Origin of the sequence: Streptomyces sp. S.PNR 29 (assembly GCF_030386795.1) — a bacterium.
GTDB lineage: Bacteria > Actinomycetota > Actinomycetes > Streptomycetales > Streptomycetaceae > Streptomyces.
Genome location: NZ_JANUQM010000002.1, coordinates 687,487 through 745,157, shown reverse-complemented (window position 1 = coordinate 745,157; position 57,671 = coordinate 687,487). Strand labels below are relative to the sequence as shown.

Annotated in this window: 50 protein-coding genes and 1 pseudogene (2 of these 51 only partly in view); 22 read left to right on the top strand and 29 right to left on the bottom strand. The window is 70.5% G+C overall.

Going from position 1 to position 57,671, the window contains the following annotated elements:
* From NW895_RS08030 to NW895_RS08005, 6 genes are all read right to left on the bottom strand, one after another.
* Positions 1–546, bottom strand: the beginning of a protein-coding gene (locus tag NW895_RS08030; protein WP_289934630.1) for a cysteine desulfurase. Its footprint begins 711 nt before the window's first position; 546 of the gene's 1,257 nt are visible here — the first part of the coding sequence; it begins with the start codon at positions 544–546; its stop codon lies off the left edge, out of view.
* Positions 543–1,307, bottom strand: a complete 765-nt coding sequence (gene sufC, locus NW895_RS08025) for a Fe-S cluster assembly ATPase SufC (protein WP_289934629.1) — start codon at positions 1,305–1,307, stop codon at positions 543–545. Before sufC ends, NW895_RS08030 begins: the two co-directional genes overlap by 4 nt.
* A 7-nt stretch (positions 1,308–1,314) precedes the next feature.
* Positions 1,315–1,638 (bottom strand): non-heme iron oxygenase ferredoxin subunit, encoded by a 324-nt coding sequence (locus tag NW895_RS08020; RefSeq protein ID WP_289934628.1) that lies wholly within the window; start codon positions 1,636–1,638, stop codon positions 1,315–1,317.
* A complete protein-coding gene (sufD, locus tag NW895_RS08015; RefSeq protein WP_289934627.1) occupies positions 1,635–2,819 on the bottom strand; it encodes a Fe-S cluster assembly protein SufD in 1,185 nt (394 codons plus the stop codon). The genes NW895_RS08020 and sufD overlap by 4 nt, the downstream gene beginning before the upstream one ends.
* An 81-nt stretch (positions 2,820–2,900) precedes the next feature.
* Positions 2,901–4,322: a Fe-S cluster assembly protein SufB gene (gene sufB / locus NW895_RS08010; protein ID WP_289934626.1), complete on the bottom strand. Its 1,422-nt coding sequence runs from the start codon at positions 4,320–4,322 to the stop codon at positions 2,901–2,903.
* Positions 4,319–5,029: an ArsR family transcriptional regulator gene (locus NW895_RS08005; protein ID WP_289934625.1), complete on the bottom strand. Its 711-nt coding sequence runs from the start codon at positions 5,027–5,029 to the stop codon at positions 4,319–4,321. The genes sufB and NW895_RS08005 overlap by 4 nt, the downstream gene beginning before the upstream one ends.
* A 161-nt stretch (positions 5,030–5,190) precedes the next feature.
* On the opposite strand from NW895_RS08005, the gene NW895_RS08000 reads away from it, so the two are divergent.
* The 4 genes from NW895_RS08000 to NW895_RS07985 are packed head-to-tail and all read left to right on the top strand — an operon-like array spanning position 5,191 to position 8,775.
* Entirely contained in the window at positions 5,191–6,003 is an 813-nt protein-coding gene (locus NW895_RS08000) for an AAC(3) family N-acetyltransferase (protein ID WP_289934624.1), read from the top strand.
* Between the two features lie 31 nt (positions 6,004–6,034).
* A complete protein-coding gene (locus NW895_RS07995; protein WP_289934623.1) occupies positions 6,035–6,958 on the top strand; it encodes an ABC transporter ATP-binding protein in 924 nt (307 codons plus the stop codon).
* Positions 6,959–7,005: 47 nt separating this feature from the next.
* Positions 7,006–7,722, top strand: a complete 717-nt coding sequence (locus NW895_RS07990) for an ABC transporter permease (protein WP_289934828.1) — start codon at positions 7,006–7,008, stop codon at positions 7,720–7,722.
* Between the two features lie 45 nt (positions 7,723–7,767).
* Positions 7,768–8,775 carry a COX15/CtaA family protein gene (locus NW895_RS07985; RefSeq protein WP_289934622.1) on the top strand — a complete coding sequence of 336 codons (1,008 nt, stop codon included), beginning with the start codon at positions 7,768–7,770 and terminating at the stop codon, positions 8,773–8,775.
* A 6-nt stretch (positions 8,776–8,781) separates the two neighbouring features.
* Here NW895_RS07985 and NW895_RS07980 read toward each other — a convergent pair whose 3' ends face one another.
* The 3 genes from NW895_RS07980 to NW895_RS07970 all read right to left on the bottom strand — a co-directional run bounded on the left by NW895_RS07980 (position 8,782) and on the right by NW895_RS07970 (position 11,355).
* Positions 8,782–9,888, bottom strand: coding sequence for an amidohydrolase family protein (locus tag NW895_RS07980; RefSeq protein ID WP_289934621.1), 1,107 nt, complete (start codon positions 9,886–9,888; stop codon positions 8,782–8,784).
* Between the two features lie 81 nt (positions 9,889–9,969).
* Positions 9,970–10,302 (bottom strand): hypothetical protein, encoded by a 333-nt coding sequence (locus NW895_RS07975; RefSeq protein ID WP_289934620.1) that lies wholly within the window; start codon positions 10,300–10,302, stop codon positions 9,970–9,972.
* 99 nt (positions 10,303–10,401) lie between these two features.
* Positions 10,402–11,355 carry a heme o synthase gene (locus tag NW895_RS07970; protein ID WP_289934619.1) on the bottom strand — a complete coding sequence of 318 codons (954 nt, stop codon included), beginning with the start codon at positions 11,353–11,355 and terminating at the stop codon, positions 10,402–10,404.
* 404 nt (positions 11,356–11,759) lie between these two features.
* On the opposite strand from NW895_RS07970, the gene tkt reads away from it, so the two are divergent.
* The 5 genes from tkt to pgl are packed head-to-tail and all read left to right on the top strand — an operon-like array spanning position 11,760 to position 18,398.
* Entirely contained in the window at positions 11,760–13,847 is a 2,088-nt protein-coding gene (gene tkt / locus NW895_RS07965) for a transketolase (RefSeq protein WP_289934618.1), read from the top strand.
* A gap of 34 nt (positions 13,848–13,881) precedes the next feature.
* The gene (tal, locus tag NW895_RS07960; protein WP_289934617.1) at positions 13,882–15,000 is read left to right on the top strand and encodes a transaldolase; all 1,119 of its coding nucleotides are present in this window, start codon (positions 13,882–13,884) and stop codon (positions 14,998–15,000) included.
* 4 nt (positions 15,001–15,004) lie between these two features.
* Positions 15,005–16,528, top strand: a complete 1,524-nt coding sequence (zwf, locus tag NW895_RS07955) for a glucose-6-phosphate dehydrogenase (RefSeq protein WP_289934616.1) — start codon at positions 15,005–15,007, stop codon at positions 16,526–16,528.
* Positions 16,525–17,619, top strand: a complete 1,095-nt coding sequence (gene opcA / locus NW895_RS07950) for a glucose-6-phosphate dehydrogenase assembly protein OpcA (protein WP_289934615.1) — start codon at positions 16,525–16,527, stop codon at positions 17,617–17,619. The genes zwf and opcA overlap by 4 nt, the downstream gene beginning before the upstream one ends.
* Entirely contained in the window at positions 17,616–18,398 is a 783-nt protein-coding gene (pgl, locus tag NW895_RS07945; RefSeq protein ID WP_289934614.1) for a 6-phosphogluconolactonase, read from the top strand. The genes opcA and pgl overlap by 4 nt, the downstream gene beginning before the upstream one ends.
* Positions 18,399–18,450: 52 nt before the next feature.
* Here pgl and NW895_RS07940 read toward each other — a convergent pair whose 3' ends face one another.
* From NW895_RS07940 to NW895_RS07920, 5 genes are all read right to left on the bottom strand, one after another.
* Entirely contained in the window at positions 18,451–19,290 is an 840-nt protein-coding gene (locus NW895_RS07940; protein ID WP_289934613.1) for a carbohydrate ABC transporter permease, read from the bottom strand.
* Positions 19,287–20,654 carry an ABC transporter permease subunit gene (locus NW895_RS07935; RefSeq protein WP_289934612.1) on the bottom strand — a complete coding sequence of 456 codons (1,368 nt, stop codon included), beginning with the start codon at positions 20,652–20,654 and terminating at the stop codon, positions 19,287–19,289. Before NW895_RS07935 ends, NW895_RS07940 begins: the two co-directional genes overlap by 4 nt.
* Positions 20,655–20,656: 2 nt before the next feature.
* Positions 20,657–21,982, bottom strand: a complete 1,326-nt coding sequence (locus NW895_RS07930; RefSeq protein WP_289934827.1) for an ABC transporter substrate-binding protein — start codon at positions 21,980–21,982, stop codon at positions 20,657–20,659.
* A gap of 43 nt (positions 21,983–22,025) precedes the next feature.
* The gene (locus tag NW895_RS07925; RefSeq protein WP_289934611.1) at positions 22,026–23,651 is read right to left on the bottom strand and encodes a glycoside hydrolase family 13 protein; all 1,626 of its coding nucleotides are present in this window, start codon (positions 23,649–23,651) and stop codon (positions 22,026–22,028) included.
* A 139-nt stretch (positions 23,652–23,790) separates the two neighbouring features.
* Positions 23,791–25,062: an ABC transporter substrate-binding protein gene (locus tag NW895_RS07920; protein ID WP_289934610.1), complete on the bottom strand. Its 1,272-nt coding sequence runs from the start codon at positions 25,060–25,062 to the stop codon at positions 23,791–23,793.
* Positions 25,063–25,186: 124 nt separating this feature from the next.
* Here NW895_RS07920 and NW895_RS07915 point away from each other — a divergent pair, with 124 nt between their 5' ends.
* Genes NW895_RS07915 through NW895_RS07905 form a run of 3 tightly spaced genes read left to right on the top strand, consistent with a single transcriptional unit; the run spans position 25,187 to position 28,779 of the window.
* Positions 25,187–25,702 (top strand): PadR family transcriptional regulator, encoded by a 516-nt coding sequence (locus tag NW895_RS07915; RefSeq protein ID WP_289934609.1) that lies wholly within the window; start codon positions 25,187–25,189, stop codon positions 25,700–25,702.
* Complete coding sequence (locus NW895_RS07910; RefSeq protein ID WP_289934608.1) at positions 25,699–26,454, top strand: ABC transporter ATP-binding protein; 756 nt, start codon at positions 25,699–25,701, stop codon at positions 26,452–26,454. The genes NW895_RS07915 and NW895_RS07910 overlap by 4 nt, the downstream gene beginning before the upstream one ends.
* Before the next feature lie 42 nt (positions 26,455–26,496).
* On the top strand, positions 26,497–28,779 hold the full coding sequence (locus tag NW895_RS07905; protein WP_289934607.1) for an FtsX-like permease family protein: 2,283 nt from the start codon (positions 26,497–26,499) through the stop codon (positions 28,777–28,779).
* Between the two features lie 17 nt (positions 28,780–28,796).
* On the opposite strand, the gene NW895_RS07900 is transcribed toward NW895_RS07905, so the two are convergent.
* The 13 genes from NW895_RS07900 to uvrC all read right to left on the bottom strand — a co-directional run bounded on the left by NW895_RS07900 (position 28,797) and on the right by uvrC (position 45,505).
* A complete protein-coding gene (locus NW895_RS07900) occupies positions 28,797–29,759 on the bottom strand; it encodes a proline-rich domain-containing protein (RefSeq protein ID WP_289934606.1) in 963 nt (320 codons plus the stop codon).
* A gap of 90 nt (positions 29,760–29,849) precedes the next feature.
* Positions 29,850–31,505: a glucose-6-phosphate isomerase gene (gene pgi, locus NW895_RS07895; RefSeq protein WP_289934605.1), complete on the bottom strand. Its 1,656-nt coding sequence runs from the start codon at positions 31,503–31,505 to the stop codon at positions 29,850–29,852.
* A gap of 90 nt (positions 31,506–31,595) precedes the next feature.
* Positions 31,596–32,864: an MFS transporter gene (locus tag NW895_RS07890; protein WP_289934604.1), complete on the bottom strand. Its 1,269-nt coding sequence runs from the start codon at positions 32,862–32,864 to the stop codon at positions 31,596–31,598.
* A gap of 155 nt (positions 32,865–33,019) precedes the next feature.
* Positions 33,020–33,355 (bottom strand): RNA polymerase-binding protein RbpA, encoded by a 336-nt coding sequence (locus NW895_RS07885; RefSeq protein ID WP_078066843.1) that lies wholly within the window; start codon positions 33,353–33,355, stop codon positions 33,020–33,022.
* A 212-nt stretch (positions 33,356–33,567) separates the two neighbouring features.
* Positions 33,568–33,804: a preprotein translocase subunit SecG gene (gene secG / locus NW895_RS07880; protein WP_094052663.1), complete on the bottom strand. Its 237-nt coding sequence runs from the start codon at positions 33,802–33,804 to the stop codon at positions 33,568–33,570.
* A 95-nt stretch (positions 33,805–33,899) separates the two neighbouring features.
* Entirely contained in the window at positions 33,900–34,676 is a 777-nt protein-coding gene (gene tpiA, locus NW895_RS07875; RefSeq protein WP_289934603.1) for a triose-phosphate isomerase, read from the bottom strand.
* A gap of 5 nt (positions 34,677–34,681) precedes the next feature.
* Positions 34,682–35,893: a phosphoglycerate kinase gene (locus NW895_RS07870; protein ID WP_289934602.1), complete on the bottom strand. Its 1,212-nt coding sequence runs from the start codon at positions 35,891–35,893 to the stop codon at positions 34,682–34,684.
* A 146-nt stretch (positions 35,894–36,039) separates the two neighbouring features.
* Positions 36,040–37,047: a type I glyceraldehyde-3-phosphate dehydrogenase gene (gene gap, locus NW895_RS07865; RefSeq protein WP_289934601.1), complete on the bottom strand. Its 1,008-nt coding sequence runs from the start codon at positions 37,045–37,047 to the stop codon at positions 36,040–36,042.
* A gap of 227 nt (positions 37,048–37,274) precedes the next feature.
* Positions 37,275–40,229, bottom strand: coding sequence for a M14 family metallopeptidase (locus tag NW895_RS07860; protein ID WP_289934600.1), 2,955 nt, complete (start codon positions 40,227–40,229; stop codon positions 37,275–37,277).
* Between the two features lie 182 nt (positions 40,230–40,411).
* Positions 40,412–41,401, bottom strand: coding sequence for a DNA-binding protein WhiA (whiA, locus tag NW895_RS07855; protein WP_289934599.1), 990 nt, complete (start codon positions 41,399–41,401; stop codon positions 40,412–40,414).
* Entirely contained in the window at positions 41,392–42,459 is a 1,068-nt protein-coding gene (gene yvcK, locus NW895_RS07850; protein ID WP_289934598.1) for a uridine diphosphate-N-acetylglucosamine-binding protein YvcK, read from the bottom strand. The genes whiA and yvcK overlap by 10 nt, the downstream gene beginning before the upstream one ends.
* The gene (gene rapZ / locus NW895_RS07845) at positions 42,456–43,460 is read right to left on the bottom strand and encodes an RNase adapter RapZ (RefSeq protein WP_289934597.1); all 1,005 of its coding nucleotides are present in this window, start codon (positions 43,458–43,460) and stop codon (positions 42,456–42,458) included. Before rapZ ends, yvcK begins: the two co-directional genes overlap by 4 nt.
* The gene (gene uvrC, locus NW895_RS07840) at positions 43,457–45,505 is read right to left on the bottom strand and encodes an excinuclease ABC subunit UvrC (RefSeq protein ID WP_289934596.1); all 2,049 of its coding nucleotides are present in this window, start codon (positions 45,503–45,505) and stop codon (positions 43,457–43,459) included. The genes rapZ and uvrC overlap by 4 nt, the downstream gene beginning before the upstream one ends.
* Before the next feature lie 304 nt (positions 45,506–45,809).
* Here uvrC and NW895_RS07835 point away from each other — a divergent pair, with 304 nt between their 5' ends.
* The 3 genes from NW895_RS07835 to NW895_RS07825 all read left to right on the top strand — a co-directional run bounded on the left by NW895_RS07835 (position 45,810) and on the right by NW895_RS07825 (position 48,834).
* Positions 45,810–46,757, top strand: coding sequence for a hypothetical protein (locus NW895_RS07835; protein ID WP_289934595.1), 948 nt, complete (start codon positions 45,810–45,812; stop codon positions 46,755–46,757).
* Between the two features lie 134 nt (positions 46,758–46,891).
* Positions 46,892–47,926: a LacI family DNA-binding transcriptional regulator gene (locus NW895_RS07830; protein ID WP_289934594.1), complete on the top strand. Its 1,035-nt coding sequence runs from the start codon at positions 46,892–46,894 to the stop codon at positions 47,924–47,926.
* The gene (locus NW895_RS07825; protein WP_289934593.1) at positions 47,923–48,834 is read left to right on the top strand and encodes a carbohydrate kinase; all 912 of its coding nucleotides are present in this window, start codon (positions 47,923–47,925) and stop codon (positions 48,832–48,834) included. The genes NW895_RS07830 and NW895_RS07825 overlap by 4 nt, the downstream gene beginning before the upstream one ends.
* A gap of 119 nt (positions 48,835–48,953) precedes the next feature.
* Here NW895_RS07825 and uvrA read toward each other — a convergent pair whose 3' ends face one another.
* Positions 48,954–51,980, bottom strand: a complete 3,027-nt coding sequence (gene uvrA, locus NW895_RS07820; protein WP_289934592.1) for an excinuclease ABC subunit UvrA — start codon at positions 51,978–51,980, stop codon at positions 48,954–48,956.
* 224 nt (positions 51,981–52,204) lie between these two features.
* On the opposite strand from uvrA, the gene NW895_RS07815 reads away from it, so the two are divergent.
* The 5 genes from NW895_RS07815 (at position 52,205) to NW895_RS07795 (ending at position 56,510) form a co-directional block, all read left to right on the top strand.
* Positions 52,205–52,891 carry a maleylpyruvate isomerase family mycothiol-dependent enzyme gene (locus NW895_RS07815; protein WP_289934591.1) on the top strand — a complete coding sequence of 229 codons (687 nt, stop codon included), beginning with the start codon at positions 52,205–52,207 and terminating at the stop codon, positions 52,889–52,891.
* Positions 52,892–52,934: 43 nt separating this feature from the next.
* On the top strand, positions 52,935–53,591 hold the full coding sequence (locus NW895_RS07810; RefSeq protein ID WP_289934590.1) for an MBL fold metallo-hydrolase: 657 nt from the start codon (positions 52,935–52,937) through the stop codon (positions 53,589–53,591).
* Positions 53,592–53,968: 377 nt separating this feature from the next.
* Positions 53,969–54,850, top strand: a complete 882-nt coding sequence (locus NW895_RS07805) for an ABC transporter substrate-binding protein (protein WP_289934589.1) — start codon at positions 53,969–53,971, stop codon at positions 54,848–54,850.
* Positions 54,847–55,761 (top strand): amino acid ABC transporter permease, encoded by a 915-nt coding sequence (locus NW895_RS07800; protein ID WP_289934588.1) that lies wholly within the window; start codon positions 54,847–54,849, stop codon positions 55,759–55,761. Before NW895_RS07805 ends, NW895_RS07800 begins: the two co-directional genes overlap by 4 nt.
* Complete coding sequence (locus tag NW895_RS07795; protein WP_289934587.1) at positions 55,758–56,510, top strand: amino acid ABC transporter ATP-binding protein; 753 nt, start codon at positions 55,758–55,760, stop codon at positions 56,508–56,510. Before NW895_RS07800 ends, NW895_RS07795 begins: the two co-directional genes overlap by 4 nt.
* A gap of 48 nt (positions 56,511–56,558) precedes the next feature.
* On the opposite strand, the gene aroQ is transcribed toward NW895_RS07795, so the two are convergent.
* Positions 56,559–57,032 (bottom strand): type II 3-dehydroquinate dehydratase, encoded by a 474-nt coding sequence (gene aroQ / locus NW895_RS07790; RefSeq protein WP_289934586.1) that lies wholly within the window; start codon positions 57,030–57,032, stop codon positions 56,559–56,561.
* A 134-nt stretch (positions 57,033–57,166) separates the two neighbouring features.
* On the opposite strand from aroQ, the pseudogene NW895_RS07785 reads away from it, so the two are divergent.
* Positions 57,167–57,463, top strand: a pseudogene (locus NW895_RS07785) (LD-carboxypeptidase); the annotation flags it as partial.
* A gap of 93 nt (positions 57,464–57,556) precedes the next feature.
* Positions 57,557–57,671 carry the 5' end (the start) of an MFS transporter gene (locus NW895_RS07780; RefSeq protein WP_289934585.1) on the top strand. 1,157 nt of this gene lie beyond the right edge of the window, so the window shows 115 of its 1,272 coding nt (coding positions 1–115); it begins with the start codon at positions 57,557–57,559; the stop codon falls past the right edge of the window.

Genomic DNA, 57,671 nt, shown 5'->3' with positions numbered 1-57,671 from the left:
CAGCACGAAGGAGACGATCTTCGTCTTCTCCGTGATGATCTCCTCGATGTTCGACAGGTCGAGACGGCCGTCGTCGGTCAGGCCGAACCACTTCAGCTTCGCGCCCGTGCGCTGCGCCAGCAGCTGCCACGGCACGATGTTGGAGTGGTGCTCCATCTCCGTGATGACGATCTCGGTCTCGGAGTCCACGCGGTAGGGCTCGTCGGCCCAGCCCAGCATGTTCGCCACGAGGTTGAGCGACTCGGAGGCGTTCTTGGTGAAGATCACCTCGTCGCGGCTCGGCGCGTTGATGAACGCGGCGACCTTGTCACGCGCGCCCTCGTACAGCGCCGTGGCCTCCTCGGCGAGGACGTGCACGCCACGGTGGACGTTGGCGTTGTGCTGCTCGTAGTACTCGTCGAGCACGTCGATGACCTGGCGCGGGGTCTGCGAGGTCGCCGCGTTGTCGAGATAGACGAGCTTCTTTCCGTCGTGGACGACGCGGTCCAGGATCGGGAAGTCCTTGCGGAGCGCCTCGGTGTCGAGGAGGCCCGGCAGCTGTGTCACGCGGATACGCCACCCTTCGTGTATGCCTCGTAGCCCTCTTCCTCCAGCTTGTCGGCGAGCTCGGCGCCGCCGGACTCGACGATGCGGCCGGCCGAGAAGACGTGGACGTGGTCGGGCTTGATGTAGCGCAGGATGCGCGTGTAGTGCGTGATCAGCAGGGTGCCGACCTCGCCGGTCTCGCGGACGCGGTTGACGCCCTCGGACACGACCCGGAGCGCGTCGACGTCCAGACCCGAGTCGGTCTCGTCGAGGATCGCGACCTTCGGCTTGAGCAGCTCCAGCTGGAGGATCTCGTGGCGCTTCTTCTCACCGCCGGAGAAGCCCTCGTTGACGTTGCGCTCGGCGAAGGAGGGGTCCATGTTGAGGCGCTCCATGGCCTCCTTGACCTCCTTCACCCAGGTGCGCAGCTTCGGGGCCTCGCCGCGGATGGCGGTGGCGGAGGTGCGCAGGAAGTTGGAGACCGAGACGCCGGGGACCTCGACCGGGTACTGCATCGCCAGGAACAGACCGGCGCGGGCGCGCTCGTCGACGGACATCTCCAGGACGTCCTCGCCGTCGAGGGTGACGGTGCCACTGGTGATCGTGTACTTCGGGTGACCCGCGAGGGAGTAGGCGAGGGTCGACTTGCCCGAGCCGTTGGGGCCCATGATGGCGTGCGTCTCGCCCTGCTTCACGGTGAGGTCGACGCCCTTGAGGATCTCCTTCGTGGCGTTGTCGGCCTCGACGGTGACGTGCAGGTCTCGGATTTCAAGCGTTGCCATGGGTGCCTCAGGACTCCTGGGTGAGGGAGACGAGCACGTCGTCCCCTTCGATCTTTACGGGGTATACGGGGACGGGGCGCGTCGCGGGGAGGGCGTCGGGCTTGCCGGAGCGGAGGTCGAAGCGCGAGCCGTGCAGCCAGCACTCGATGTGGCAGTCGTCCACCTCGCCCTCCGACAGCGAGACGTTGGCGTGCGAGCAGATGTCGTGGATCGCGAACACCTCGCCTTCCGTCTGCACGATGGACAGCGGCGTGCCGTCGAGCTCCACCCGCTTCGGGGTGTCCTCCTCCAGCTCGCCCAGTCCGCAGACGCGTACGAATGCGCGGCTCATGCGACCGACGCCTCCAGCTCCTCCTCGATCTTGGCGATCAGGCGCTCCTCGATGTCCGGGACGCCGATCTGCTGGACCAGCTCGGCGAAGAAGCCGCGGACCACCAGACGGCGGGCCTCGTACTCCGGGATGCCGCGGGCCATCAGGTAGAAGAGCTGCTCGTCGTCGAAGCGGCCGGTCGCGGAGGCGTGGCCGGCGCCGACGATCTCACCGGTCTCGATCTCCAGGTTCGGGACCGAGTCGACACGGGCGCCGTCGGTCAGAACCAGGTTGCGGTTCATCTCGTAGGTGTCCGTGCCCTCGGCCTTGGCCTCGATGAGCACGTCGCCGATCCACACCGCGTGCGCGTCGTCGCCCTGGAGCGCGCCCTTGTAGACGACGTTCGACTTGCAGTGCGGGGTGTTGTGGTCGACGAAGAGCCGGTGCTCCTGGTGCTGGCCGGCGTCGGTGAAGTACAGGCCGAACAGCTCGGCCTCGCCGCCGGTACCCGCGTACGTCACGCGCGGGTGGAGCCGTACGACGTCGCCGCCGAAGGTGACGACGACCGACTTGAAGCTGGCGTCCCGGCCGACCAGCGCGTTGTGCTGGGCGGTGTGCACGGCCTTGTCGTCCCAGTCCTGGACGGAGACGACGGTCAGCTTGGCGCCGTCGCCCAGGAGGTAGTCGACGCCCGCGGCGAGCACCGCGTCACCGGTGTGGTCGATGACGACGACGGCCTCGGCGAAGGCGCCCAGCTCGATGACCTGGTGGCCGTAGGCGACCCCGCCCTCGCCGTGCACGGCGATGCGGATCGGCTCGGTGAGGACGGTCTCCTTCGGGACGGTCACGACCGAGGCCTTCTCGAAGGCGGAGTACGCCTGGGCCGCGACACGGTCCACCGGGGTGCCCGCCTTGCCGAGCCGCGCGTCGTCGCGGCCGACGGTCTCGACGGTGACGCCCTCGGGGGCCTGTACGTCGACCTTCACACCGTCGCCGGTGGCGACCGCGGTGCCGTCGTGCAGGCCGCGCAGCCGCTCCAGCGGCGTGAACCGCCACTCCTCCTCACGGCCGTGCGGGACCGGGAAGTCCGCCACGTCGAAAGAGGGCGGCGCGCTCATACGCGTGGCGACGGTCGACTCGGCGGCCACCGCGATCGAGCCGGCGGTGGTGCTGCCCACCGGGATGTTCTGAGCCTCAGCCATGGCTGTCGTAGTGCTCGCTTTCGTTGACGTAAGGGGGCTGACGGGGACGGCGGGCGGCGCGGCGGCCGCCCTCGGCCGGTGTTAGCCGACCGCGCCCTCCATCTGCAGCTCGATCAGCCGGTTGAGTTCCAGCGCGTACTCCATCGGCAGTTCCTTGGCGATCGGCTCGACGAAGCCGCGCACGATCATCGCCATCGCCTCGTCCTCGCTCAGACCGCGGCTCATCAGGTAGAAGAGCTGGTCCTCGGAGACCTTGGAGACGGTCGCCTCGTGGCCCATGGAGACGTCGTCCTCGCGGACGTCCACGTACGGGTACGTGTCGGAGCGGGAGATCGTGTCGACGAGCAGAGCGTCACAGAGCACGTTGGACTTCGCACCCGGAGCGCCCTCGCCGATCTCGATCAGACCGCGGTAGGAGGTACGGCCGCCGCCGCGCGCCACCGACTTGGACACGATGTTGGAGGACGTGTTCGGGGCCATGTGGACCATCTTGGCGCCGGCGTCCTGGTGCTGACCCTCGCCCGCGAAGGCGATCGACAGGGTCTCGCCCTTGGCGTGCTCGCCCATCAGGTAGACGGCCGGGTACTTCATCGTCACCTTGGAGCCGATGTTGCCGTCGATCCACTCCATGGTCGCGCCCTCGTAGGCGACGGCGCGCTTGGTGACCAGGTTGTAGACGTTGTTCGACCAGTTCTGGATGGTCGTGTAGCGGCAGCGGGCGTTCTTCTTGACGATGATCTCGACGACCGCGGAGTGCAGCGAGTCGCTCTTGTAGATCGGAGCGGTGCAGCCCTCGACGTAGTGCACGTAGGCACCCTCGTCGACGATGATCAGGGTCCGCTCGAACTGGCCCATGTTCTCCGTGTTGATGCGGAAGTAGGCCTGGAGCGGGATCTCGACGTGCACGCCCGGCGGGACGTAGATGAAGGAGCCGCCGGACCACACGGCGGTGTTCAGCGCGGCGAACTTGTTGTCACCGGCCGGGATGACGGTCCCGAAGTACTCCTTGAAGAGCTCCGGGTGCTCCTTCAGCGCGGTGTCGGTGTCGAGGAAGATGACGCCCTGCTCCTCCAGGTCCTCACGGATCTGGTGGTAGACGACCTCCGACTCGTACTGCGCGGCGACACCGGCGACGAGGCGCTGCTTCTCCGCCTCCGGGATGCCGAGCTTGTCGTACGTGTTCTTGATGTCCTCGGGCAGGTCCTCCCAGGACTCCGCCTGCTTCTCCGTGGAGCGCACGAAGTACTTGATGTTGTCGAAGTCGATGCCCGACAGGTCCGAGCCCCAGTTCGGCATGGGCTTCTTCTCGAAGAGCCGCAGGCCCTTGAGGCGCAGCTTCGTCATCCACTCCGGCTCGGACTTCTTGCCGGAGATGTCGCGGACGACGTCCTCGTTCAGACCGCGCTTCGCAGCGGCACCGGCCTCGTCGGAGTCGGCCCAGCCGTATTCGTACTTGCCCAGGCCCTCCAGCTCAGGGTGGGCAGTCTCCGTGGGGAGAGTCATGCGGGGTTCCTCCCGGCCGTGCTTGCAGATGCGTTGTGGGAAATCTTGGGGATGAACGTCGTGCAGACGCCGTCGCCGTGCGCGATGGTCGCCAGTCGCTGCACATGCGTACCGAGGAGCTCGGCGAAAAATTCCGTCTCGGCCTCGCACAGCTGCGGGAACTGCTCGGCGACGTGGGCGACCGGGCAGTGGTGCTGGCAGAGCTGTTCGCCGACCGGGGCGCTACGCGCCGTAGCAGCGTACCCGTCCACACTGAGGGCCTTGGCCAGCGCTTCGGTCCGCTGGTCCGGGTCCGCGGCCTCGACGGCCTTGCGGTACGAGCCCGCCTGCGCGGCGATCCGGGCGCGGGCGAAGGCGGCGACCGCCTGCTCTCCGCCCTCCTGCTGGGCGATCCAGCGCAGGGCGTCCACGGCGAGCTTGTCGTACGACTGGTCGAAGGCGTCGCGTCCGCAGTCGGTCAGGGCGAACACCTTGGCCGGCCGGCCGCGCGTGCGCGCACCGTAGACCCGCCGCTCCCGTGCCTCCACGACACCGTCGCCCGCCAGGGCGTCGAGGTGCCGGCGCACGGCCGCCTGGGTGAGGCCGAGGCGGTCGGCGAGTTCGGCGACGGTGGACGGCCCGTGATCCAGGATGGACCGCGCGACCCGGTTGCGCGTCGAGCGCTCCCCGGTCGCGAGCTCTTCCTGAGCGTGGCCGACGTTTTTCACAACGCCATTGTTGCGTAATTCCCGGAAAGCGGGCAAGCCGCGTCCGGCCCGACGGGTGGTGCCCTACGTCACTTAGGCACACCTAACCTGACCTGCGGGAACGATCTTTGATCGATCAAACCGGTGGCATGCGGCCACCGCTTACGGGACACTCCCCCACCATGCCCACACCGCTCCCGACCGGCCCGCTCGTCACGCGCCGCACACTCTGCGAGCAACTGCGCACCCTGGGCGTCAGGCCCGGCGAGGTCCTCCTGGCGCACAGCTCGCTCAGTTCCCTCGGCTGGGTCAACGGAGGCGCCGTCGCGGTCGTCCAGGCACTGCTCGACGCGCTCGGCCCGGACGGCACCCTGGTCGTCCCCACCCAGTCGGGCGACCTGTCCGACCCGGCGCTGTGGAGCAATCCGCCGGTGCCCGAGGAGTGGTGGGAGACGATCCGGGCCACCATGCCCGCCTACGACCCGCTGATCACACCCACCCGCGGGGTCGGCGTGATCCCCGAGACCGTGCGCACCTGGCCCGGCGCGCTGCGCAGCGCGCATCCGCAGACGTCGTTCGCGGCCGTCGGCCCGCGCGCGGCGGAGGTGATCGAAGGGCACGCGACCGACTGCCGGCTGGGCGAGCGGAGCCCGCTCGCGAAGCTGGAGCGGCTGGGCGCCCGGGTCCTCCTGCTCGGCGCGGGCTACGACTCCTGCACGAGCTTCCACCTGGCCGAGTACCGGATACCGTCCCCGCTGGTGAAGGTGGGGCGGCCCGGACCGGCGGGATGGGAAACCGTGACCGAGGTGGCGGTCAGCCCGGAGCGGTTCGACGAACTGGGGCACGACTTCGAGCGGGACCGTCCCGTCGTACGGGGAAAGGCGGGCGCGGCCGATGCGCGGCTGTTCCCCGTGGCGGACGCGGTGGCCTACGCGGAGCGGTGGCTGGCGTTGCACCGGCCCCGTGAGGAGGAGTTCCTGCACCCGCCCGTCTGAGCCCTCGCCCGCGTACCTAGACTCTGGACCCATGCGAAGTGAGCCCGTGGTCCAGGTCCAGGCCCTGGTGAAGCGGTACGGCACGAAGACCGCGGTGGACGGGCTCGACCTGGTGGCCCGGGCGGGAGTCACCGCCGTGCTCGGCCCCAACGGGGCGGGCAAGACGACCACGGTCGAGACCTGCGAGGGGTACCGGAAGCCGGACTCCGGCACGGTGCGCGTCCTGGGCCTCGACCCGGTGAGACAGTCCGCTGAGCTGCGGCCCCGCATCGGCGTGATGCTGCAGTCGGGCGGCGTCTACTCCGGCGCGCGGGCCGACGAGATGCTGCGGCACGTCGCCAGGCTGCACGCCCACCCGCTGGACGTGGACGCCCTCATCGAGCGCCTCGGGCTCGGCGGCTGCGGCCGCACCACGTACCGCCGTCTCTCCGGCGGCCAGCAGCAGCGGCTTGCGCTGGCCATGGCCGTCGTCGGCCGCCCGGAGCTGGTGTTCCTGGACGAGCCCACCGCCGGCCTCGACCCGCAGGCCCGCCGCGCCACCTGGGACCTGGTACGCGACCTGCGCGCCGACGGTGTCTCCGTCATCCTCACCACCCACTACATGGACGAGGCCGAGCAGCTCGCCGACGACGTCGCGATCATCGACGCCGGCCGGGTCATCGCCCAGGGCTCCCCGGAGGACCTGTGCCGCGGCGGCGCCGAGAACACCCTGCGCTTCAGCGGCCGGCCCGGCCTGGACGTGGGGTCGCTGCTGAAGGCCCTGCCCGCCGACTGCTCGGCGGCCGAACTGACGCCGGGCTCGTACCGGGTCGTCGGCAAGGTCAACCCACAGCTGCTCGCGACGGTGACGTCCTGGTGCGCGCAGCACGGGGTGATGCCGGACAAGATCTCCGTCGAGCGGCACACCCTCGAAGACGTGTTCTTGGAGCTCACCGGCAAGGAGCTGCGCTCGTGACCACCGGCACCTACGCACCGCGGCCGGGTGCCGCGCCCCTGCCCCGCATGATCGCCGCCCAGGCCGCGCTCGAAACGAAGATGCTGCTGCGCAACGGCGAGCAGCTGCTGCTGACCGTCGTGATCCCCACGCTGCTGCTGGTGCTGTTCAGCACCGTGGACATCGTGGACACCGGCGCCGGGGAGGCGGTGGACTTCCTCGCTCCCGGCATCCTCGCGCTCGCCGTGATGTCGACGGCGTTCACCGGGCAGGCCATCGCCACCGGCTTCGAGCGCCGGTACGGGGTCCTGAAGCGGCTCGCCTCCTCCCCGCTCCCCCGCTGGGGGCTGATGACCGCGAAGACGGTGTCCGTGCTGGTCACCGAGGTACTCCAGGTCGTCCTCCTGACGGTGATCGCCTTCGCGCTGGGCTGGTCGCCGCACGGCAACCCCTTCGCCGTACTCCTGCTGCTGGTCCTCGGTACGGCGGCGTTCTCCGGGCTCGGCCTGCTCATGGCGGGCACGCTGAAGGCGGAGGCGACGCTGGCCGCGGCCAACCTGGTCTTCATCCTGCTGCTCGTCGGCGGCGGTGTGATCGTCCCGTTGGACAGGTTCCCGGACGCGGCGCAGAGCGTGCTGGGCCTGCTGCCGATCTCCGCGCTGTCGGACGGACTGCGGGACGTACTGCTGCACGGGGCGGGGATACCGTGGGGCGACCTGGGGATTCTCGCGGGGTGGGCGGTCGTGGGGCTGGCCGCGGCCGGGACGTTCTTCCGCTGGGAGTGAGGCTCCATGGCCCCTCGTGAAAGCGTGCACAAGCGTCGGCTTACGATGGACCGCGTGCCAAACGTGACCCGCGCGGACGCCGCAGCCGCCGTGCGCAACCCCCTCGCCTTCATCGCCGAACGCTGGACCCCGGCCCCCCGGACGGTCCAGCGGGCGGCCCTCTCCGCGCTCGTCATGTCGGTGGTCATCGTGGTCACCGGCGGTGCCGTACGGCTGACGGGCTCCGGCCTGGGCTGCCCGACCTGGCCCAAGTGCACCGCCGACTCCCTCACCGCCACCAGCGCGATGGGCTTCCACGGCGCGATCGAGTTCGGCAACCGCATGCTGACGTACGTGCTGTGCGCCGCCGTCGGCTGGGCGATCATCGCCGCGCGCTCCGAGAAGCCGTACCGGCGCAGCCTGACCCGGCTGGGCTGGACACAGTTCTGGATCGTGATGAGCAACGCCGTGCTCGGCGGCATCGTCGTGCTGGTCGGCCTCAACCCGTACACGGTCGCCGCCCACTTCGTGGCCACCTCGGCGCTCATCGCGGTCGCCGTGGTGATGTGGCAGCGCGCCCGTGAGGGCGACGGGGAGCCGCGCCCGCTGGTCGGGAAGGCCGTGCAGCAGCTGGTGTGGTTCCTGGTGGCCGCCTCCGTGCTGCTGATCCTGGTCGGCACGGTGGTCACCGGTGCGGGCCCGCACGCGGGCGACTCCAGCGAGGTCGAGCGGATGCCGGTCGACTGGGAGACGGTGGCCAAGGTCCACGCCGTGCTGGCCTGGATCGTGGTGACGCTGACGTTCGCGCTGTGGTTCGTCCTCAAGGCGGTGGACGCGCCGCGCGGTCCGCTGAGCCGGACCCGCGACCTGTTCCTGATCCTGCTCGCGCAGGGAGTGCTGGGTTATGTCCAGTACTTCACGAACCTTCCCGAGGTCCTGGTGGGCCTGCACATGCTGGGTTCGGCCGTGATGTGGATCGCTGTCATGCGCGTGCTGCTGTCCCTGCGGGAACGTCCGTACGTGACGGTGGACGTGCCGGGCCAGGCGGCCGAGGCGACGCTGACGAAGGCCTGACCCGGCTCACTTCAGCCCGTAGACCCGTCGCGCGTTCTCCGACGCGATCATCCCGGCCACCCGCTGGGCGTCCGTCAGCGACCACGCCCCCTCGGCGACCCAGGTGCCGAGCACCCGGCTCAGGGCCTCGCGGAACAGCCGCGCCCCCACCACGTGCAGCTCGGGCAGCCCTTGGGCCCCACTGGAGAAGAGGATCTTGCCGAAGGGGGCCAGCTCCAGGATCTCCGCGAGGACGGTCGCGGCCCGGGCGCCGGTGCGGACCAGGGCGGCGCCGGAGTCGGTGTACACGTGCGGGAAGACGCCGGCGAGGTGGGCGGCGTGGCGGTGGTACGGGTAGCCGTGCAGCAGGACGAGGTCGGTGCCGAGGCCGGCCGTGGCCCGGACGAAGTCCGTCAGCAGCACCGGGTCCGTACGGTCGATGCGCAGGCCCGGCTCGCCCAGCCCCGCGTGCAGCTGCAGCGGCCGGCCCGAGGCGACGGCGATCCACAGCAGGTGCCTGAGCAGCACCGGGTCGCTCAGCTCCCCGCCGACTTCGCGTCCGGCGAGCCAGCGGCCGGCGGCCCCGCGCACCTCGCCCGGCTCCGGCGGTTCCGGGGCGAGCGCCAGCCCGTGCCGTACGCCCGCGACCGAGGTGAAGGCCACGGCGTGCGCGGCGGCGGTGTGCACGGCCTCGGCGAGGTTGGCGAGGAGGGACTCGACGGTGCCGGAGGTGTCGGCGACCTGCTCGGCCAGCAGTTCCAGGCGGACGATCTCGTGGGCGACGGCGTCCCCGGTGGAGGCCATCTCGGCCGGTCCGGTGAGGTCGCCGGGCAGGCCCGTGTCGACGAGGTACGTCGTGATGCCGCTGCCGCGCAGCAGCCTGCGGCCCGCCTCCAGGATGCCGAGTTCCCGGCGCCGGGCGAGATAGCGGGCCGGCGAGCAGTGTGGCTCCAGGCCGAGCAACGGCGGGCACCAGCGGCGTACCGCGAACCCGGTCTGCGTGTCGAAGAGCGTCGTGCCCGGCGCGGGCGGGCCCTCGGTGCGGGCCAGCTGGGCCTCGAAGGTGCCGAGGCCCAGTTCCGTTCTCAGTACACCGTGGCAGTACTGGTCCACGAGGGACGGCGTTTCGATCATCCGGGCTCCCCGTCACTGGACCGCGTCCCAGGACCGTGTCCTCCTTACGGTCCCTACCGGTCCTAACGGGTGAACCCGCCGTCAGGTGTTGCTCGGCCCGCCCACCTGGATCCCGGCCATGCGCGTCCACTCGTACGGCCCGGTCCTCACCTTTGCCGCGAACTCGCCGTCGAAGGCCTCGTGGACGGTGATCCCGGACTTCTCCACCGCCTTCTCGGCGATCTCGTAGCTCGGCGCGACCAGGTCGCCCCAGCCGCCGTCCTCGCCGACGAGGACGATACGGGCGCCGCGTTCGCCGAGGTAGGCGACCTGGCCCTCGGCTCCGCCATGTGCCTTGGAGAAGGCCGTGATCTGCTTGGCGAGCCGGGTCACCTTGCGCTCGGCCTTCGCGTCAACCTGCTGCGTGTCTGCCATGGTCAGGATGCTACCGACGGGTAGATCAAACGGCGACGGGCGGGGTGCGTGGCCTTGACCACGCACCCCGCCCGTGACAACCCGTTACCGGAGGAACCGTTATCGGAGGAAGGGGTCCACCGCCACCGCCACGAACAGCAGCGACACATAGGTGATGGACCAGTGGAACAGCCGCATCTCCTTCAGCTTCGCGCCGGTCACCTCGGCCTTCGCCCGGTTCTGCAGGGCGTGCGCCTCCCACAGCCACCAGCCGCCCGCGGCCAGCGCGACCAGCGTGTAGAACCAGCCGGTGTAGCCGAGCGGGGTCAGCAGCAGCGAGACCGCGACCATCACCCAGCTGTAGATCACGATCTGCTTGGCGACCGCCTTGTTGCCGGCGATGACCGGCAGCATCGGCACGCCCACGCGCGCGTAGTCGTCCCTCACCTTCATCGACAGCGGCCAGTAGTGCGGCGGCGTCCAGAAGAAGATGACCATGAAGAGGATCACCGGCGCCCACGACAGCGAGTTCGTCACCGCCGACCAGCCGATCAGCACCGGCATGCAGCCCGCGATGCCGCCCCACACGATGTTCTGCGAGGTACGGCGCTTGAGGATCATCGTGTAGACGACGACGTAGAAGAGGAGCGCCCCGAGGGACAGCCAGGCCGACAGCCAGTTGACGGCGAGGCCGAACAGCAGCGTCGAGACGACCGCCAGCGTGATGCCGAAGGCGAGGCACTCGCGGGGGCTGACCATGCCGGTGACCAGCGGGCGCTGCGAGGTGCGGTCCATGAGCGCGTCGATGTCGCGGTCGATGTACATGTTCAGCGCGTTGGCGCCGCCCGCGGAGAGGTAGCCGCCGACGCAGGTCAGCAGCACCAGCTTCAGGTCCGGCACACCCTGCTCGGCGAGGAACATCACCGGGACAGTGGTGATCAGCAGCAGCTCGATGATCCGCGGCTTGGTCAATGCCACGAACGCCTTGACACGGGCCCCGAACGGCCGGTGGGCCGGGCTCTGGCTCGTCCCGAGCACCCCCGCTGGACGGGATTCAACGGCCGTCACGCACACCCCTACAGAGACATCCCAGCGAGCCTCCCCGTGTGAAGCAGCGGTAAAGGCTCGCGCGTACCACGCCACTGTAGACGTTGCCCATATCCCGACATTCGCGGGGGTGGGGTCGTGTTGGAGGGCGGGGCCCCGGTATATACGGGCGCGACGGCGGTCTCGTACAACGGGCGTACCGAAGCTCGATTGAGCACTCGGATGAGTGGCTCCGTATTCACTTGACGTACGCGGTACACGCTGGTCGGGAGGCGGATCCCCGGGAGTCCCGGAGTCTGGAATGGCTCGAAAGGACGGGGGTCCTCCGGGGGTAGGCTCGACAGCGGCCGGCCGACGCCGAGAACGCCGGCAGCCGGTGTGCGGCCCACGTATACCGGCATCCGACATGTGGAGAGGAGCCCTGACTCAGGGTGAGCACCAAGCCGACCACCACAGACCTCGAGTGGACCGAGCTGGACCAGCGGGCCGTGGACACTGCCCGTGTCCTGGCCGCCGATGCCGTACAGAAGGTCGGCAACGGCCATCCTGGTACGGCGATGAGCCTGGCGCCCGCCGCCTACACCCTCTTCCAGAAGGTGATGCGGCACGACCCGGCGGACCCCGACTGGGTCGGGCGCGATCGTTTCGTGCTGTCCGCGGGCCATTCGTCCCTGACCCTCTACACCCAGCTGTACCTGGCCGGCTTCGGTCTGGAGCTGGAGGATCTGAAGTCGTTCCGGACGTGGGGGTCGAAGACCCCCGGTCACCCGGAGTACGGCCACACCAAGGGCGTCGAGACGACGACCGGCCCGCTCGGGCAGGGTGTCGCGAACGCGGTGGGCATGGCGATGGCCGCCCGCTACGAGCGGGGCCTGTTCGACCCGGAGGCCCCCGAGGGCGAGTCCCCCTTCGACCACTTCATCTACTGCATCGCCGGTGACGGCTGCCTGCAGGAGGGCATCTCCGCCGAGGCCTCCTCGCTGGCCGGGCACCAGAAGCTCGGCAACCTGATCCTGCTGTGGGACGACAACCACATCTCGATCGAGGGCGACACCGAGACGGCTGTCTCCGAGGACACGGTCAAGCGCTACGAGGCCTACGGCTGGCACGTGCAGCGCGTGGAGCCGCAGGAGAACGGCGACCTGGACCCGCAGGCGATCTACGCCGCGATCCAGGAGGCCAAGGCGGTCACGGACCGGCCGTCGTTCATCGCGATGCGTTCGATCATCGCCTGGCCCGCCCCGAACGCGCAGAACACCGAGGCCGCGCACGGCTCGGCCCTCGGCGATGACGAGGTCGCGGCCACCAAGCGCGTCCTGGGCTTCGACCCCGAGAAGCACTTCGAGGTGGCCGACGAGGTCATCGCCCACACCCGCAAGGCGGTGGAGCGGGGCCAGGCGGCCCGTGCCGTGTGGGAGAAGGCCTTCCAGCAGTGGCGGGACAACAACACCGAGCGCGCCACCGACTTCGACCGGATCGCCAAGGGCGAGCTGCCCACCGGCTGGGAGGAGAAGATCCCGGTCTTCGAGGCGGGCAAGGGCGTCGCCACGCGTGCCGCGTCCGGCAAGGTGCTCCAGGCGCTGGGTGCGGTCATCCCCGAGCTGTGGGGCGGCTCGGCCGACCTGGCCGGCTCCAACAACACCACCATCGACAAGACGTCGTCGTTCCTCCCGGCGGACAACCCGCTGCCCGAGGCGGACCCCTACGGCCGCACCATCCACTTCGGCATCCGCGAGCACGCGATGGCCGCGGAGATGAACGGCATCGCGCTGCACGGCAACACCCGTGTCTACGGCGGCACGTTCCTGGTCTTCTCCGACTACATGCGCAACGCGGTACGGCTGTCGGCGCTGATGCACCTGCCGGTCACCTACGTGTGGACGCACGACTCCATCGGTCTGGGTGAGGACGGCCCGACCCACCAGCCCATCGAGCACCTCGCCTCGCTGCGCGCGATCCCGGGCCTGAACATCGTGCGCCCGGCCGATGCCAACGAGACCGCGATCGCCTGGCGGGAGATCCTCAAGCGGTACACCAAGGAGTTCGGCAAGGGCACCCCGCACGGTCTGGCGCTGACCCGTCAGGGCGTGCCGACGTACGAGCCCAACGAGGACGCGGCGAAGGGCGGTTACGTACTCTTCGACGCGGAGGGTGGCGAACCGGAGGTCATCCTGATCGCGACCGGTTCCGAGGTGCACGTCGCCGTCGAGGCGCGCGAGCAGCTCCAGGGCGCCGGCGTGCCCACACGGGTGGTGTCCATGCCGTCCGTGGAGTGGTTCGAGGAGCAGGACCAGGGGTACCGGGACAGCGTCCTGCCGCCGTCCGTGAAGGCCCGGGTCGCGGTCGAGGCCGGGGTGGGTCTGACCTGGCACAAGTACGTGGGGGACGCCGGCCGCATCGTTTCCCTGGAGCACTTCGGCGCTTCCGCCGACGGCAAGGTGCTCTTCCGCGAGTTCGGTTTCACTGCGGAGAACGTGGCCGCCAAGGCTCGGGAATCGATCGCCGCAGCCCAGCGCTGACGCTCATACACGACACGTAGGAGATGCATTTTCCATGACAGACGCACTGAAGCGCCTCTCCGAGGAAGGCGTCGCGATCTGGCTGGACGACCTGTCGCGCAAGCGGATCACGTCCGGCAACCTCGCCGAGCTGATCGACCAGCAGCACGTCGTGGGCGTCACCACCAACCCGACGATCTTCCAGAAGGCGATCTCCGAGGGCGACGGCTACGACCAGCAGCTGTCGGACCTCGCCGCCCGCAAGGTGACCGTCGAAGAGGCCATCCGCATGATCACCACGGCGGACGTCCGGGACGCCGCCGACATCCTGCGCCCGGTCTACGACGCCACCGGCGGAAAGGACGGCCGGGTCTCCATCGAGGTCGACCCGCGCCTGGCGCACAACACCAAGGCGACGGTCGCCGAGGCGAAGCAGCTGGCCTGGCTGGTGGACCGGCCGAACACGCTGATCAAGATCCCGGCCACCGAGGCGGGCCTGCCGGCGATCGCCGAGACGATCGGCAACGGCATCAGCGTCAACGTCACGCTGATCTTCTCGCTGGAGCGCTACCGCAAGGTCATGGACGCGTACCTCTCCGGGCTGGAGAAGGCGAAGGAGAAGGGCCTGGACCTCTCCCAGATCCACTCCGTGGCGTCCTTCTTCGTGTCCCGTGTGGACACCGAGATCGACAAGCGGATCGACGCGCTCGGCACGCCCGAGGCCAAGGCGCTGCGCGGCAAGGCCGCCATCGCCAACGCCCGTCTCGCCTACCAGGCGTACGAGGAGGTCTTCTCCTCCGACCGCTGGAACGCGCTGGAGAAGGCGGGCGCCAACAAGCAGCGTCCGCTGTGGGCGTCGACCGGTGTGAAGGACAAGGCGTACAAGGACACCCTGTACGTCGACGAGCTGGTGGCGCCGAACACGGTGAACACCATGCCGGAGGCGACCCTGTTCGCCACCGAGGACCACGGGCAGATCACCGGCAACACCGTCGCCGGCACCTACGAGCAGGCCCGCGCCGACCTCGACGCGGTCGAGAAGCTCGGCATCCCGTACAACGAGGTGGTCCAGCTGCTGGAGGACGAGGGCGTCGAGAAGTTCGAGGCGTCCTGGAACGACCTGCTGAAGTCGACCGAGGCGGAGCTGGAGCGCCTCGCCCCCTCGGAGGGCTGAGACCTTGTCGAGCAGCAACCCGCTGCGTGACCCCGCAGACCGACGGCTCCCGCGTATCGCGGGGCCGTCGGGCCTGGTCATCTTCGGTGTCACGGGCGACCTGTCGCGCAAGAAGCTCATGCCCGCGGTGTACGACCTCGCCAACCGGGGGCTGCTGCCGCCGGGCTTCTCGCTCGTCGGCTTCGCCCGGCGCGAGTGGGATCACGAGGACTTCGCGCAGGAGGTACACGACGCGGTCAAGGAGCACGCCCGTACGCCGTTCCGCGAGGAGGTCTGGCAGCAGCTCATCCAGGGGATGCGCTTCGTCCAGGGCACCTTCGACGACGACGACGCGTTCGAGCGGCTGCGCGCCACCATAGAGGAGCTGGACAAGGCGCAGGGCACGGGCGGCAACTTCGCCTTCTACCTGTCCGTGCCGCCGCGTTCCTTCCCGGTGGTCATCCAGCAGCTGAAGAAGCACGGCCTGGCCGACCAGAAGGACGGCTCCTGGCGGCGCGCGGTCATCGAGAAGCCGTTCGGCCACGACCTGAAGTCGGCCGAGGAGCTGAACAAGGTCGTGCACGAGGTCTTCGCCCCGGACCAGGTCTTCCGCATCGACCACTACCTGGGCAAGGAGACCGTCCAGAACATCCTGGCCCTGCGCTTCGCCAACCAGCTGTTCGAGCCGATCTGGAACCGGTCGTACGTCGACCATGTGCAGATCACGATGGCCGAGGACATCGGCATCGGCGGCCGGGCGGGATACTACGACGGCATCGGCGCCGCCCGGGACGTCATCCAGAACCACCTGCTGCAGCTGATGGCGCTGACCGCGATGGAGGAGCCCTCCTCCTTCGACGCGGACGCGCTGGCCGCCGAGAAGACCAAGGTGCTCGGCGCGGTCCGGCTGCCGAAGGACCTGGGCCGCGACACCGTGCGCGCCCAGTACGCGGCGGGCTGGCAGGGCGGTGCGAAGGCGGTCGGTTACCTCGACGAGGAGGGCATCAGCCCGTCCTCGAAGACCGACACCTACGCCGCGATCAAGCTGGAGGTCGACAACCGCCGCTGGGCGGGCGTCCCCTTCTATCTGCGCACCGGCAAGCGGCTCGGCCGTCGCGTCACGGAGATCGCGGTCGTCTTCCAGCGCGCCCCGCACTCCCCGTTCGACACGACGTCGACGGAGGAGCTGGGCCAGAACGCGATCGTCATCCGGGTCCAGCCCGACGAGGGCGTCACGGTCCGCTTCGGCTCGAAGGTGCCGGGCACGTCGATGGAGATCCGGGACGTGTCGATGGACTTCGCCTACGGCGAGTCGTTCACGGAGTCCAGCCCGGAGGCGTACGAGCGGCTGATCCTGGACGTGCTGCTCGGCGACTCGAACCTCTTCCCGCGCACCGAGGAGGTCGAGCTGTCCTGGAAGATCCTCGACCCGATCGAGGAGTACTGGGACAAGAACGGCAAGCCCGCCCAGTATCCGGCCGGTACGTGGGGACCCGTCGAGGCGGACGACATGCTGAAGCGAGACGGACGGAGCTGGCGCCGGCCATGAAGATAGACCTCACGGACACCACGGCCAGCAAGATCAACAAGGCGCTCGTGCAGGGGCGGCGGGCCATCGGCACGCCGGCCGTCGGCATGGTGCTCACGCTGGTCATCGTGACGGACGAGGAGAACGCCTACGACGCCTTGAAGGCCGCGAGCGACGCCGCGCACGAGCATCCCTCGCGCACGCTCGTGGTCATCAAGCGTGTCTCGCGCTCCCCCCGGGACCGTACGCAGTCCCGGCTGGACGCCGAGGTGCGCCTCGGCGCGGACGCGGGCACCGGAGAGACGGTGGTGCTGCGGCTGTACGGCGAGATCGTCGACCACGCCCAGTCGGTGGTCCTGCCCCTGCTGCTGCCGGACGCGCCGGTGGTGGTGTGGTGGCCGGTGAACGCGCCGCTCGACCCGGCGGGAGACGCGCTCGGCTCGCTGGCCCAGCGCCGGGTGACCGACACCTACGCGTCCGAGCAGCCGGTGCGGGACCTGGCGGAACGCGCCAAGGCCTACGCTCCTGGCGACACCGACCTGTCCTGGACCCGTATCACCCCCTGGCGTTCGATGCTGGCGGCGGCGCTGGACCAGGTCGCCTGCGAGGTGCGGGCCGTCGAGGTGGAGGGCGAGGAGTTCAACCCGAGCTGCGAGCTGCTGGCGATGTGGCTGGCGGACCGGCTGGACGTCCCCGTGAAGCGCTCGCTGTCGGGCGGCCCGGGCCTCACGGCGGTCCGCATGGACACGGACTGCGGCCCGATCGTGCTGGACCGCGCGGACGGATCCCTCGCGACCCTGTCCATCGAGGGCCAGCCGGACCGTGCGGTGGCGCTCAAGCGGCGCGAGACGGCCGAGCTGATCGCGGAGGAGCTGCGGCGGCTGGACCCGGACGACACCTACGCGTCGGCGCTGCGGTACGGGGTGGACCGGCTGAAGTCGCCGTCGTCTCCGCAGGCTCCGGCGGCTCCGGCCGCCGAGCCGGCCAAAGGAGATGAAGGAGACAAAGGGGACGGACCCCTCGCGCTCCCCGCTCCCGTGGAAACCGCTGCGAAAGCACCCGCGGAGCAGGCGACGGCGAAGGAACCGGTGAAGAGGGCGGCGGCGAAGTGAGCACTCCCCAACTGGTCGTGCACCGCGACAAGGAGCTGATGGCGCAGGCCGCGGCGGCCCGGCTGATCACGAAGATCGTGGACGCGCAGACCTCGACGGGTTCGGCGTCCGTGGTGCTGACCGGCGGCCGCAACGGCAACGGCCTGCTGGCCGCGCTGGCCGCCGCACCGGCCCGGGACGCGATCGACTGGGGCCGCCTGGACCTGTGGTGGGGCGACGAGCGGTTCCTGCCGGAGGGCGACCCGGAGCGCAACGTCACCCAGGCCCGGGAGGCGCTGCTCGACGCGGTGCCGCTGGACCCGAAGCGCGTGCACGCGATGCCCGCGTCGGACGGCCCGTACGGCACGGACGTCGACGCGGCGGCGGCCGCGTACGCGGAGGAACTGGCCCGTGCCGCCGGTCCCGAGAACCACGGTGCGGTTCCCACCTTCGACGTGCTGATGCTGGGCGTCGGCCCGGACACGCATGTGGCGTCCCTGTTCCCGGAGCTGCCGGCGGTCCGCGAGACCGACCGTACGGTGGTCGGGGTGCACGGCGCGCCCAAGCCGCCGCCGACGCGCGTGACGCTGACGTTGCCGGCGATCCGCGCCGCCCGGGAGGTCTGGCTGCTGGCCGCCGGCGAGGACAAGGCGGAGGCCGCGGCGATCGGCCTGTCGGGTGCGGGCGAGATCCAGGCCCCGGCGGCGGGGGCGTACGGCCGCGCCCGCACCCTGTGGCTGCTGGACGCGGCGGCGGCCTCGCAGCTGCCGAGGTCGCTGTATCCAGCGGCGTCGGCGTGAACGTACTCGGGCCCCCGCTTCGTGATGTGAAGCGGGGGCCCGAGGCGTACCGCTATTTCACCGACCCCGCCATCACGCCCTGCACGAAGTGCCGCTGGAACGCGAAGAACACCACCACCGGCACCACCAGCGACACGAACGCGCCCGGTGCCAGCACGTCGATGTTGCTGCCGAACTGCCGTATCTGCGACTGGAGTTCCACGGTCAGCGGCTGTGCGGAGCTGTCCGCGAAGAGCAGCGCGACCAGCATGTCGTTCCACACCCACAGGAACTGGAAGATGGCGAGGCTGGCGATGGCCGGCCGTCCCACGGGCAGCACGAGCCGGGTGAAGATCCGCCATTCGCTGCCGCCGTCCATGCGCGCGGCCTCCAGCATCTCCTTCGGCATCTCGGCGAAGTAGTTCCGCAGCAGGAACACCGCGAACGGCAGCCCGTAGGCCACGTGGAAGAGGACGACGCCCGGGATCGTGCCGAACAGCCCGAGCTGGCCGAAGAGTTTGGCGACCGGCAGCAGCCCGATCTGCACCGGGACCACGAGCAGCGCCACGACGACCAGGAAGATGGTCTCCCGGCCGGGGAAGTCCAGCCACGCGAACGCGTAACCGGCGAGTGCCGCGATGACGACGACCAGCGCGGTGGCCGGGACCGAGATCAGCACCGTGTTCCAGAACGCCTGGGTGATGCCCGCGTTCTTCAGCAGCGCCGAGTAGTTGTCGAAGGACAGCTGCCCGGGGCCGGCGAACACCGTCCACCAGCCGCCCTTCGCCGTGTCCTCGGCGGACCGCAGCGACGACAGGAACAGCCCGGCCAGCGGGGTCATCCACACCAGCCCGACGACCACGAGGAAGGCCTGGACGACCCCGTTGCCCAGTCCTCGCCTGACGGCGTTCATCGCTGACTCCTTCGGAAACGGCGGACGTTGAAGACCATCGCGGGGACCACCAGCAGCAGGAGCAGCACACCGAGCGCACTGCCCAGCCCCTGGTTGTTGCCACCGCCGAACGACACCAGCCACATCTGGGTCGCGAGCACGGTCGCGTCCTCCTGCACGGGGCCGGGCGCGATGATGTAGACGAGGTCGAAGACCTTCATCACGTTGATCACGAGGGTGACGAAGACGACGGTCAGCACCGGGGCGAGCAGCGGGACCGTGATCCGGCGGAAGATCTGCCACTCGTTCGCGCCGTCCATCCGCGCCGCCTCCAGCGCGTCCCGTGGCAGCGTCGACAGCCCGGCACCGATCAGCACCATCGCGAACCCGGTCCAGATCCACAGGTACGCCCCGATGATCGCCGGCGTGACGAGCGTCGGCCCGAGCCAGGAGACGCCCTCGTAGGGCGGGGCGAAGTTCGAGGCGGGGAGCCGGACCGCGTACGAGCCGGCGTCCAGCCCTCCGAAGCGGAAGGAGCCGTCGGACGCGGTGGTCGTCGTGGCGACCGTCCTGCCGTCGCGCACCACCTCGACCTTCATCTCGGGCAGCCCGCTCTCCCGCCGGTCGACCTCGCCCTGTTTCCCTCCCCCGCCGGGCGTGAAGTCCAGGTACACCACTCCGCGCAGCTCACCGGAGGCCGCCTTCCGCCCCGCCGCCGCGTACGCGGGTTCGGCGGCGCCGGGCAGGTCGTTCGGCTGTACGCCGACGAGGCCGAGCGCCACCGTGTCCCCGGGCGAGACCCCCGTACTCGTCCGGTACGAGCCGTCCGCCGCCTTGGTCAGCCCCTGCCCGTCACGTGCCCGGGCCGTCGGGTACGACGACGTGCCCTTGAAGGCGTCGTGGACGGAGACGACGGCGGCGTTCAGCACGCCTTTGTCCGGGTCCTCGTCGTAGGCGAGCCGGAAGATGATGCCCGCGGCGAGGAAGGAGACCGCCATCGGCATGAAGAGCAGCAGTTTGAAGGCGGTGGCCCAGCGGACCTTCTCCACCAGGACGGCGAGGATCAGTCCGAGGCCGGTCAGCAGCGTCGGTGCGACGACGACCCAGATGGCCGTGTTGCGGACGGCCGTGAGCGTGGCCGGGTCGCGGAACATCTCGGCGTAGTTCTCGCCGCCCACGAAACGGGTGCCGGAGGCGTCGAAGAAGCTGCGGCCGATCGAGAACAGCACGGGGTAGACGACGAGCGCGCCCAGCAGGAGCAGCGCGGGCAGCACGAACAGCAGGGCGACGGCCGGCCCCCGCCGCCGGGTGCGCCTGACAGGCGCGGGACCGGCGGCGGGCGAGGGGCCCGGACGGCCCGTCTCTTTCACCAAGGTCGAGGTCATGGTCAGCCCTGGTACGCCTTGGCCGCGGCGGCCTCCAGCTCGGCCGCGGTGCCCTTCGGGTCGGACGGGTCGCGCAGGAAGTCCTGCAGGAGCTTCCACTCGCCCGTGCCCTTGGTGCCGCCGAAGGCCGCGGGAGCCTGGTCGGACATGTCGAAGCGGACCGAGTCGCCGGCCGCGATGAGGGACTTGGCGGTCGCGCGGGTGACGTCGTCGCCGTAGGAGGCGAGGTCGAGCTTCTTGTTCGGGGACAGGAAGCCGCCCGCCTCGGCCCACACGGCCGCGGCCTCGGGCGTCGCCAGATACTCCAGGAGCGCCTGGGCGGCCTTCTGGTTCTTGCCGTCCTTCAGGACGGCGGCCGCGTCACCGCCGCTGACGACCGGCGCCTCGCCGCCGCCGACCGCCGGGAAGGGGAAGAAGTTCGCGTCCTCGCCGATCGTCTTCCCGAACTGGTCCTTGGCGACCCCGGCGACGAAGTCGCCCTCGTACACCATGCCGGCCTCGGGCTTCGGACCGAACACCTTCTCCACCGAGCCCGGGAAGTCGGTGTTCAGGGCCTCCTTCTGACCGCCCGCGACGAGTTGCTTGTCCTTGAAGAGCTTGCCGAGCGTGGTGAGCGCCTCGACCACGCTCGCGTCGGTCCACTTCAGCTTGTGGGCGGCGAGGGCGTCGTACTTCTCCGGTCCGGCCTGGGAGAGGTAGACGTTCTCGAACCAGTCGGTGAGCGTCCAGCCGTCCTGCCCGGCGACCGAGAAGGCGGCGAGACCGGAGTCGGAGACGGTCTGCCCGGCCTTCAGCATCTCGTCGTACGTCTTCGGCGGCTTGACGCCGGCCTGGGCGAGGGCGTCGGGGCTGTACCAGACGGTCGACTTGTGGGCGGCCTTGAAGTACAGGCCGTACAGGGTGCCGTCGACGCTGCCGTAGTCCTTCCAGACGTCCGCGTAGTTGGCGTCCACGGACTGCCGGGTCTTCTTCGACAGCGGCTTGAGCCAGCCCTTCTGCGCGAACTGCTTGAGCACGCCGACCTGCGGGACCATCACGACGTCGGGGGCGTTGCCGCCCTCGATCTTGCTGCCGACGACGGTGGAGACGTTGTCGCCGGTGGAGACGAACTGCGTCTTGGCGCCGGTCTTCTCGGTGAAGGCGTCCAGCACCTTCTGGAAGTTCTTCTGCTCGGTGCCGGACCAGACGCCGGCCACGGTGACCGTCTGGCCGCTGAGCGCCTTGTCGCCGCCGCCGGCCGTGACGGGCCCGCCGCCACAGGCGGTCGCGCCGAGCGCCAGGGCGAGGGCGGTGCAGCCGGTGAGGAGGGTGGTACGTCGTCGCATCATCATTGATGTCCCTTCATCGGGTGTGAGTTGACGTCGCTGGGGGTCAGCTGTCGCTGATCCACCAGGCCGCCGTCGAGCCGGGCAGCACCCCTGCAGGGCAGGGGCCGCTGGCGAGCAGCGGGGTGCCGGAGACCGGCGCGGGCGTGGGTGCCGTGCCGAAGTTGACGGCGCAGACCAGGTCGTCGCCGCGGACGAAGGCCAGGACGCCGGGCGGGGTGTCGAGCCAGCGCAGCGTGCCCTCGCCCAACTGCGGCAAGGCGGACCGGAGTTGCAGGCCGTCGCGGTACAGGTGCCAGAAGGAGCGGGTGTCGGCGAGGGCCCGGTCGGTGGCGTACTTGGCGAAGTACTCCGGCTGCGGCAGCCACGGCTTGGCCCCCTCCGCGCCGGAGGTGAAGCCGAAGGGGGAGGCCTGCCCCGACCACGGCAGCGGCACCCGGCAGCCGTCGCGGATGCGGGCCCGGCTGCCGGTGCGGTGGAAGATCGGGTCGGTGAGCACGTCGTCGGGCAGGTCGACGACCTCGGGCAGGCCCAGCTCCTCGCCCTGGTAGATGTACGCGGCTCCGGGCAGCGCCAGCATCAGCAGCGCGGCGGCGCGGGCACGGGCGGCGCCCAGGCCGCTGCCCGCGGGGGCGGGTTCGCCGTAGCGGGTGACGGTGCGGACCTGGTCGTGGTTGTTGAGGACCCAGGTGACCGTGGAGCCCGTCCCGGCTATGTCCTGCATCGCCTCGGAGATGACCTTGCGGAAGGCGTCCGGGTCCCAGGGGGCACCGAGCAGGTCGAAGAAGAAGGCCTGGTGGAGCTCGTCCGGGCGGACGTACAGGGCGTGCTCGCGGGCGGTGGGCACGGAGACCTCGCCGACCAGCAGGCGCTCGCGGCCGTCGCGGGCGGCGTACTCCTCGCAGATCGCCCGCCAGCGGCGCCACACGTCGTGCACCTCGGGCTGGTTCCAGGCGAGCGGGTTGACCGAGTCGCGGGTGCGGGCGTCGGCCTCGGGGTCGTCCGAGTCGGGCAGCTCGGGGTGCTTGTAGAGGCCGGCGGCGACGTCGATACGGAAGCCGTCGATGCCCCGGTCCAGCCAGAAGCGGAGGATCCGGTCGAACTCGGCGCCGATCTCGGGGTTGCGCCAGTTCCAGTCGGGCTGTTCGGGCGCGAACATGTGCAGGTACCACTGGCCGGGTCGCCCGTCCGCTTCCGTCACTCGGGTCCAGGCCGGGCCACCGAACATGGAGTGCCAGTTGTTGGGCGGCTCGGAGCCGTCGGGGCCGCGGCCGTCGGCGAAGTGGAAGCGGGCGCGGGCCGGGCTGCCGGGGCCTTCCGCGAGTGCCTCGCGGAACCACGGGTGCTCGCTGGAGCAGTGGTTCGGGACGATGTCCAGCAGCACCTTGATGCCGAGCCGCCGGGCGGCCGTGACCAGCAGGTCGAACTCGGCGAGGTCCCCGAAGAGCGGGTCGACGTCGCAGTAGTCGGCCACGTCGTACCCGTGGTCGTGCTGCGGCGAGGGATAGAAGGGGCTCAGCCAGATCCCGTCGACGCCGAGCTTCTTGAGGTACGGCAGCCCGGCCCGGACCCCTGCGAGATCGCCGATGCCGTCGCCGGTGCTGTCCAGGAAGCTGCGGACGTAAACCTGGTAGATCACGGCGTCGCGCCACCAGCGGTACTTACTCAGCATGCATGCATGTTATGTAGGCGTCTCGCGAGGGTGTCAACGAAAAGAACAGAAGCTACTGCTGAGTTGAGGCACCAAATACGGACTTAACCGGGCATTCTGAAGAAAGGTGAGACGTTCGCGTTACCTAACAGGTAACTAGCTAGCTGCCGGAAACGGCCGCGAGCTCCCTCGCCAGCCGCCGCACCGCCGCCCCGGGCGTCTGCTGCCCGGTCATCGCGTCGTGCACGACCGCCTGCACCGCCAGGCTGACCTGGTCGTAGCGCGGACTCTTGGGGCGCGGAGCGGCGGAGAGCACGCTCTCGCGCAGCGTCGGCAGATACGGGAACCTGCGGATGAGCCCGGGGTCCTCGTAGAGGTCGGCGCGTACGGGCGGCAGCGCGCCGCGCGTGAGGACCTGGCGCTGGACACGCTCACTGGTCAGGTACGCGATCAGGCGCGCGGCCGAGTCGGGATGCCGCGCGTGTGTGGTGACGGCCAGGTTGGAGCCGCCGAGGACGCTCGTCCCCGGCCCGTCCGGCCCCGGCAGCGGTACGGCACCGATCTTGCCGGCGACCTCGGAGCCCGGGGCGGAGGCGACGACGTACGCGTACGGCCAGTTGCGCAGGAAGAGCAGCCGGCCGTCCTGGAAGGCCTGCTTGGACTCCTCCTCCTTGTACGTCAGCGCCTCTTTGGGGATCCAGCCCTCGCGCACGCCGCGGGTGAGGAACCCGATGCCCTCGCGGGCCGCCGCCGAGTCCACGGTGACGCGTTCGCCCTCGTCGCCGAGGATCGTGCCGCCCGCCGAGTAGACGGCCTCGGCCGCGTTGACGGTGAGGCCCTCGTAGGGGAGGAACTGGCCTGCGTAGCCGTCCAGTCCGTACTTCGGCGCGATGGTCCTGGCCTGCCGCTCCAGCTCGGCCCAGGTGCGCGGCGGCGGGACGCCCTCCTCGGCCAGGACGTCCTTGCGATAGAGGAGCAGGCCGGCGTTGGTGACGTACGGGACGGCGTACAGCTGCCCGCCGTAGGTCGCGGTGTCGACGACCGGTGGGAGGAAGGTCCTCAGGGGGAAGCGGTCGCGCGGGAGTGGCCGTATCCAGCCCGCTGCGGCGAACTCCGACGTCCAGTTGACGTCGATGTTGAGGACGTCGAAGCGGCTGCGGTCGCCGCCGCGCAGGTCGGTGACCATCTGCGCGTGGGTCTCGTCGGCGGAGTCCGGGAGCTCGACGAGGGTGACCTTCTCGCCGGGATGCGTGCGGTTCCAGCCCTCCAGGAGGGGGCCGAGATAGCCGGTGAGGTCTCCGGCGGTGGCGAGCGTGAGCGGGCCGCGGTCGTCCGGGGAGCCCTCGCCGGCCTGCGCGCCCGAGGCGACGTACCCGGTCATGACCACGACGAGGACGAGAAGGCCCCTACCGGCGGCGCGTATCCACCGCATAGGTTCCTCCCTGTACACCGGCACCGGGCACCCTTGCCCGGAGTCAGAGGCCATGTATACCTGTTAGGTATGGGCGATACTAGGGCCTGCGGCACATTACAAGGATGCGAGGAGGAGAGCACGAGTGCGGCTGCCCCTCCTGGCCCTGCTCGCCCGTGGCCCGGCCCACGGCTACGAGCTCAAGCAGGACCTTGAGCAACTGCTGGGCTCCGCGTACCCTCAGCCGAACGTCGGCCAGATCTATGTGACCCTCGGCCGCCTCGAGAAGTCCGGACTGATCGAGGGCGAGGACGTCGAGCAGTCGAGCCGGCCCAACAAGAAGGTCTACCACCTCACCGACGCCGGGCGTCAGGCGCTGCGCGCCTGGTTCGAGGAGCCCGAGGACGAGCCTCGGGTGCGGGACGAGTTCTTCATGAAGCTGGCGCTCGCCCCGCAGACCGGTCTCGCCGACCAGATCGCCCTCATCAACAAGCAGCGGCGCCAGTACCTGAACACCATGCGTCAACTGTCGAAACTGGCCGCCGCCGAAGACCGGGACAACCGCATCGCCCACCTGCTGATCGAGGGCGCGATGCTGCACCTGCAGGCCGACCTCGACTGGCTGGAGCGGTGCCAGGAAGAGCTGGAGGAGCTGGAGTGAGCGACGACCGTCCCGCTCCTGTGCTGCGCGCCGAGGGGCTGGTGAAGACGCACCACGGCGAGGGCGCACCCGCCCATGCCGTGCGCGGGGTCGATCTGCGGGTGACGCCGGGTGAGTTCGTGGCGATCACCGGGCCGTCCGGTGCGGGCAAGTCGACTCTGCTGCACCTGCTCGGCGGGCTCCAGCGGCCGGACGCCGGCAGCATCTGGCTGGACGGTGAGTGCACGGACGCCTACAGCGAGGCGCGCTGGGCCGTGGAGCGGCGCAAGCGCATCGGGATCGTCTTCCAGTTCTTCAACCTGGTGTCGAACCTGTCCGTCGCCGACAACGTCGAGCTGCCCGCCCTGCTCGCCGGGGTGCCGCCGAAGCGGGCGCGCGCCGAGCGGGAGGAGCTGCTGGCGGAACTGGGGCTCGCGGGCAAGGAGCGCAGCATGCCGGGCGAGCTGTCCGGCGGTGAGCAGCAGCGGGTCGCGCTGGCCCGGGCCCTGGTCAACCATCCGCCGCTGCTGCTGGCCGACGAGCCCGCGGGCAGCCTGGACAGCAAGGGCACCCGCGAGGTGATGCGGCTGCTGTCCCGCTTCCACCAGCGCGGCCAGACGATCCTGCTGGTCACCCATGACGCGCGGCTGGCCAGCGCGGCGGACCGGGTGATCAGCTTCTTCGACGGGCGGATCGTGGACGACGCGGAGCTGGACGGCGGCACACCGTCGCGCCGCTCCGGAACGTCCGGTGTGCTGGAGCTCAAGGACTGACATGCGGATGTACGACCGTCGCGTACCGAGGGGCTGACGCCCGTGCGAGCCACCCTGCGCTGGGCGCACTCCGATCTGCGGACGCACCGCGGCGAGGCGCTGTTCCTCGTCCTCGCCACCGCGGGCATCGTCGTGTCGCTGCTGCTGGCCACCGCGCTCTTCGGGTACGCGACCAACCCCTGGCAACGCGTCTTCACCCAGTCCCACGGCGCCCACGTGTGGCTGCACACCGCCCCCTCCACCGACACCGGGAAGCTGACCACGCTGGAGGGCGTCGACTCCGTCGCGGGCCCCTACCCCACCGCCTCCGCCACCGTCGCCTCACGGGGCACCCGCGCCTCCGTGGAACTGCGCGGCACCACGCAGCGGCCCTCCGTGGGCCGTCCGCTGCTCACCTCCGGGCGCTGGCTGGACCCGGCGACACCCGACGGCGTGGTCCTGGAGAGCCGTCTGGCCCGCGCCCTGCTGGCCGAGCCCGGCGACAAGCTCACCCTGCCCGGCACCGCACGCAGGCTGACCGTCCTGGGCGTCGCCGACAGCGCCGAGCCACGCTACCGGCCGGGTGAGCAGCCGGGGCTGGTGTGGGCGCTGCCGTCCGCCGTGCGCGCCCCGGACGCTCAGGTGATCGGGCTGCGGCTGACCGACCCCGGGGACACGGACTACGCCGTCCAGCGCGCGGTGACCGTGCTGGGCGCGGGCGCGATCGGCGAGGTCTCGACCTGGCAGCAGGCACGCGCCGAGGCACAGGGCGACAACCGGCTGCTCGGCCAGGTGCTGGGCCTGTTCGGGCTGGGTGCGCTGGTCGCCGCCGGGTTCGCCGTGCACGGGGCGATCGGCACCCGTATCCGCGGCCATCTGCGGGACATCTCGGTGCTGAAGGCGATCGGCTTCACCCCCGGCCAGGTCGTCCGCGTGTTCCTGCTCCAGCACCTCGCCTACGCGCTCCTCGGCGCGGTGGCCGCCGCCGCGCTCACCCAGGTACTGGGCGGCCGCATCCCGGGGCGGCTCGGGGACGCGGTCGGCGTGTGGCAGGGGCTGCCCGGGCACACCGTGGCGCTGTTCGCGGTGCCGGTGGGCGCGGTGCTGTTCATCGGGGCGACCACCGGGCTCGCGGCGTGGCGGGCGGGGCGGGTGTCTCCGGTGCCGGTGCCGCGGCCGGCGGCGCCGCTGGGCGGGCGGCTGTCGGGGGTGGCACGCCGGGCGCTCGGGGTGCGGGTGCCGCCCGCGCTGGTCCTGGGCTGGCACAGGGCGTTCACCCGCCGCCCCCGCTCACTGGCCACGGTCGCGCGGCTCGCACTGCCGCTGCTGCTGATCGTGGTGGCGATGAGCGCGTGGACCACCATCGACCGCTTCCACAGCAGGCCCGAGCAGGTCGGCCTCCCGGCCGCGCTCGCCGTCCGCGCGGACACCGGTCTGAGCGACCGGGCGGCCCGTACCCTGCTGGAGCGCGATCCGCAGGTCGCCGCCGCCTACCCGGGCGTCGAGGTGGCCGCCCTGGTCCCGGGCCAGACCGCCACCATCGCTCTGCGCGGCCTCGGCACCCGTGAGGATCCCTACCCGTACGCCCTCGCCGAGGGCCGCACCGCCGACGGGCCGGACGAGGCGGTGGCCGGGCAGGGGCTGCTGGACCTGCTGGACGTGCACGTCGGCGACTGGGTGCGGATGACCATCGGCGACCAGCCGCAGATCCTGCACATCGTGGGCCGCAGCATCGAACCGGAGAACGCCGGCCGGGTCATCTCCACCTCCCTCGACACCCTCCGCGAGAACGACCCGCAGCTCCGCCCGACCCTCTACCAGCTGCGGCTGGCTCCCGGCGCCGACCCGCACGAGGTCGCCGACCGCCTGGCGACGGCCGGAGGCGGTCATCTGGACGTGCACACGGTCACGAACCCGGCCGACGGGCTCTCGCCGCTCCGGGGAGTGGTCCTCGGCCTGATCGCCGTGCTCGCCCTCATCGGGCTCATCGAACTGCTGACCGCGATCGGCGGTACGGTCCGCGAGTCCGAACGGGACCTGCTGGCGCTGAAGGCCATCGGCCTGTCCCCACGGCAGATCACGGCCATCACGGTCACGGCCACCGGCTGTACGGCGCTGGCGGCCGTGCTCGTCGCCATGGCCCTGGGGCTGCCGCTCGCCCACTGGCTGATCGACGCCCAGGGCAGGTCGAACGGCATCGGCGCCGGCATCGCCCAGGGCCCGTCCGCCGTCCTTCTGCTGCTGCTCGGCACGGCCGCCGTGCTGGGCGCGGCAGCACTCGCCGCCCTGCCGGCGGGCCGTGCGGCACGCCGCCGGCTCGCGGACACCCTGAGCGCGGTCGCCTGACCGCACCGTCCCGCGTGTCAGCCGCCGTAGGGACCGTAGGGGCCCTGCGGGTGGTACGGCGGCTGGGGCGCGTACGGGTTTCCGGAGCCGGGTGGTGCGTACGGGTGGCCGTAGGGGCCGCCCTGGGGTGGGACACCGTACGGGTTGCCGTACGGGTTGCCGTAGGGCTGCCCCGGTGCCGGCACGTACGGCGGCGTCGCCGGAGGCATCGGCGGGGGCGGCGGTGTGATGCGCGGCAGGGTGGCCGGGTGGGCGAGCAGCCGGATGCCGTAGTGCCGCTTCAGCCGCCTCATCTCCAGCAGCGCTATCCCGGTGACCGTGAGCGGGGCCCCCAGGATGAAGACGATCCCCAGCGTGAGGCCGAGGCCGTGCAGGTCGCCCGTCACGAGGTCGAAGAGGGCCATCAGCCAGCTGGTGACCGCGGCGAGCAGCGGCGGCAGGCAGCGGTGCACTGCGGCGGTGCCGAAAAAGTTGCCGGAGACGAAGAAGGCGCCGGCACCCACGAAGCAGACCGCCCAGAGACCGGCGAGCCCGACCAGCACCCGCACCAGCGTGCCCATCTCCTGCGACAGCCCGAAGGCCAGGACCGTCGCGACGACCGAACCGACGAACAGCAGCAGCAGCTTGAGCGAGGCGACGAGCGGCTCGCGCAGCTGCCGCGCGGTACCGCCGCCCGAGCGTTGCCAGACGTAGAGCATCACGCCGACCGTGACCGGAGTGAGGAACAGCAGGACGACGGAGGCGGTCGCCGCGTTGTCCAGCATCTCCTCGAACGCGAAACCGCCTTCGACGTAGGTGTAGACACCGAGGGCCGCGACCGCCCCGGCGATGACCCGCACGCGCTTGAGCACGTCCACCGTCGGGTCGAGCGAGCCCGGGATCCACGTCGGATGGAACACCGCACGCGCCACACGATGGGGCTTCAGAAAGGTCCGCGCGGTCAGCGTGCCGCCGGTCCAACTGGGCCGTGGACTAGTCACCTTGCACTCCCCCGAGTGATCGTGTCCATGATCGCGAGGGAGTCTACGGGAAGCGGCCGGTCACGCACCGCCCGCTTCCCGTCCCCGCGCTCAGCGCCGGCCGCGCAGCTCCCGGTAGGTGGCGACCAGGGCCTGCGTCGACGCGTCGAGGCCCGCGACTTCCGCCCCCTCGGTGAGGGCGGGTTCGACGCGCTTGGCGAGGACCTTGCCGAGCTCCACGCCCCACTGGTCGAAGGAGTCGATGTTCCAGATCGCGCCCTGCACGAACACCTTGTGCTCGTAGAGGGCGACGAGCTGACCGAGCACGGACGGCGTCAGCTCGCGCGCCAGGATCGTGGTCGTCGGGTGGTTGCCCTGGAACGTCTTGTGCGGCACCAGCTCCTCCGGCACCCCCTCCGCACGCACCTCGTCCGGCGTCTTGCCGAAGGCCAGCGCCTGCGTCTGGGCGAAGAAGTTGGCCATCAGCAGGTCATGCTGTGCCTTCAGCTCGTCGCTCAGCTCGGCCACCGGCTCGGCGAAACCGATGAAGTCCGCCGGGATCAACTTCGTTCCCTGGTGGATGAGTTGGTAGTACGCGTGCTGCCCGTTGGTGCCCGGCGTGCCCCACACCACCGGCCCGGTCTCCCACTCCACCGCACGGCCGTCCCGGTCGACGTACTTGCCGTTGGACTCCATGTCCAGCTGCTGCAGATAGGCGGTGAACTTGGACAGGTAGTGGCTGTAGGGCAGCACGGCGTGCGACTGGGCGCCGTGGAAGTTGCCGTACCAGATGCCCAACAGACCCAGCAGCAACGGCACGTTGGACTCGGCGGGCGCGGTCCTGAAGTGCTCGTCGACGATCCTGAACCCGTCGAGCATCTCCCGGAACCGGTCCGGGCCGATGGCGATCATCAGGGACAGACCGATGGCGGAGTCGTAGGAGTAGCGGCCGCCGACCCAGTCCCAGAACTCGAACATGTTGGCCGTGTCGATGCCGAACTCCGCGACCTTCTCGGCGTTCGTCGACAGCGCCACGAAGTGCTTGGCTACGGCCTCCTGCCCGGCGTTCAGCTCCCGCAGCAGCCAGTTGCGGGCCGAGGTGGCGTTCGTGACCGTCTCGATGGTGGTGAACGTCTTGGAGGCGACGATGAACAGCGTCTCCGCGGCGTCCAGATCGCGGGTGGCCTCGTGCAGGTCGGCGCCGTCGACGTTGGAGACGAAGCGGACTGTCAGATCGCGGTCGGTGTAGCTGCGCAGCACCTCGTACGCCATGGCCGGGCCGAGGTCGGAGCCGCCGATGCCGACGTTGACGACATTCCTGATCCGCTTGCCGGTGTGGCCGGTCCACGCGCCGGAGCGGACCCGCCCCGCGAAGTCGGCCATCTTGTCGAGCACGGCGTGCACCGCCGGCACGACGTTCTCCCCGTCGACCTCGATCACCGCGTCGCGCGGCGCCCTGAGCGCGGTGTGCAGCACGGCCCGGTGCTCGGTCGTGTTGATCTTCTCGCCGCGGAACATGGCGTCCCTCAGGCCGAACACATCGGTGGCGGCGGCCAGTTCCCGCAGCAACCGCAGGGTCTCGTCGGTGACGAGGTGCTTGGAGTAGTCGACGTACAGGTCGCCGACCTGCAGCCGGTGGCCGGAGCCGCGGCCGGGGTCGGCGGCGAACAGCTCGCGCAGCTGCACCTCGCCGAGTTCCTCACGGTGCTTGGCCAGCGCGGTCCACTCGGGCGTCTGGTTGAGTCTGGTACGGCCGTCTGCGTTCATGTCGGACTTCAGCCCTCTTTCCTACCTGTCCCAGCTGTCGCAGCTGTCCTGCTGCGTTCACTGCCCCGCTGCCGGTCCCAACCTAATTGATCAGCGGGTGAGGTGATCCGCCGTCCTGTCGTCGTCCGGCGCAACAACAGGTACGTCCGGCTTGCGCGCCGGTATCAGCGCGGTGACGGACAGGACGAAGAAGGCCGCCGCGAGCAGTGCGGGGGTGTTCGGTCCCCAGGCCGTGGCGACGGCGCCGCCCAGCAGGGCGCCGAGGGGCGCTCCGGCCACCGCGAGCGTGCGGAAGGCCGAGCTGACCCGGCCCAGCATCCCGGCGGGGCTGCGCTCCTGCATCAGCGTCGTCTGGTTGACGTTCCACACCATGCCCATGAAGCCGAACACGGCCATGGCTGCCACCAGCGCGGTCAGGCTGCGTACCGAGCCGATGACGACGAGCGCGCAGATCTGCGTGCACCCGGCGAGCAGGACCGCGCGCATCCGCCCGGTGCGGGCGGCGAGCCGGCGATTGACCACTCCCCCGGCCAGGCTGCCGACCGTGTACGCGGTCGCGGCCGCCGCGTATCCGGCGTTGCCCGCGTCCAGCCAGCCGGTCACCAGGACGACGAGGGTGGCGATGAGGGCGCCCATGCCGATGTTGCACAGCGCCGTGGCGGCGCACAGGCCGCGCAGCACCCGGTCGCGGCCGAGGGCGCGCAGTCCGTCCGCGATCTCCCGGCGCAGGGTGCAGCCCGACGGCCTCGGCTTCCGCTCGGGCACGGCGACGCGCAGCGAGGCCACCAGCGCGGCGGCCACCAGGAAGGTGACGGCGTCGGTGGCGAACGGCACGGCGGCCCCCGCCGCCAGCAGCAGCGGCACGGCCGGCCCGCCCAGCAGACCACCGGCGATGCGCTGGCCGGTCATCAGGCGCGCGTTCGCGCTGTCGAGCGTGTCGGAATCCACCAGGGCGGGCAGCAACGCCGTCGCGGCGTTGTCGAAGAGCGTCTGCAGGGTGGTGAGGGCGAAGGCCAGCGCGATCAGCAGGGAGATCGAGGCGTGCCCCAGCTCGACGGCCACCGCGAAGCCCGCGACCAGCAGGCCGCGTACCGCGTCCACTGCCCACATCGCGCGCCGCTGGTCCACGCGGTCGGCGACGGCTCCGCCGAGCAGCCCGAAGACGATCCACGGCAGGTAGCCGCAGGCGGCGACGGACGCGATGAGCAGCGGCTCGTCGGTCAGCGACGCGGCCAGCAGGGGCAGCGCGGCCGTCCGCAGCGCATCACCGAAACCGGAGAGCACGGCGGCGCTCCACAGCCGCCCGAACCCGCCACGCCACGCGGGCGCACGCACTCCCGCCACCTCGACCGTCGCCATGACTCCCCCCTCACGATTCGGCCGTCCGAACCGATGCACAAACCGTAGAGGGCACCACTGACAATCGGTCCCGGAGTCGTCGTGCGCAGACCCGTGCGCGGAGCCGCGAAACAGCTCCGGCCAGGCACCTTTCGATGCCCGGCCGGTCTCAACTCCTAGATCTCGCCCCGCAGTTTGGCGAGCGCCTCGGCGAGGATCGCCTCGCCGTCCGCGTCGCTGCGGCGCTCCCGCACATACGCCAGGTGCGTCTTGTAGGGCTCGGTGCGCGGCGGGTCCGGCGGGTTGTCCCGGTCCTGGCCGGCCGGAAAGCCGCAACGGGGGCAGTCCCAGGTGTCGGGGACCTGCGCGTCGCTGGCGAAGCTCGGCTGGGTCTCGTGCCCGTTGGAGCACCAGAAGGAGACGCGCAGACGCGGCGCGGACTCGCCACGCTCGGCCTCGCCCATCGGCCCCGCCCCGACCCGGCTTCCTCGGATCGCGTTGCCACTTGCCACGGTCGTAACTCCCTGCGTGATGGTGCACCGAAGCGAGTCGGCGTTTCGCTTCGCTGCGAGCGCCTCAGTCTACGTAAGGCCCAACGCGCGTCCAGTGATTGGAGTTACAGCCCCCACATCTAGACGCAAGCCCCATGATAGGCCGCGCTCAGGAACGCGCACCGGACATGGGGCCTTACGTGCGGAAGTGCGCACCGCGTGTGCGGCACTGATCAGTTGTTCACCTTCATCAGGATGCCGAGCACGACAATGCACGCGAACCACAGCAGACCGATCACCACGGTGATCCGGTCGAGGTTGCGCTCGGCGACGGAGGAGCCGCCGACGGACGACTGCATGCCGCCACCGAACATGTCGGAGAGGCCGCCGCCCTTCCCCTTGTGCATCAGCACCAGCAGCATCAGCAGCAGGCTGAAGACGATCAGGGCGATCGAGAACCCCAAAACCACGGCTGGACCAACTTCCTCGGATTCGGATGGACGACGGGGCCCAGCAGACAGTGCTGGACCCCGCAAGGGTACGACGGATCGCGCCTACCGCATACTCACTGGTCGCGGAACCGCACGATCTTGACGAACTCGTCCGCGTCCAGCGAGGCGCCGCCGACCAGGGCGCCGTCGATGTCGGGCTGGGCCATGATCTCGGCGACGTTGCCGGACTTGACCGAACCGCCGTACTGGATGCGGACCATGCCGGCGGCGTCATGCGAGTACAACTCGGCGATCTTGCCGCGGATGGCAGCGCAGACCTCCTGGGCGTCCTCGGCCCCGCAGACCTTGCCGGTGCCGATGGCCCAGACGGGCTCATAGGCGATCACGATGGTCTCGGCCTGCTCGGCCGGGAGATCCTTCAGACCGCCCTCGACCTGGGCGAGCGTGTGCGGGACGGCGTTGCCGGCCTCGCGGACGTCCAGCTCCTCGCCGACGCACAGGATCGGGGTCAGGCCGTGCTTGTAGGCGGCCTTGACCTTGGCGTTCACCAGTTCGTCGGTCTCGTTGTGGTACTGGCGGCGCTCGGAGTGGCCGATCACCACGTACGTGCACTTCAGCTTGGCCAGCATCGGGCCCGAGATCTCGCCGGTGTAGGCACCGCCGTCGTGGGCCGAGATGTCCTGGGCGCCGTACTTGATCCGGAGCTTGTCGCCGTCGACCAGGGTCTGCACGGAGCGCAGGTCGGTGAAGGGCGGAAGGACGGCGACCTCGACGGCCTCGTAGTCCTTGTCGGCGAGGGCGAAGGCGAGCTTCTGGACGTGGGCGATGGCCTCCAGGTGGTTGAGGTTCATCTTCCAGTTGCCCGCCATCAGCGGCGTGCGCGTGCTCATCTGGGTCAGTCCTCCAGTGCGGCGAGGCCGGGGAGCGTCTTGCCCTCAAGGTATTCGAGGGAGGCGCCACCTCCGGTCGAGATGTGGCCGAATGCCGTCTCGTCGAAGCCCAGGGTGCGCACGGCCGCGGCGGAGTCGCCGCCGCCGACCACGGTGAAGCCCTTGGACTCGACGAGGGCCTGGGCGACCGCCTTGGTGCCCTCGGCGTAGTCGGGGTGTTCGAAGACGCCCATCGGGCCGTTCCAGAAGACGGTGGCCGCGTCGGCGAGCTTCGAGGCGTACAGCTTGCGGGTCTCAGGACCGATGTCCAGACCCTCCTGGTCGGCGGGGATGGCGTCCGCGGCGACGGTCGTGGGGTGGGTGGGGGCCTTGGCCTTCAGGTCCGGGAAGCCGGTGGAGACCAGCGTGTCGATCGGCAGGACCAGCTCGACGCCGGTCTTCTCGGCGCGCTCGATGTACTCCTGGACGGCCGGGATCTGGTCCTCCTGCAGGAGGGACTTGCCGATCTCGTAGCCCTTGGCCTTGAGGAAGGTGTACGCCATGCCGCCGCCGATGAGGAGCCGGTCGGCCTTGCCGAGCAGCTGGTCGATGACGGCGAGCTTGTCGGACACCTTGGCGCCGCCCAGGGCGACGACGTAGGGGCGCTGGACGTCCTCGGTGAGCTTCTTCAGGACGCCGACCTCGGTGGCGATCAGGTAGCCGGCGTAGTGCGGCAGGCGCTTGGGCAGGTCGAAGACCGAGGCGTGCCTCCGGTGCACCGCGCCGAAGCCGTCGCCCACGTAGATGTCGGCCAGGGCGGCGAGCTGGTCGGCGAAGGCGGCGCGGTCGGCGTCGTCCTTGCTGGTCTCGCCCGGGTTGAAGCGCAGGTTCTCGATGACCGCGACCTGGCCGTCGTCGAGGCCGGTGACGGTGGACGTGGCGGACTCGCCGACCGTGTCGGTGGCGAACGCCACCGGGCTGCCGAGGAGTTCGCCGAGGCGCGAGGCGGCGGGGGCGAGGGAGAAGACCGGGTCCGGCGCGCCCTTGGGGCGGCCCAGGTGGGAGGCGACGACCACGCGCGCGCCCGCGTCGGCGAGGGCCTTGACGGTGGGCAGCACGGCGCGGATGCGGCCGTCGTCGGTGATGGTGGTGCCGTCGAGCGGCACGTTGAGGTCGGCGCGGACGAAGACGCGCTTGCCCGCGACGCCTTCGGAGAGGAGTTCGTCGATCGTCTTCATGAGGGGGCTCCTGAGGAGGCTTGATCGCTCGTGTTCGCTCGTGATCGATCAGGTGAGGGCTGATCTGTACGTGAGTCAGGGCTCGGACGGTGCGTCCGCGCACCGCCCGAGCCCTGCTCTCACACCGAAGTGCCTGCTGAAGTCGATCAGAGCTGGTTGCCGACGAAGACCGTCAGGTCGACGAGGCGGTTGGAGTAGCCCCACTCGTTGTCGTACCAGCCGATGACCTTCACGTTCTTGCCCTCCTGGACCATGGTCAGGGAGGAGTCGAAGGTGCAGGACGCCGGGGCGTTCACGATGTCGGAGGAGACGATCGGGTCCTCGGTGTAGTCGAGGAGACCCTTCAGCTCGCCCTCGGCGGCCTTCTGGAAGGCGGCGTTGACCTCGTCCTTGGTGACCTCGCGGCCGAGCTCGACGACCAGGTCGGTGACCGAGCCGGTCGGGACCGGCACGCGCATGGCGATGCCGTCCAGCTTGCCCTTGAGCTGCGGCAGGACCAGGGCGGTGGCCTTGGCGGCACCGGTGGTGGTCGGAATGATGTTCTCGGCGGCGGCACGGGCGCGGCGCAGGTCCTTGTGCGGGAAGTCCAGGATGCGCTGGTCGTTCGTGTACGCGTGCACCGTCGTCATCAGGCCCTTGACGATGCCGAAGTTCTCGTCGAGGACCTTCGCCATGGGCGCCACACAGTTGGTGGTGCAGGAGGCGTTGGAGATGACGTGGTGGTTCGCCGGGTCGTACTTGTCGTGGTTGACGCCCATGACGATGGTGATGTCCTCGTCCTTGGCCGGAGCCGAGATGAGGACCTTCTTGGCGCCACCGGCGAGGTGCTTGCCGGCGTCTTCCTTCTTGGTGAAGATGCCGGTCGACTCGATCACGATGTCGACGCCCAGCTCACCCCACGGGATGTCGGCGGGGTTGCGCTCGGAGAGGACCTTGATGGTCTTGCCGTCGACGGTGATCGTGTCGGCGGTGTGCGAGACCTCCTGCTTCAGGCGGCCCAGGATGGTGTCGTACTTCAGCAGGTGAGCGGTGGTCGCGGTGTCACCCAGGTCGTTGACAGCCACGATCTCGATGTCTGCACCCTGCTCCAGCAGCGCGCGGAAGTAGTTACGACCGATGCGGCCAAAGCCGTTGATGCCTACGCGGATCGTCACGAACCGATCTCCTCGTTGGTACGCCGGCTCTAGATGCCGGCGAGCTGTATGGGATGTCCCCGACCACCCCCGACCCTACCTCCCTCGGGCGCCGGCAGTGACATCGAGCACGCCCCATACACGGCACGGCGGTCCGTACCCGCCAGTAGGGGTACGGACCGCCCGGACCGACACGACCCGATCACTCGATCGCGCTACGGAGAGTCAGTCCATGGTGACCAAGGACGTCACCCGTTCAGGGCGCTCAGTGCCTTCTTCACCAGAGCCGCCCGATCGCCCGCCGACGGGAGGTGCTCCAGGCCGAAGCCCAGCAGCACGGTGTCGTCGGTGGTGACGGCTCCGTAGGTCTGGAACAGCGCTCCGGTGCGCGTCCAGTCCTTGAGGACGGCCGGGCTGCCCGCGGGCGGGCCGGCCACCTTCCAGGCACCCAGCGACGTCTCGAAGCCCTCGGTCTCCTTCGCCGCGCCGCCGACGACAAGCGCGGCCTCGTCGGCGAGGACGCCGTGGCCACCGGTGCCCGGGTCGGTGACGTAGCTGATCGAGACCTCGACCGTCCTGCCGGCGTACGCGCTCAGGTCGAAGCTCACCTGCCGCCAGCCGCCGGAGGCGCCGGTGAGGCTGTTCCACTTCCCGGTCGTACCGGTCGCGGTGCAGCCGCCGGGCGCCGCGGTGAGGTAGCGCTTCAGCCAGGGGTGCTCGCCGAGGTAGAAGCCGCCCTCGCACTCCGTCGGTACGGCGGTGCCGGTGGCGCCGCCGGCCTCCGGGAGCGTGGTCCAGTCGTCGGCCCCGGCGGTGTGCGCCTCGACCAGCGCGTGGTCGTAGCCGCGCTCGGTGTCCCACAGCAGCCGCGTCCGCAGCGCGGGCCGGTCGGCCGCGCTGACCCCGGTGAGATCGACGGTGCGGGTGAGGCGCTTGTAGGCGTCGTCGGTGTGGACGGCGGCGGCCATGTAGGAGCCCGCGTACGGACCGTACGGGCTGACGGTCCCCGCGAACCGGCCCGCGCCCGCGCTCGCGAACTGCGGGTACGTGGCGGTGGGCAGCTCGTCGGAGGTGACGCTGTACGTCCCCGCCTTGTCCAGCGCGTTGCCGGACGCCTCACCGAGCGTGCCCGTGAAGCCGCCGAGCTTGCCGGAGCCGGTGAAGCCGGTGGCCCCCGGGGTCGACGTCCGGGTGTAGGCGCCCAGGTAGTACTGGCTGAAGTCGTCGGACGGAGTGCCGTCGCCGAGATCGACGTCGCCGCCCGCCAGCTCGCCGGCCTCGATCAGCTTGCCGCCCTCGTTGAGGAAGGCGCGCAGTTCGAGCTGCGTCCTGACGCCCGGCGCGCTCGCGCCGGTGTAGTGGACGACGGTGCCGAAATGGCCGAGCACGCCGAGCGCGTCCGGCGCGCCCTGGGTCGCCACGTCCCACACGATCGCCTTGCGGCCGTTCGCCTTGAGCGCGTCCACGTACTTCTGCGCCTGCGTGGCGCTCGTGCCCTCCTCGGCGACCACGAGCGTGTTCGCCCTGGGGCGCTCGGCCACGGTGTAGGTGAAGTGCTCGCTGGAGAGCTTCCTGCCGCTCTTCGTCTCGCCGGTGAACCACACCTCGACCTTGTCGCCCGGGTCGCCTTCGTCGACCTTGGCCCGGTACTCGTCGAAGCGGAGGTTGTCCTCGCCGCCGTACGTCTCGCCGCCCTTCCAGGGCCTGAGGGCCACGTCCTCGACGCGGCCGCCGTTCACACGGTACTTGAGCTCCTTGTCGCGGACGGACTTGCGTACGACGACCGAGACCTCCTGGTCGGCGCCGCGGGAGTACGACGTGGAGAACGGCGCCGGGGTGAAGTCGGCGGCGCTCAGGCCGACCGCCGAGGACGGCCGGTCGGGGTGGGAGGCGGTCTCGGCGACGGAGAGCGCGAACGGGATGTTCTTGACGAACTCCTGCTGGATCAGCTTCTCGTCGTCCGGGAAGGTGAAGATCGACCGGCAGTCGGCCGCCTTCCACGCGTCGTCCGGGTCGACGTCCGAGGCGGTCTGGCAGGTCGACATCTCGGGTGTGAACATCGCCATGCCGTTGACGTTTGCCGCGTGCCCGTCCGCCTCGCCGTTGGTGGTGTACAGCTCGGAGGACAGCTGCGGGTGGTAGCCGGGGATCGCGGAGTTGTCCGGCGTACCGGCGAGCGCCTTGTAGAGGACGTCGTCCGGTGTCTCGGTGGCCACCTGCCAGCCGACCCCGTAGAGCAGGAGTTCGGCGGCGGAGTGGTAGTTGATGCCGTACGTGAAGCCGATCCGCTTCTCGAAGGCGTCCAGCGCCTTGGTCTCCGGCTCGGAGCCCGGACTCGCGCCGCGGTAGGTCTGGCTGGTGGGGTTGGGGGACGAGCCCTCGTCGTCGTAGCCCCACTTGTAGGCGAAGTTGCGGTTGAGGTCGACACCGTCACCGGTACCGATGACGCCGTCGCCGTTGACGTCACGGAGGTTCTTCCGCCACAGGCGGTTGTCGTCGCTCTGGAAGGTGTAGTCGTAGCCGTCGGGGTTGGCCGACAGGACGAACCACAGCTCGGTCGAGTCGACGATCCTCTTGATGCGCTTGTCCGTCTTGTAGCGGTCCACGTAGTAGTGGAGCAGCCTTCTCGTCATCTCCGGCGTGATCCACTCGCGCGCGTGCTGGTTGGACATGTACAGCACGGCGGGCTTGGAGCCGTCCTTGGACTTCTTCGCGCCCTTGGTCAGCTTCAGGGCGAGGATGTCCTGGCCGTTGACCGTCTTGCCGATGGAGACGACCTTGGTGAGGTCGGGGTGGGCCTGGCCCGTCCTGACGATCTCCTCCTTCAGGCCGCCCTTTCCGCTGTACGGGCGGAAGACGCCGTCGGCCGCCTTCTTGACGCGCGCCTCGGCCTTGGTGGAGATGTCGTGCTCGGTGAGGCCGACGCCCTGCTTCTTGAGCTTCTCGGCCTGTCGTTCGGTCAGATAGACCTCGACGGTGGCCTTTCCCTTCTCGGGCACCTGCTCACCGAGTTCGTGGCCGTCCTGTCCGGCGGCCAGCAGCAGGGGTACCTGCTTCTTGGTGACCTCGGCGCGGAAGACCTTGACCTCGTCGGTGTCCAAGGCCGCTGAACGACCGGGTTGCGCCTGGGCGATGGGTGCGAGGCTCGCTCCGCCGATCAGGAGCGCGCCGACAGCGAGGATCGATCTCGCTCTTCGTCTCATGAACCCCCCTTGCGTGGGTTCGCCACAGCAGCGAACAGGTGCCAGGCTCATGACAGTTCATGATCGAGTCAAGGGTGCCTCAACGACACGCGGACGCCGGTGACGATCACCCGAGTGGGCGTCGTCACCGGCGTTCTGATGGCCCGTGAGACGGTGTGGTGACGGCCTGTGAGGCGGTCCGGTCAGCCCGCGAGGTTGTCGGCCAGCTCCTCGGTGAGGTTGGCTTCGGTGCCCGGGACGCCCAGGTCGGCGGCGCGCTTGTCGGCCATGGCGAGCAGGCGGCGGATGCGGCCGGCGACGGCGTCCTTGGTCAGCGGCGGGTCGGCGAGGGCGCCCAGCTCCTCCAGGGAGGCCTGCTTGTGCTCCATGCGCAGCCGGCCGGCCGCCGCGAGGTGCTCGGGGACGTCGTCGCCGAGGATCTCCAGGGCGCGCTGCACGCGGGCGCCGGCGGCGACGGCGGCGCGGGCCGAGCGGCGCAGGTTGGCGTCGTCGAAGTTGGCGAGACGGTTCGCCGTGGCGCGGACCTCGCGGCGCATCCGGCGCTCCTCCCAGGCGAGCACGGACTCGTGGGCGCCCAGCCGGGTGAGCAGGGCGCCGATCGCGTCGCCGTCGCGGACGACGACCCGGTCCACGCCCCGCACCTCGCGCGCCTTCGCGCCGATCGACAGCCGGCGGGCGGCGCCGACCAGGGCGAGCGCGGCCTCGGGACCGGGGCAGGTCACCTCCAGGGAGGAGGAGCGGCCGGGCTCGGTGAGCGAGCCGTGCGCCAGGAAGGCGCCGCGCCAGGCCGCCTCGGCGTCACAGGTGGCGCCGGAGACCACCTGCGGGGGCAGTCCGCGGATCGGGCGGCCACGGCCGTCCACCAGCCCGGTCTGCCGCGCCAGCTGGTCGCCGCCGGCGACCACCCGCACGACGTAGCGCGAACCGCGGCGCAGCCCGCCGGGCGCCATCACGATCAGCTCGGAACTGTGCCCGAAGATCTCCAGGATGTCCCGCTTGAGGCGGCGGGCCGCCATCGCCGTGTCCAGCTCCGCCTCGATCACGATGCGCCCGCTGACCAGGTGAAGGCCGCCGGCGAACCGCAGGATGGCGGAGACCTCCGCCTTTCTGCAGCAGGTCCGGGTGACGGGGAGCCGGGAGATCTCGTCCTTCACCGCTGGCGTCATCGCCATGGGCCGATCCTTCCATGCATCCGAAAAATACGGTCGTACGCGGCTGCCAGCAGCTCCGGGTCGTGCCTCGGGGTGCCGTCGGGCCGGGCCACCGGCGCCAGCTCGACCGCGGCGCCGAACCGCTTGGCGGCGTCGGTCAGCGAGGCGCGGTCGGGCACGGCGGCCTCGTCGGCCAGCACCACGTCCAGGGCGAGTTTAGGGGCGTGTCGTCCCAAAACCTCCAAATGACGCTGCGGGGAGAAGCCCTCGGTTTCTCCGGGCTGCGGGGCGAGGTTCAGGGAGAGTACCCGGCGTGCCTTCGTCTCCTGGAGGGCGTCCAGGAGCTCGGGCACCAGCAGGTGCGGGATGACCGAGGAGAACCAGGAGCCGGGGCCGAGCACCACCCAGTCCGCGTCCAGGACGGCCTCGACCGCCTCGGGGACGGCGGGTGGGTCCCTCGGCACCAGGTGCACGGACTGCACCTCGCCGGGGGTCAGGGCCACGGTCGCCTGCCCCCGTACGGTGTCCACCTCGTCGGGCCGGTCCGGGTCGTGGCCCCTGACCAGGGCCTGGAGCTCCAGGGGCACGGCGGACATGGGCAGCACCCTGCCCTGGGCGCCCAGGAGCTTGCCGACCAGGTCGAGGGCCTGGACGTGGTCGCCGAGCTGCTCCCACAGGGCGACGATCAGCAGGTTGCCGACCGCGTGCTCGTGCAGTTCGCCCTGGGACTGGAAGCGGTGCTGGATGACGCGGGCCCAGGTCTGGCCCCATTCGTCGTCGCCGCACAGCGCGGCCAGCGCCTTGCGCAGGTCGCCGGGCGGCAGTACGCCCAGCTCGTCGCGGAGCCGGCCGCTGGAGCCGCCGTCGTCGGCCACGGTGACGACGGCGGTGAGCGCGCCGGTGATCCGGCGCAGCGCGGCGAGCGAGGCGGACAGGCCCATGCCGCCGCCGAGGGCGACGACCTTGGGCTGGGCGCCCCGGCGGCGGGGCCTGCCGCCGCGGGCCTCGGCGGGCCGGCCGCCGCGCCCCTCCGGAACCACCCGGCGCAGCCTGCTCAGCCGCGGAGTACGTCCTGTCATTCCCGTCCCATGTCCCGGTGTACGACCACCGTCTCCACACCCTCGGCCGCGAGCCGGGCGGCGAGCTTCTCCGACATGGCGACGGAGCGGTGCTTGCCGCCGGTGCAGCCGACGGCGATGGTCACATAACGCTTGCCCTCACGACGGTAGCCTGCGGCAACGAGCTGCAGGAGCTCGGCGTACCGGTCGAGGAACTCCTTTGCACCGGGCTGGTTGAAGATGTACGTCGCCACCTCCTCGTTGAGGCCGGTGAACGGGCGCAGCTCCGGGACCCAGTGCGGGTTGGGCAGGAACCGCATGTCCGCCACCAGGTCCGCGTCGACCGGGAGGCCGTACTTGAAGCCGAAGGACATGACGGTGGCCCTCAGCTCCGGCTCCTCCTCGCCGGCGAACTGGGCATCCATCTTGGCGCGCAGCTCGTGCACGTTGAGGCTGGAGGTGTCGATCACCAGGTCGGCGTCGCCGCGCAGCTCGCGCAGCAGTTGCCGTTCGGCGGCGATGCCGTCGACGATCCGGCCGTCGCCCTGGAGGGGGTGCGGGCGGCGCACCGACTCGAAGCGGCGCACCAGAGCGTCGTCGGAGGATTCCAGGAAGACGATCCGCCGTGTGACGCCCCGGGTGTCGAGGTCGGCGAGGGACTCGCGCAGGTTGTCGAAGAAGCGGCGGCCGCGGACGTCCACGACGACCGCGATCCTGGCCACGTTGCCCTGCGAGCGGGCGCCGAGCTCCACCATGGTGGGGATCAGCGCGGGCGGCAGGTTGTCGACGACGAACCAGCCCAGATCCTCCAGACACTTGGCCGCCGTCGAGCGGCCGGCTCCGGACATGCCGGAGATGATCACCAGCTCGGGGATGGCCGCGTCGGGGACCCCGGCTGTTTCCTTGCCCGTACTCACCTGTGCTCCGTTGTCGTGGTGCGCGTCGTGCTCTGCGGGATCCTTGCCGGTTTCCCTGTGGGCGTGTTCTCGCTCCGCTGTGGGCTGTGTGTCGTGCTCCGTCATCTCTCCTGCCCCCGTCGTTCGTCCGGGGCGCCCGCGGACACGGGCTCCCCCGGGGAACCCGCCGTCGTCTCGGGTGCCCCGTCCTCGTCTTCCATGATCTCTCCAGTCGCCGTGTTCACGGCGGGCGCGGCCGGAGCCGCCTGGGCGAGGGCCGCGACGATCGTCTCGGCCGTCTTGCGACCTATGCCGGGTACCTCACGGATCTGGTCGATTGTCGCGGATCGCAGCTTCTTCACCGAACCGAAGTGTTTGATCAGCGCCTGTTTGCGGGTCTCGCCGAGGCCGGGCACGTCGTCCAGGGGGCTGGACCGGAAGCGCTTGGCGCGCTTGGTGCGCTGGTAGGTGATCGCGAAGCGGTGGGCCTCGTCACGGACGCGCTGCAGCAGGTAGAGGCCCTCGCTGGTGCGGGGCAGGACCACCGGGTCGTCCTCGCCGGGCACCCAGACCTCCTCCAGGCGCTTGGCGAGGCCGCACACGGCGATGTCGTCGATGCCCAGCTCGTCCAGGGCCTTCTTGGCGGCGGCCACCTGGGGACGGCCGCCGTCGACCACGACGAGCTGGGGCGGGTACGCGAACCGCTTGGGGCGGCCGTCGTCGTCCTTGAGGTCGTCGGGCCCTTCCTCGTCCGCCCACTCGCCGGTCCGCTCCTTCTCGGCGAGGTAGCGGCGGAAGCGGCGGGTGATCACCTCGTGCATGGAGCGGACGTCGTCCTGCCCGCTGAAGCCCTTGATCTGGAAGCGGCGGTACTCGCTCTTGCGCTGCAGCCCGTCCTCGAAGACGACCATGGAGGCCACCACGTCGTCGCCCTGCAGGTGGGAGATGTCGTAGCACTCGATCCGGAGCGGGGCGCTGTCCAGGTCGAGGGCCTCGGCGATCTCCTCCAGGGCACGCGAGCGCGTGGTCAGGTCGGAGGCGCGCTTGGTCTTGTGCAGGGCGAGCGCCTGCTGGGCGTTGCGCTGCACGGTCTCCATGAGCGCCTTCTTGTCTCCGCGCTGCGGTATGCGCAGGGAGACGCCCGACCCGCGGCGCTCGGTCAGCCAGTCCTGGACCGGCTCGACCGGCTCGGGCAGGGCCGGTACGAGGACCTCCTTGGGGACCGCGTCCCCCTTCTCCTCGCCGTACAGCTGCTGGAGGGCGTGCTCGACGAGGGCGCCGGTGGTGATCTCCTCGACCTTGTCGGTGACCCAGCCGCGCTGGCCGCGGACGCGTCCGCCGCGGACGTGGAAGATCTGTACGGCCGCCTCCAGCTCGTCCTCGGCGACCGCGATCAGGTCGGCGTCGGTCGCGTCCGCGAGCACGACCGCGTTCTTCTCCATGGCCTTCTTCAGGGCCTCGATGTCGTCGCGCAGGCGGGCCGCCCGCTCGTACTCCATCTCCTCGGCCGCCTCGGTCATCTGCTTCTCCAGGCGGCGCAGGTACGTGCCCGTGCGGCCGGCCATGAAGTCGCAGAACTCCTCGGCCAGTGCCCCGTGTTCCTCGGCGGAGACGCGCCCCACGCAGGGCGCGGAGCACTTGCCGATGTAGCCGAGCAGGCAGGGGCGGCCGGTGCGGGCGGCGTTCTTGAAGACGCCGGCCGAGCAGGTGCGCACCGGGAAGACGCGGAGCAGCAGGTCGACCGTGTCCCGGATGGCCCACGCGTGCGCGTACGGCCCGAAATACCTGACGCCCTTCTTCTTGTGGCCGCGCATCACCTGGACGCGGGGGAACTCCTCGTTCATCGTCACCGCGAGGTAGGGGTAGCTCTTGTCGTCGCGGTACTTGACGTTGAACCGGGGGTCGAACTCCTTGATCCAGGAGTACTCCAGCTGCAGCGCCTCGACCTCCGTGGACACCACCGTCCATTCCACGGACGCGGCGGTGGTGACCATGGTGCGCGTGCGGGGGTGAAGGTTCGCCAGGTCCTGGAAGTAGTTGGCCAGGCGCTGGCGCAGGCTCTTGGCCTTTCCGACGTAGATCACCCGGCGGTGCTCGTCACGGAACCTGTACACCCCGGGGGAGTCCGGGATCTGTCCCGGCTTGGGGCGGTAGCTGGAGGGGTCGGCCATGACTCACACCCTACTGGCGAGTGCTGACAGTCCGGCGGGCCTGTGGACAACGGTCCGCCGCGCCTGTGGATCACGCCGCCGGGGCGGCGTGCCGACCGGTGCCGTCTCGGCCAGGAGTGCGTCACGGTCGGGCATCAGGTGTTGTCGGGACTTGGTCAACACGCTTCAATGCGGGGGAACTCGGGGCCCTGAACGACGGCGTACGGATGTGAAGACGCCCCTGCGCCGAAACGGGGTGTGGCCCCGGTGGACCCGCGCGATCGGTCTGACCAGCCGTTGTGATCCTTCACAGAAAGGCTCCTGCATGCCGCACGCCCCTCAGCACGCGGAGACAGCCGTCGCGGAACTGGACTCGGCCCTGCGCGGCGGCCCCTTCCACGTGGCCCTGCGCGCCGCGATCGCCGCTCGCGGACTGCCGCTGCAGCGCGTGCAGCACCATCTGTCGCGCTACGGAGTGAAGGTGGGCGTCACCAGTCTGAGCTACTGGCAGCAGGGCGCCCGGCGCCCCCAGCGCCCGGAGTCGCTGCGGGCCGTACGGGCCCTGGAGGAGATCCTCCAGCTGCCGGACGAGTCGCTCATCCGGCTGCTCGCCGAGACCGAGGACCGGTCGCGCGAGCAGCGGTCCGCGACCCGCTCCTACCGGGCGCTCGTCGAGGCCTCGGGCGTCCTGGAACAGCTGCTGGCCGAGCTGGACTCTCCGCCGGACGGCGGGCTGCACACCCTGGGGCACCACGAGCGGGTCCGGATCGGGGCGCGGCGGGAGCTGGCCGGACGCGAGTCGCACCACATCGTGCGGGCCCACCGGAACGGCGTCGACCGCTTCGTGGCCGTCCATCACGGCGACCCGGGGTGTGTGCCGGAGCGCATGGCGGTGCACGCCCTGGAGAACTGTCGTACCGGGCGAGTCCGTCGGCACCACGACACCGGCGTGCTCGTGGCGGAGCTGCTCTTCGACACGCGCCTGCGGTCCGGAGACACGTTCCTGTTCCGCTACGGCGTCGAGGACGGCACGGCCGGCGTCTCGCGCGAGTACCTCCGCGGGTTCGGCTCGGCGGGCGGGCAGTACGCCCTCCAGGTGCGGTTCGCGGCGACGGCTCTGCCGGTGCGGTGCCACCGGTTCACACAGCATTCGGCCGCGGCGCCCCGCAGCGGCCGCCAGGAACTGGCGCTCAGCGGGCTGCACCACTCGGTGCACCTGGTCGAACCGCGGGCGCGGTCGGGGATCGTGGGGATCGGATGGGACTGGGAGTGAGGGCACGGGTCCGCTCCAGCGGTCGCGCCGCCCCCGTCCGCGAGGCGATCAGGGAGCGCTACCAGCGGACGCCGGGGACGTAAACGCTTGCGCAAGCGTTTACGTCCGTCGCCGAATGGGATACGTTTCCGGCCATGGCGACGATGGCCGACGTCGCACGGAGCGCCGGCGTCTCCGTGGCGACCGTCTCGCACGTACTGAACGACACCCGGCCGGTGCTGCCGCACACCCGCCAGGCGGTCCTGGACGCCGTCGAGGAGCTCGGTTACACCCCCAACTCCCTCGCCCGTTCCCTGGTGACGTCCCGCACCCGGTCCATCGGGCTCGCGGTGTCGGCGATCAGCAACCCGTATTTCACGGAGATCCTGCAAGGCGTCGAGGCCGGTGCCCTGGAGCACGGCTACAGCCTGCTCATCGCCGACCCGCACGACGACCCCGAGCACGAGCGCAAGGTCGTCCAGCTGCTGCACGAGCGCCGCGTGGACGGCATGATCGTCGCTCCCTCCCCCGATCCGCGCGGGCTCCTCGCCTACCTCGGACGCCACGAGGTGCCGACCGTGTTCCTCGACCGGCTGGTCGATGCCCCGAGCTTCGACCAGGTGTGCGCCGAGAGCGCCGAGCCGACGGCCCGGTTGGTCACGCATCTCGCCGGGCTCGGCCACCGCCGTATCGGCCTGGTCGCGGGCCGGCCGGGGCTCAGCACCACCAGCGAGCGGATCACCGGTTACCGGCACGGCCTCGCGGCCGCCGGGCTGCCGTACGACGATCGGCTCCTGGTGCACGGCGACTCCGAGTCGGCCGGCGGCGAACGGGCCACCGCGGCGCTGCTGTCCCTCGCCGCGCCGCCCACCGCGCTGGTCACCGCCAACAACACCATGACCATCGGCGCGCTGCGCGCCCTGCGCGACCGCGGTCTGTCGGTGCCGGGCGACATCGCGCTGTGCTGCTTCGACGACTTCGCCTGGGCGGACCTGTTCTCGCCCCGGCTCACCGCCGTGTCCCAGCCCAGCAGGGAGATCGGCGCCCAGGCGGTCCGGGTTCTGCTGGATCGTCTCGCCTCACCGGACCGGCCCGCCCGAACCCTGCGGCTCCCGTGCGCCTTCGTCCACCGCACCTCGTGCGGCTGCGCGGAACCGCCCGAGCAGTCCGAGAAAGGAAACACCTCGTGATCGTCGTCGCCGGTGAGGCCCTGATCGATCTGGTACCGCAGGGCACGGGTGCCCTCGCTGGTCTCCAGCCGGCGCTGGGCGGCGGCCCGTACAACACGGCCGTGGCCCTCGGCCGCCTCGGCTCCCCCACCGCCTTCTGCTCCCGCACGTCGTACGACGCCTTCGGGGAGGCCCTGCTCGACGGGCTGCGCGGCGCGGGTGTGGACGTCTCGGGAGTGCAGCGCGGCCCGGAGCCCACCACCCTCGCGGTCGCCACGATCGACGCGGGCGGCTCGGCCGCCTACTCGTTCTACGTCGAGGGCACCGCCGACCGGCTGTTCACGGCCCCCGCGCGGCTTCCCGCCGCGACGCGGGCGGTGTCCTTCGGGACCTGCTCGCTGGTCCTGGAGCCGGGGGCGAGCGCCTACGAGGAGCTGATGCGGACGGCGGCCGCGCAGGGCGTGTTCACCGCGCTGGACCCGAACATCCGGCCGGGGCTGATCCCCGACGCGGACGCCTACCGGGCCCGCTTCAAGAGCTGGCTGCCGTCGGTGTCCCTGCTCAAGCTCTCCGAGGAGGACGCCCGTTGGCTGGGCGGCACGCCGCACGAGTGGCTGGCCGCCGGTCCGTCGGCCGTCGTGATCACCCGCGGTGGTGACGGGCTGACCGCCTTCACCCGGGACGGCGCCGAGTACTCCGTGCCCGGCGAGAAGGTCGACGTCGTGGACACGATCGGTGCCGGCGACACGGTCAACGCGGCCCTGCTGCACGGTCTGTCCGCGCGGGACGCGCTGTCTCCACAGGCGCTCTCGGGTCTGGGTGCCGACGGCTGGACGCGGCTGCTGCGGTTCGCGGCCCGGGCGGCGGCGATCACCTGCTCCCGTGCGGGTGCCGAGCCGCCGTACGCCTCCGAACTGGGCGACCTGTGACCGTGGACCGTGCTCGGCCGAAGGACGGCTGATCCGCCCGGTCGTACAGCGCGGCGCCCCGTGGGAGATCCCACGGGGCGCCGTGTTGTTCCGGTGCCGGGCGGCCCGGCTGGGACGCCTCAGGCCTTGCGGGTGCGCGTCGCCTTCTTGGCGGGTGCCTTCTTGGTGGCTCCGGCCGCCTTCTTAGTGGCCGTGTTGTTGGCGGTCCTGGCCGTCGCCGTCTTCTTCGCCGTCGACCTGGCCGCGACCGTCTTCCGGGCCGTCGTGCCGCCCGCGGCCTTCACCGAGGTCGCGTCGCTGATCCGGTCGGCGCCGAGGATCTCCCGCAGGAACTTGCCGGTGTGGCTGGTGGGGACACCGGCAACCTGCTCGGGCGTGCCCTCGGCGACGACCAGGCCACCGCCGGCGCCGCCCTCCGGTCCCATGTCGACGATCCAGTCGGCGGTCTTGATCACATCGAGGTTGTGCTCGATGACGATGACCGTGTTGCCCTTGTCGACCAGGCCGGACAGGACCGCCAGCAGCTTGCTGATGTCCTCGAAGTGCAAACCGGTGGTCGGCTCGTCCAGGACGTAGACGGTGCGGCCGGTGGAGCGCTTCTGCAGCTCGCTGGCGAGCTTGACGCGCTGGGCCTCACCGCCGGAGAGGGTGGTCGCGGACTGGCCGAGGCGGACGTATCCGAGGCCGACGTCGTTGAGCGTCTTGAGGTGGCGGGAGATCGCCGGAACCGCCTCGAAGAAGTGCATGGCCTCTTCGATGGGCATGTTCAGGACCTCGGAGATGGACTTGCCCTTGTAGTGGACCTCCAGGGTCTCCCGGTTGTAGCGGGCGCCGTGGCAGACCTCGCACGGGACGTACACGTCCGGGAGGAAGTTCATCTCGATCTTGATCGTGCCGTCACCCGCGCAGTTCTCGCAGCGGCCGCCCTTGACGTTGAAGGAGAACCGGCCCGGCATGTAGCCCCGGACCTTCGCCTCGGTGGTCTCGGCGAACAGCTTGCGGATGTGGTCGAAGACGCCGGTGTACGTCGCCGGGTTGGAGCGCGGGGTGCGGCCGATGGGCGACTGGTCGACGTGCACGACCTTGTCGACGAGGTCGTCGCCGTCCACGCGCGTGTGCCGCCCCGGAACGGTGCGGGCGCCATTCAGCTCGCGGGCCAGGTGCGTGTACAGGATGTCGTTGACCAGCGTCGACTTGCCGGAGCCGGAGACGCCCGTGACGGCCGTGAACACGCCCAGCGGGAAGGACACGTCGATGTCCTTGAGGTTGTTCTCGCGGGCGCCGTGCACCGTGAGCTGCCGGGACGGGTCGAGGGGCCGCCGGATGTCGGGCACCGGGATGGCCTTCTTGCCGGCCAGGTACTGCCCGGTCTGCGACTCCTCGTTGGCGAGGAGTTCCTTCAGGGAGCCGCTGTGCACGACCTTGCCGCCGTGCTCGCCGGCGCCGGGGCCGATGTCGACGACCCAGTCGGCGGTCTTGATGGTGTCCTCGTCGTGCTCCACGACGATGAGCGTGTTGCCCATGTCGCGCAGCCGGACCAGGGTCTCGATCAGCCGGTGGTTGTCGCGCTGGTGCAGGCCGATGGACGGCTCGTCGAGGACGTACAGCACGCCGACGAGTCCGGAGCCGATCTGGGTGGCCAGGCGGATCCGCTGGGCCTCGCCGCCGGAGAGCGTGCCGGCCGCGCGGTTGAGCGAGAGGTAGTCCAGGCCGACGTCGACCAGGAACCGCAGCCGCTCGTTGACCTCCTTCAGCACGCGCTCGGCGATCTTCTTGTCGCGGGCGTTGAGCTTCAGCTCGCCCAGGAAGTCCGCGCAGTCGCTGATGGACATCGCGGAGACCTCGGCGATCGACTTCTCCATGATCGTGACCGCGAGGACGATCGGCTTCAGGCGGGTGCCCTCACAGGTGGGGCACGGCACTTCGCGCATGTAGCCCTCGAAGCGCTCGCGGCTGGCGTCGCTCTCGGCCTCGCTGTGCCGGCGCTTGACGAAGGGGACGGCGCCCTCGAAGGCCGTGGTGTACCGGCGCTCGCGTCCGTACCGGTTGCGGTAGCGGACCTCGACCTGGGTCTTGTGGCCGTGGAGCAGGGCCTTCTTGGCACGTTGCGGAAGCCCGGCGAAGGGGATGTCGGTCCGGAAGCCCAGTGCGTCGGCGAGGGCTCCGATCAGGCGGCCGAAGTAGTCCTTGGTGTGACCGTGGGACCAGGGGTGGATGGCGCCCTCGTCGAGGGTCTTGTCCGGGTCCGGGACGATCAGCTCGGGGTCGACCTCCATGCGCGTACCGATGCCCGTGCAGTCGGGGCAGGCGCCGAAGGGTGAGTTGAAGGAGAAGGAGCGGGGCTCCAGTTCCTCGAAGGAGAGGTCGTCGTACGGGCAGTACAGGTGCTCCGAGTACATGCGCTCGCGCTCGGGGTCGTCCTCGGGGAGGTCGACGAAGTCCAGCACGACCATGCCGCCGGACAGACCGAGGGCGGTCTCCACGGAGTCGGTGAGGCGGCGCTTGGCGGAGTCCTTCACCGTGAGGCGGTCGACGACCACCTCGATGGTGTGCTTCTCCTGCTTCTTCAGCGTGGGCGGGCTGGAGAGCTGGATCGTCTCGCCGTCCACCCGTGCGCGGGAGTAGCCCTTGGTCTGGAGGTCGGCGAAGAGGTCGACGAACTCTCCCTTGCGCTCACGCACCAGCGGCGACAGCACCTGGAAGCGGCTTCCCTCCGGCAGCTCCAGGACCTTGTCGACGATGGCCTGCGGCGACTGGCGCGAGATGGGGCGGCCGCACTCGGGGCAGTGCGGCTTGCCGATGCGCGCGAAGAGCAGGCGGAGGTAGTCGTAGACCTCGGTGATCGTGCCGACCGTCGAGCGCGGGTTGCGGGAGGTCGACTTCTGGTCGATGGAGACCGCGGGCGAGAGGCCCTCGATGAAGTCGACGTCCGGCTTGTCCATCTGGCCGAGGAACTGCCGGGCGTACGAGGAGAGCGACTCCACGTAGCGCCGCTGGCCCTCGGCGAAGATGGTGTCGAAGGCCAGGGAGGACTTGCCCGAGCCGGACAGGCCCGTGAAGACGATGAGCGAGTCCCTTGGCAGGTCGAGCGAGACGTTTTTCAGGTTGTGCTCGCGCGCGCCACGGACGATGAGACGGTCGGCCACGCCGGTCCGCACCTTTCTTGAGAGAAGTGACAGGGGCGGGGCCCCCGTGCTTTCTCAGACTAGGGGGAGCCACTGACAACGCCGGTCGGATTCCCGGGTTGCATAACAATCCCCGGCCATCCAGCATGCCCGACGCCGCTCTCGACCCTATAGCACGTGCATTCGATTTACGGCACTCGTTCACGACCTTCACCCAAAGGTGTGGCCGGGCTAATGTCAGCAGCATGAGTGATCACGCACATGACCTGGCGTCTGTACGCGACGCGACCGATCGGCTGCTCACCGCAGTCGGCGAGCTGGACAACGCGTCCGTGACCGAGCCGTCACGACTCCCCGGCTGGACCCGCGGCCACATCCTCGCGCACCTGGCCCGCAACGCGGACGCCCTCGTGAACGTCCTCGAAGGGCGCCCCATGTACGCCTCCGGCGAGGCCCGCGACGCCGACATCGAGCGGGACGCGCCGCGCCCCCTCGACGTGCAGATCACCGACGTGCGCGAGAGCGCGGACCGCTTCCAGAGGGCCGGGGCCGCGCCCCAGGACTGGTCGCGCACGGTGGAGCTGCGCAACGGAGTCGTCGACTCGGCGTCCCGGGTGCCGTTCCGGCGGTGGATCGAGGTCGAGCTGCACCATGTGGACCTCGGGATCGGCTACGAGTTGGAGGACCTCCCGGCGGAGTTCGTGGAGCGGGAGATCGGCTTCCTCACCGACCGGTTCACCGGGCACCACGACGTGCCGCCCACGCGGCTGACGAACGGCACGCGCGCGTGGGCCACGGGTCGGGAGGCGGGAGAGCCCGGGATCACGGTGACGGGGAGCCTGGCCGACCTGCTCGGCTGGCTGGCCGGGCGCCGCGACGGGTCCGGCCTGGCGGTGGAGGGCGGCTCGCTGCCCGCGCTTCCTCCCCTGTAGCGGCGGCGCCCCCGGCGGGGCCGATCGCTATAGGCTGGCCGCCATGACGTACAGCGGAGAGGTGCACGTCGGCGGGCCCGCCGACGTGCACGAGCTCAAGGACCTGATGATCAGCAAGATCGCTGTCGGTCCGATGGACAACAACGCCTATCTGCTGCGCTGCCGGGCCACCGACGAGCAGCTGCTGATCGACGCCGCGAACGACGCGCACACACTCCTCGGCATGATCGGCGACGACGGCATCGCGTCCGTCGTCACCACGCACCGGCACCCCGACCACTGGCAGGCGCTCGCCGAGGTCGTGGCGGCCACCGGCGCCCGCACGTACGCGGGCCGGCACGACGCCGAGGGCATCCCCGTGCCGACCGACGTGCTGATCGACGACGGCGACACCGTCCGGGTGGGGCACGTGGAGCTCACCGCGCGCCATCTCGTGGGGCACACGCCCGGCTCCATCGCCCTCGTCTACGACGACCCGCACGGTCATCCCCATGTGTTCACGGGGGACTGCCTGTTCCCGGGAGGTGTGGGCAACACCCGTAAGGACCCGGAGGCGTTCGCCAGTCTGATCCACGACGTCGAGACGAAGATCTTCGACGTCCTCCCGGACGAGACCTGGGTCTACCCGGGGCACGGCAACGACACCACGCTGGGCGCGGAGCGACCCCACCTGCCGGAGTGGCACGCCCGGGGCTGGTGAGTTCCGGCACGGAGTCGCGCCCACTCGGTGTGCGCTCCGGCGCACGCCGCACACAGGGCGCCAAAGCAGTGCACGCGCGCCCCGCGCAGACTCCGCGCACGCGCCCCGTGTGAACCTTTCGCACGCGCCGACACCGTACGCGCGCTCCCGGCGCGTCCGATGGCGCGGTCAACTGGAAGCAGCCCCGCACAGGATGACGGCTCCTGGGCGGATGGGCCGCCGGTCCCTCGATCCCCGCCCTCGGCCGGCGGCCCCGGCACGCGCCCGGCGCACTGGCCGCGGGCAGCGTTCACAAGAACGCAACACCCGTTCCCAGTATGCGGACTTTTACCGCTGTGACCTCGACAGACGGGATGGTGGGCTGTCAATCTCCCGCCATGCATCCTGCGCCTCGCGCTCTGCGCCGTGCCGTGGCCGCCGCCACCGTAGCCCTGCTCGCCACCGCCGTCGGCTGTGCTCCGCAGCCGGAGGAGTCGGCGGCCAACCCGACCGGCTCCGCCGGAACCAGCTGTGCCAAGGGCAAGTTGGCCACCAAGACCTCGGGCAAGCTGACGATCGCGACCGACGAGCCCGCGTACGAGCCGTGGTTCAAGGACGACGACCCGTCCAACGGCAAGGGCTACGAGTCGGCGGTCGCGTACGCCGTGGCGAAGCAGCTCGGCTACGACAGGAGTGCCGTGGTATGGCAGAGCGTGCCCTTCAACAAGGCTTTCGCGCCCGGAGAGAAGACCTTCGACTTCGACATCAACCAGGTGTCCATCAGCGCCGAGCGCAGGAAGGCCGTCGATTTCTCGTCCGGCTACTACGACGTCCGTCAGGCCGTCATCGCGCTGAAGAACTCCAAGGCCGCGAAGGCGAAGAGCATCGCGGCCCTGAAAGACGTCAAGCTGGGCGCCCAGGTCGGCACCACCAGCCTCGACTACATCAACGACGTGGTGAAGCCGAAGCAGGCGGCGGCCGTGTACGCCAAGAACGACCAGGCCAAGTCCGCGCTGAAGAACGGCCAGGTGGACGCCATCGTCACCGACCTGCCGACCGCCTTCTACATCACCGCGGCCGAGGTGACGGACGCGACGATCGTCGGCCAGTTCCAGAACCAGGGCGGTACGCCGGAGCAGTTCGGCCTGGTGCTCGACAAGGGCAGCGCACTCACCTCCTGCGTGTCGCGGGCCGTGGACGCCCTGCGCAAGGACGGCACGCTCGCGAAGACCGAGCAGCAGTGGCTGTCGGACGCCGTCGACGCACCGGTGCTCAAGTGACGGTCACGAAGGACGAGTCCGGCCGGGAAGCGGACGACACCGGTGGCGTGTCCGGTGGGGGCGACGGGTACGTCCCCTCGGAGCGGCGGATCGAACGCGAGCGCTACAAGCGTGCCCGTGCCCGCCGCGCCACGGCGATCGCGGCGTTGTCGACCCTCGTCACCGGTGCGGCCCTGTACCTGGTCGTCGTCAACGCGCCGGGCTGGCCGCGCACCAAGGAGACGTTCTTCGACTGGGGTTACGCGCGCGAGGCGTTCCCCAAGGTGCTGGAAGGGCTGTGGCTCAACGTCCGGCTGCTGCTGGTCTGCGGCGCCGCGGTACTGGTCCTCGGCATGCTCATCGCCGTCGCCCGCACGCTGCGTGGGCCGGTGTTCTTCCCGCTGAGGGTGCTGGCCGCCGCGTACACGGACTTCTTCCGCGGGCTGCCGCTGATCATCAACCTGATGATCGTGGTCCTGGGCGTCCCGGCGCTGCGGCTGCAGGGCGTCACGGTCGACCCCGTCCTGCTGGGCGGCACGGCCCTCACCCTGACGTACTCGGCGTACGTGGCCGAGGTGTTCCGCGCCGGCATCGAGTCCGTCCACCCCTCGCAGCGCGCCGCGGCCCGCTCGCTCGGCCTCACCAACCGGCAGGCGTTGCGGTACGTGGTGCTGCCGCAGGCCGTGCGGCGCCAGGTGCCGCCGCTGCTGAACGACCTGGTGTCGCTGCAGAAGGACACCGGGCTGGTGTCGATCGGGGGCGCGGTGGACGCCGTGCGGGCCGCCGACATCATCGTCGGCCGCAGCCTCAACTACACGCCGTACATCGTCGCGGGGCTGGTCTTCGTCGCGCTGACCATCCCGATGACCCGCTTCACGGACTGGGTGACGGCTCGGATGGACCGTCAGCGGGCGCAGGGGGGAACGGCATGAACGACGCTCCGGTGCTGCGGATGGAGTCCGTCCGCAAGACCTTCGGCGGCTCGGTCGTGCTGCGGGACGTCGACCTGGAGGTGGCCCCGCACACGGTGACCGCGCTGATCGGCGCCTCCGGCTCCGGCAAGTCCACGCTGCTGCGGTGCGCGAACCTGCTGGAGGAGATCGACGACGGTGCGATCTGGCTGGACGGCGAGGAGATCACCGACCCGCGCGCCGACCAGGACGCCGTACGGCGCCGTATCGGCGTGGTCTTCCAGGCGTACAACCTCTTCCCCCACATGACGGTCCTGGACAACATCACCCTCGCCCCGCGGCGGGTGCACGGCGTCTCCCGCGCGGAGGCCGAGGAGCGCGCCCGTGAGCTGCTGGAACGGCTGGGCCTCGGCGGCAAGGCGGGCGAGTACCCGGACCGGCTGAGCGGCGGCCAGCAGCAGCGGGTCGCGATCGTCCGCGCCCTGGCCGTACGTCCCCGGCTGCTGCTGCTCGACGAGATCACCGCCGCCCTCGACCCGGAGCTCGTCGGGGAGGTCCTCACCGTCGTCCGCGACCTGAAGGACGAGGGCATGACCATGGTGCTGGCCACGCACGAGATGGGCTTCGCCCGCGAGGTCGCCGACCAGGTCTGTTTTCTGGACGGAGGGGTGGTGCTGGAACGCGGCACCGCGGAGCAGGTCTTCGGCGACCCTCAGCAGGAGCGCACGCGGCGCTTCCTGCGGCGGATCGTGGAGGCGAGGCGGCTTTGAGGAGCCTTGAGGCGCGGTGGTAAGGACCGCGCATCAGGCGGTCGGGGCTTACGCGTCCGCCGTACCCGCCCCGGCCAGCGCCGCGACCCGCTCCACGCCGAACACATACCCCTGCACCCCGCACCCCGCGATGACCCCGTCGGCACGCAGCGAGACATAGGAGTGGTGCCGGAACGACTCCCGCTTGTGGATGTTGGAGATGTGCACCTCCACCACAGGAAGACCGTCGCAGGTGTTGAGCGCATCCAGGATGGCGACGGAGGTGTGCGAGTAGGCGCCCGGGTTGATCACGATCCCGCAGTGGTTCAGCCGCGCCTCGTGGATCCAGTCCACCAGCTCACCCTCGTGGTTGGACTGACGGAAGTCCACCAGGCCGCCGTGTGCGGCCGCCGCCTTGGCGCACAGGGCCTGGACATCGGCGAGCGTGTCGGAGCCGTAGATCTCCGGCTGGCGCTGGCCGAGCAGGTTCAGGTTGGGGCCGTTGAGGATCATGATCGGGGCGTTGGCCAGGGTGCGGGGCACGGTTCCTCCGGTCCGTTCGAGGTCGGGCGGCCCGTCGAGGACCGCTGCTCAGACCCGGTTTATCACGGTGTGCCGACGGCACGCCGAGCCCTGACCTCATGGACATGTCTGACCGCCGAGTCCGTGCGGGCGGCGATGTTCATCGCACGCTGCGGAACATGGGCGAGCGCGGCCTCCTCCAGCGTTTCTCCGCCCTGTTGATGGCCCGCCCGAAGACGTGGTCCTTCGAACGCCCCAACAGCCCCGAGGCGGGCGCCCGTTACGCGATGGAACAGCGCGAGGCCGTGCTGCGCGCCATGCGGATGTACGCTCCGGACACCACGATCGTCTTCGACGTGGACTTCGGGCACACCGATCCCCAACTGGTCCTCCCCTACGGGGGCACGGTGCATGTCGACGGTCCCGCACGGCGCATCACCGTCACGTACTGACGGACCGACTGCCTCCGCGCGCCCCCGTAACCCGCGATCACCGTGGGTAGTTGACGCGGCATGCACGACGTACGCACTGTAAGGACGCCCTCCATGCTGCGGCTCGCGGCCGCCTCGCTCACCGGGACGGCCATCGAGTTCTACGACTTCTTCGTCTACGGGACCGCGGCGGCGCTGGTCCTGGGACCGCTGTTCTTCCCGACGTTCT

Coding starts and splice junctions, on each gene's coding strand:
- sufC (WP_289934629.1), bottom strand. CDS start 1,307: ATGGCAACGCTTGAAATCCGAGACCTGCACGTCACCGTCGAGGCCGAC.
- NW895_RS08020 (WP_289934628.1), bottom strand. CDS start 1,638: ATGAGCCGCGCATTCGTACGCGTCTGCGGACTGGGCGAGCTGGAGGAG.
- sufD (WP_289934627.1), bottom strand. CDS start 2,819: ATGGCTGAGGCTCAGAACATCCCGGTGGGCAGCACCACCGCCGGCTCG.
- sufB (WP_289934626.1), bottom strand. CDS start 4,322: ATGACTCTCCCCACGGAGACTGCCCACCCTGAGCTGGAGGGCCTGGGC.
- NW895_RS08000 (WP_289934624.1), top strand. CDS start 5,191: ATGCCCACACCGCTCCCGACCGGCCCGCTCGTCACGCGCCGCACACTC.
- NW895_RS07995 (WP_289934623.1), top strand. CDS start 6,035: ATGCGAAGTGAGCCCGTGGTCCAGGTCCAGGCCCTGGTGAAGCGGTAC.
- NW895_RS07990 (WP_289934828.1), top strand. CDS start 7,006: ATGATCGCCGCCCAGGCCGCGCTCGAAACGAAGATGCTGCTGCGCAAC.
- NW895_RS07985 (WP_289934622.1), top strand. CDS start 7,768: ATGGACCGCGTGCCAAACGTGACCCGCGCGGACGCCGCAGCCGCCGTG.
- NW895_RS07980 (WP_289934621.1), bottom strand. CDS start 9,888: ATGATCGAAACGCCGTCCCTCGTGGACCAGTACTGCCACGGTGTACTG.
- NW895_RS07975 (WP_289934620.1), bottom strand. CDS start 10,302: ATGGCAGACACGCAGCAGGTTGACGCGAAGGCCGAGCGCAAGGTGACC.
- tal (WP_289934617.1), top strand. CDS start 13,882: ATGACAGACGCACTGAAGCGCCTCTCCGAGGAAGGCGTCGCGATCTGG.
- opcA (WP_289934615.1), top strand. CDS start 16,525: ATGAAGATAGACCTCACGGACACCACGGCCAGCAAGATCAACAAGGCG.
- NW895_RS07940 (WP_289934613.1), bottom strand. CDS start 19,290: ATGAACGCCGTCAGGCGAGGACTGGGCAACGGGGTCGTCCAGGCCTTC.
- NW895_RS07935 (WP_289934612.1), bottom strand. CDS start 20,654: ATGACCTCGACCTTGGTGAAAGAGACGGGCCGTCCGGGCCCCTCGCCC.
- NW895_RS07930 (WP_289934827.1), bottom strand. CDS start 21,982: ATGATGCGACGACGTACCACCCTCCTCACCGGCTGCACCGCCCTCGCC.
- NW895_RS07925 (WP_289934611.1), bottom strand. CDS start 23,651: ATGCTGAGTAAGTACCGCTGGTGGCGCGACGCCGTGATCTACCAGGTT.
- NW895_RS07920 (WP_289934610.1), bottom strand. CDS start 25,062: ATGCGGTGGATACGCGCCGCCGGTAGGGGCCTTCTCGTCCTCGTCGTG.
- pgi (WP_289934605.1), bottom strand. CDS start 31,505: ATGAACGCAGACGGCCGTACCAGACTCAACCAGACGCCCGAGTGGACC.
- NW895_RS07890 (WP_289934604.1), bottom strand. CDS start 32,864: ATGGCGACGGTCGAGGTGGCGGGAGTGCGTGCGCCCGCGTGGCGTGGC.
- tpiA (WP_289934603.1), bottom strand. CDS start 34,676: ATGAGCACGCGCACGCCGCTGATGGCGGGCAACTGGAAGATGAACCTC.
- NW895_RS07870 (WP_289934602.1), bottom strand. CDS start 35,893: ATGAAGACGATCGACGAACTCCTCTCCGAAGGCGTCGCGGGCAAGCGC.
- NW895_RS07860 (WP_289934600.1), bottom strand. CDS start 40,229: ATGAGACGAAGAGCGAGATCGATCCTCGCTGTCGGCGCGCTCCTGATC.
- whiA (WP_289934599.1), bottom strand. CDS start 41,401: ATGGCGATGACGCCAGCGGTGAAGGACGAGATCTCCCGGCTCCCCGTC.
- yvcK (WP_289934598.1), bottom strand. CDS start 42,459: ATGACAGGACGTACTCCGCGGCTGAGCAGGCTGCGCCGGGTGGTTCCG.
- rapZ (WP_289934597.1), bottom strand. CDS start 43,460: ATGACGGAGCACGACACACAGCCCACAGCGGAGCGAGAACACGCCCAC.
- uvrC (WP_289934596.1), bottom strand. CDS start 45,505: ATGGCCGACCCCTCCAGCTACCGCCCCAAGCCGGGACAGATCCCGGAC.
- NW895_RS07835 (WP_289934595.1), top strand. CDS start 45,810: ATGCCGCACGCCCCTCAGCACGCGGAGACAGCCGTCGCGGAACTGGAC.
- NW895_RS07830 (WP_289934594.1), top strand. CDS start 46,892: ATGGCGACGATGGCCGACGTCGCACGGAGCGCCGGCGTCTCCGTGGCG.
- NW895_RS07815 (WP_289934591.1), top strand. CDS start 52,205: ATGAGTGATCACGCACATGACCTGGCGTCTGTACGCGACGCGACCGAT.
- NW895_RS07810 (WP_289934590.1), top strand. CDS start 52,935: ATGACGTACAGCGGAGAGGTGCACGTCGGCGGGCCCGCCGACGTGCAC.
- NW895_RS07805 (WP_289934589.1), top strand. CDS start 53,969: ATGCATCCTGCGCCTCGCGCTCTGCGCCGTGCCGTGGCCGCCGCCACC.
- NW895_RS07795 (WP_289934587.1), top strand. CDS start 55,758: ATGAACGACGCTCCGGTGCTGCGGATGGAGTCCGTCCGCAAGACCTTC.